Genomic DNA, 57,671 nt, shown 5'->3' with positions numbered 1-57,671 from the left:
CAGACGTTTACATCGCAGCCTATGGCAAAACCTTGGAAGAAGCCTTTGAAAACGCAGCACTTGCAACCTTCGAAACAATGACTGAAACAGAGGAAGTAAAGCCAAAGCTTGAAGAAACGGTAGAAGTTGAAGGGTTCGACGAAAAAGCACTGCTCTACAATTGGCTGGAAACACTTCTAGTCAAATTCGACACGACAGAAATGTTATACTCCAAATTTAAAATCGAACCTATAAAAAGAACAGAGAAAGGCTTCAGGCTAGAGGCCAAGATTCAAGGTGAAACATTTAATCCCAAGAAACACCCACAAAAAGTCGGAGTCAAAGCCGTAACGTATCACAGAATGGAAATTACCAAAAAGCCCAACAAAACCACAGTAAAGCTCATCCTCGACATTTAAAACAAAATCCCCTGCCAAAATCACCGTATCAAAAAAGCTATCTCTTCAACCAAAGTTTCGGGCACAACATTACGTTTTCCCATTCGTCTTAACTTGAGACGCCCCAACTCCTTCAAAGCAAGCAAGTCCTCATAAACATTCTTAATGTCACGTTTGATTTTATGTGCCAGCTCATTTATAGATTCTACACGTGTATTGGCAAGATGATTCAGCAGCTCTACGCGTTTCGAAGTTAGTGAAGCTAACCGCTTAGAATCAAAATCTCGCACCTCTTCTACGATGTAGCCAAGTTCACCCTCCTCCTCATAGCCTCTGTAAGCATCAACCAAACCTGCCCACTCAAGATAAACACTCAACAGATGCCTTGGTCTCTTCTTTTTGATAAATCGGTCTTCGAATTCTTCAAAAGATAAGCCATGTTGTTCCTCGAATATGCGAATTCCATTATGAACTTCTTCAGGCGTTAGACTGCGCACGATTCTTACAAGCAACGTAACTCAAGAAACAGAACTAGACGTTTAACGAATAAAGCTTCTTTGGTTTAGACACCATAATAAGGTTTTGACCTCTATATGTCTAGATTAAACTTAGCCTAATGGATGGAGATAGCAGGCAGACATGTTGTTTATGTATAGGAAGGAAGGGTTGATGCGTTTTGATGCATTTTCTATTTCTGGCTGGCATTTGCTGGCGAGTAAATTTCCGGAGAAATCTCGTACATCTAGTCTTTCAAACAGAAAAAGCTAAGACTCTTATTTTCTAACAACACATGTGTTTAGAAAGGAGGAAGTTTGATATGGAGTTGAAAGTCTTTACTTTGCCAACCTGCAAAAATTGTCCTGCTGCTAAAAAGATTTCTCAGGAAATTGCGCAAAAACATGGATTGAAATATGAAACAGTGGACATAAGTACCCCAGATGGTCAACTAGACGGACTTATGTATCAGATTATGAGCACGCCAAGCATAGCCATAGATGACGAAGTCATAACTCGCGGAAAATTGCTTTCTAGAGAAGAGTTGGAAACCGAAGTGAAGAAACGGTTAGCCAAATGAAGCTGCCAGAAATTAAAGGGTTCATCGACCTCAGCCTTGTAGATTGGGATGGAAAAGTCTCAGCAGTCATATTCTTGCCTCACTGCAACTTTCGCTGCCCCTTCTGCTACAACCTCAGTCTTGTTCTTAACCCAGAAGGAATGCAAACAATTCCCTACGAAGAAATCGAGCAATACCTGACGAAAAACAAGGGTTGGCTGGACGGAGTGGCCATAACTGGAGGCGAACCAACGATCCACAATGAACTTCCAACTCTATGTAGACGTATCAAAGAATTGGGCTTAGGGGTCAAGCTGGACACTAATGGTACAAACTCTGCGATGGTGCAAGAGTTGATTGAACACAAACTTGTGGATTACATTGCTATGGATGTTAAGGCACCTCTGAGTGTAGAGAGTTACTCGAATGCAGCCGGCGTCAACGCGGAAAAGCTGCTAACTGAAGTAGAAAGAACAGTTGAAATTTTGTTAAAAAATATTATAGATTACGAGTTTCGTACAACATTGGTTCCTACAATTCACAGCAAGAACGACATTAAACAAATTTGTAGCAGAATTAAGGGCAGTAAAAGATACGTCCTTCAAAGCTTCAAAGAAGATGTTAAAACGTTGGACCCGAAATTCAAAAATGTCAAGTCTTTTTCTCCGAAAGATACGGATGATTTTCTGAAGCTGGCCAGGAAGATTGTGCCAAAAACTATTTTGAGACAGCCCCTATCCTAAAGCAAGTTTCCCCAAAACAGATTCAGGTACAAACTCTTCCTGCGACCTTACTGAGGCTTCTTCTACATAAAGCTGAATAGCGTACTTCAAAGCGTCTTCACTAACAGGAATGAAGTCGAGATCTGACTGAAAATAGCTGAGAAGCGAAGCGGCACAGGCAAAACGGATAGCACGGTCTTCCAATCTAGCAGAAAAACGAACAACCTTTCGCGGAATTTCCGCTAAGATGGCTTTTCTAGCTCTCATCAACATCTCTTGAGCTTTTGGAGTAAGCATAACAGGTTTTGGCGAAAATTTACCCTGTGCCAAAGGATGTTTGGTTTCAGCCGCATAAACCAGCGACAAATGGTCCCGTATCTGTTGTGCTCCTTCTTCAATGTCGATTTCTCCAAAGACCAACCGCATTTGACTTTCTGCAATTTCTACAAAACGCTGCTTAGTAAGTCTATGTAGGCGACAAAGCATGCGGTCTTCGATTGCGTTGAAGTTTGGGTCTTGAATAGTCAGCTCATAACCTCTGCCAAACGCTGCTACATTATAGTTTACGCTGAAGAAACTGTGGAAACGATAAGGACCAATGACTTCGCGATGCGTCTCGTATTTAATTTCACCTCGTTCCATGGCAAGTTTCAATAGCTCTACCATGCCTTTGTATTTAAACCAGTCATTAAATTCAGGAATAATAAAATTAAAAACTCTTCCAGAGTAAGCTTGACCTATGCGAATGAACCTGGCGGGTGTCATACCTCCAGCGTAACGGTTGCGTCCTGGAATTCCGTGAGGTGGGATTTTAGCATCAAGCTTCCCAAGAATCATGTCCCTAACTGAAAAGCTCTTACCAGTGCCTGGTTCACCGAAAAGAGAAAGATTCCACCCTGTTCGCATCCCAGTTCGACCCTCACTATGAACAATCTCAACATCAGCCAACCCGTATTGTTGAGTGATGCTAAGTAAACTATCAAAATAGAGAACTGGACCAAAAAGATCCTTCAGATAGCCGGCCAGGCGAGAGATAGAAAAAGATTTGCCAAACCTAACCGCCTCATCAACTCGATATTTGAACAAGTCATTTAAGTAATCGTCCAACTCCCTGTCCATCTCCCCGACAATTTGGCGTTCTTCATCTATTATGTCAGCTTTTGCAGGAACATTGACGACGAAAGCTGCTTTTCTAGCCTCCCTAGGAGCTAACCCCAACTCTAACTGGATTATCGGAGAGGTTTCTTCCAACACTGTCCACTCCTGAAAATCTTTGCTCCTATAAGAAGTCACTATAACCTTCAGCTTCTCTAAATCCGATAAAATTGGGGAAGGATCCGCGCTTTCTGGAAGATTCTGTCTAATCTCTTTAAGGCTGCAACCCTTCCCAGAATTCACCAGACACTTCAAAACAGCAATGCAGTTTTTTCCGAATTTTTTCTTGGCCTGAGCAATCGCTGCTTGAATTGTTTTCCAATAGCCCTCAAGTCGAAATTTACCATTCTCAAATGTATAATATTGACCTCTGAAAACTTCCCATCTACGGGGTTCATAATTGCTGAAAACTTTCTCGAGCTGCACATCGCTTATATTGGAAGCAATTTCAAAAGCTGCTCTGTCATAGTCCATGTCCCATTCGCTATGAAAATTGATAAAATAGGGAACGCCTAGCGCTTTTCCTATTTGGAAAAGCTTGCTTCTTGAAAATACACGTTTAAGCAGGAGTTTACGGTCAACAACTTTGTTGTTTCGCATTTTTCTCAACTCGCCGAAAGAAGTTGGTTTTCCCATTTTTAATTATTCGCAAGGGGATTAGTTTGCTGAAAGGGTGTTCATTATGGATGCTTTTTCTTCTGGCTTGATCCAACCTTCAACTTCAAGCTCTTCTATGCCTTTTTTCACTTTTTCTTTAAAGTCTGCAGACGTTAACAGGTTGTGTGACGTGCCAAGTTGGTCTAGTTTTCTTTTAACTCCCTTGTCGCTTTTTAGCTTCTCTTCAAGAGAGTTCAGCATTTTCTCTAGGGCTTTGGAGCGGGGTTTCAGAAGGGTGTTAATATTTGCTTTTTTCACGAACGAGCGAATCTTCATCGCAACTCCCTCGCGCCCTCTTGCAACAACAGGTGGGCGAAGACAGTATCTTTTCTTTTTCTCAGCTGCGTATTGAATTAAGTAGAAGGGTACATGAATCAAAGTGAGGTTTTCAGTTTTCCAAGGAATGGTAGCTTCTTTAAGAATTGAGCAACGCTCTCTTTTCTGTTCGATTAGTCTCTCAATTTTATCTGTGATGGTCAGTGTTTCTCGCTGCAGCGTCTCTATCTCTTTTCCCTTCTTCTCAACCTCTGAGTCACGTAGATTTTCCAAATCTATGATTTTCCAATTTTCTTCGTCTATTAACTTCCGGTAGGTCCCGTGCAGATTCTTTGTTGTTTTTTCTGCTTCTTTGTTGCTTCGATTGATAAACTCTGAGAGAGCCTTAATTTTTCCCTTCACGGTTGAAATTCGATTTTGAACATCTCGAAGTCTGGCATCCCATCGGGCCTCCCCAATTTCGTCGTTTTTCCGCTTCCGCATCTCCTTCCTTTTTTCATATTCGCTTTTGTTTTGTTCAAGTCTTAGTAGTTCTCGCTCCCATTTTTTACGTTCTGTAAGCCTTACATTTGCTTCTTTTTCGTTAGCTACAGTTATTTTTTCTATTTTCTTGTCCCGCTCTTTTTCCAATTCTTCTTTTCTCTTCTCGACCTCTGTCCTAACGGTAGAAATCTTGTCTTCATATTTTTCTCGAATTTGCTCTAATTCTTGCCGAAGCTTGTCAACATGTGTCTTCGTTTCTTCGCTCACGGTGTCAATTGCAAATTGCAAACCTTTTATTTCCGACTGGAGCTTGCTGTAGTGGCCCAGAACTTTTTCGCTAATTTTAGCCGCGTTTTCCTTGTCAATTTTGGGTTGTATTGATGAAGTGGGCTTTAAGTCTGAACTGGTAATCTTTGCTGGGCTGTTTTTTATGAATGCTAGCATGTCGGATAACAGTTCTTTCTCTGTAATGAATCCCTCTATGGGAATTTCTGTTTGGGAGGTGAATCCAGAAAAAGTTTCACGGTGGCTTCTTAAAGTGCTGTGATATAATTCTTGAACTGTAGCACTTCTCCTTAAATGCTCAATAAAAGCTTCCACGTCAGGCGGTTTAAAGTATAGGATATTGTCTGAAACGGTTCCCATTCCATCTATCAGCAAGCAGTTTTTTTCCCAAGGAATTGCCCAAAGAGGATAATAAAGTTTGGAGAGAAAGGTAAGAGTTTCTGCTGCTCCTCCAAGAAGTCCCTGCTTCTTTTTCCGCTCTGCTTCAGTAATGCAAATGAGTGCCGCAACTTCCATAGCCTCAGAAAAACATGTCTTTCTGCCGCTATCTCCTGTAGCATAAGGCAGAACTAAATTAGAGCCAGTCACAGCAACCTCTCCGAAAACTATATTCTCCAAAGTTTCTTTTATAACCTATACTCAAATAACAAAAGAGCTTAAAGCAAAAAAGACATAGCATCTTTTACTTTCTCTCTGTCCAGCTTTTCGTAAGCTTCGATGCTGCCGACATCAAACCAAAAAGCGTCGGACACAAACCCATATACAGGCTTACCCATCTTTATCAAATGAGGAATCACATCTCCCATCAAATCCACTGTTCGTTTCTCTTCAACCAATTTTTGCGCAGCCTTCAAAGACGCGCCTTTAAAGGCCAAGATGCCGATACTTACAGGTTTTTCTAATTTGGGCTTTTCAATGAATCTTTGAATTTTACCGTCTTTTTCAAGGTTGGCTAAGCCAACCCTTACTTCAAACCCAGAGGCAAGTGCCACAGTCGCCATTGCCTGCTTTCTCTTATGGAAACTAATTAAGTCTTTCAAGTTCATGTTTGTGATAATATCTCCATAGTAAACAAGTACTGTGTCCTTTTCATTAAAGGCTTCTTGCTTGTAGGCATTGAGTACTGAACCGCCTGTTCCCTTTAGCAATTGACTGTCATAAACATAACGTATCCTTACTTCAAACCTTGACCCCTCGCTGAAATAGTTCTTAATCTGTTCAGCTTTGTGATTCACCAAGAAGGCAATGTCGGTTATACCGTGAAATTTGAGAAGGCGGACTATATACTCGAGAATGGGTCGTTGTGTATAACCTATCGGGATCATGGTTTTTTGAAGATAATAGGTGATTGGTCTAAGCCTTTTTCCTTCTCCTCCGCACAACACTAAAGCCTTAGTATTACACACAGCACATCACCTATTGACTTTTTTTATGAAATAAGAGAGAAAAAAGCGTTTTGCTAGCGGGCTTACTCTTCTTTTTGTTCTTCTTCTTTCTTTTCTTCAACTTCGAGTTCTTCAATTGGTTTCGGCGGTGGAGTAGTAGCCATTGTCCAACCTATCCAAGCACCTATGCCGAGAATGAGTATGAACGCGAGGTACACGGGCATTGCTATGAGCCAAAAAGACAGCGTCCAAGCGTCTTGTGTGCCGCCAAGTGGCTCTCCTAGCCAAAAGAGTCCTAGGGTATAGCCGATTGCAACGATAGCGCATACAAGGAAAATTAAGCCGCCAATTCCTTGATCTTTACCAACCATGTTATCACCACTTTGTAGCCTTTTTAGGCATGTTGTTGTTATAAGCTTTGTTATTGATTTAGATTGTTCCAGTTTTCCAGCTGGCTAGATACTCTTTCTGTTCTTCTGTCAGCCGGTCCATCTCAACATTCATGGCCCTCAGTTTAAGGTTAGCAACAAGCCTATCTATTCCATTTGGAACACTGTAGACTTTTGACTCTAGTTTAGGTTCTTTGACTAGATGCTCTATACAGAGGGCTTGGTTTGCGAAAGACATGTCCATGACTTCTGAGGGATGACCTTCTGCGGCGGCAAGGTTGATTAACCTTCCTTCGCCAAGCAAATACAGTTTTCTTCCATCCTGCAACTGGTACTCTTTCAGGTTTGGTCGAATTGTCCTCTGTGCAACCGTTATGCCTTCTAGTTCCGGGATGTTTATTTCTACGTTGAAGTGGCCACTATTAGCAAGTATTGCACCGTCTTTCATTTTCTCCATGTGTTCTTTGCGTATTATGCTTACGTTTCCTGTGACTGTGACGAAGATGTCGCCTATTTCTGCAGCCTTTCCCATGGGCATCACCCGAAAGCCATCCATGACAGCCTCTAAGGCTTTTGTCGCATCTGTCTCTGTTACGATTACGTTAGCGCCCATGCCTTTAGCTCTCAATGCTAGCCCGCGTCCACACCATCCATACCCAGCTATGACAAAGTTTTTGCCAGCAAGTAGAATGCTGGTGGCTCTGAGGATGCCATCGAGTGTACTTTGACCTGTACCATAGCGGTTGTCAAAAAGATATTTTGTATAAGCGTCATTCACAGCTATTATCGGATACTCTAGTGCTCCACTCTGTGCCATTGCTCGCAACCGCACAACCCCAGTTGTTGTTTCTTCGGTTCCACCTTTGATATCTGGTATGATTTCAGTTCTTTTAGAGTGAATTGTGCCGACTAAATCGGCGCCGTCATCTACGGTTATGAAGGGGTTGTGATCTATGACTTTTTCAACGCACCGATAGTATTCTTCGGTTGTTTGACCTCTCCAAGCATAGACACTTATGCCTTTTTCAGCCAAAGCTGCTGCAACTTCATCCTGAGTAGACAAGGGGTTCGAGCCGCACAGAGCTATGTCTGCGCCGCCTGCCATGAGAGTGTCTATGAGAACGGCGGTTTCTTTTGTTACGTGGAGAGAGGCTCCTAATCGTATGCCTTCAAGAGGTTTTTCCTTCTCAAATCGTTGTTTAATTTGATTCAGCACAGGCATATGCATTGAAGCCCATTCCGTTAGAGAGGCTCCTTTCGGAGCAAGACTTGGGTCTTTGACTTTGAATTCTGGCATGATTTCCACTGCTCTATCACGTTGTTAACTATCAGTTATTTAAGATGGATACCTTAAAGGCTTTTATTTCAAACGTTCTAAGAGACTACGCTTTGTCTTTTCTGCAAGCTCCATAACCTTATTTACATTCACAGTTTTGATTTTCCTATTTTCCATCACGATTTTACCATTTATGATTACAGTGTCCACATCTGCACTTTTGACTGAGTAAACAAGGTGGCTTGTCTCGTTGTATACTGGCATTAGATGAGGCTTTTTGAAGTCAACTATGGCCAAGTCCGCCTTTTTACCGACCTCTATCGAGCCAACTTCTTTGTCCCAACTTATTGCTTTAGCGCCATTAATGGTTGCCATACGCAAGATTTGTTCAGCAGACAACACCGTTGGGTCTCTGCTTACTCCCTTATGGAGCAAAGCTGCAATCTTCATAACTTCAAACATGTCGGAGCTGTTGTTGGAGCATGAACTGTCTGTACCGAGGCTTACCGTAACGCCTTTCTCCAGGAGCTGTGTTACTGGACTTATGCCTGAGGCGAGCTTTAGGTTCGAAACGGGGTTGTGAGCGACTTTTACCTGTCTTTTATTCAAAATCGCCATATCTCTTCTTGTGAGGTGGACGCAGTGAGCCGCCACTACATCGTGGGAAAGAACGCCTAAAGCATCAAGATATTCTACCACTCCCCCTTTGACAGCTACGTTGAAAGCTTTTCTAATCTTTTCCGGCTCATCGGCTGTTTCAGCCACGTGAATGTGCCAGATTATAGGCGAATTTTGTGAGCATCGTTTTCGGTTCAGCTCTTGCGTAAACGCTCTCAGCTCTTTCATATAGTCTGGACCTACTGTGTAAGGGGAGTGAGGGCCTATGCTGATTCGTATAAGACCATCTTTTTTGTTGTGCCATGTTCTAGTCAAAGAATCCAGAGTCGTTCTATCTTGTTTTTTTCGCCACGAAAAACAGGCATGTCCCACGACGCCACGCAAACCTGTTTCAGCGAAGGCTCGTGCTTCGTTGTATTCGTCAGTATAGTGATACATTGTGTTGATTGTTGTTGTGCCGCCCCTGATGGATTCGATGGCGGTGAGTAAGGCGCCTGCGTAGATGTCCTGGCTTGTCATGTGTTTTTCGATGGGCCATACCCATTTTTCCAGCCATGTTTTGAGGTTCAAATCGTCTGCGTAGCCTCTTAGGATGCTCATAGCAGCGTGATGGTGCGTGTTGATTAGGCCTGGAATGACAACCTTGTTCTTTGCGTTGATTTTTCTGTAGCGTCGATACTTTGGCTTCAGTTTGTCGGTTTTTCCTATTTCGACTATTTTGTCATCTTCGATAATTATTGAGCCGTTTTTTATCGTGCCTTTGTGGCTTATAGTGACTATTGTTCCACATTCTATAATCGAATTCATAGACACTCTCCTGTTTTACAACTTTTCTAGATGAAATGTTATTAAAGTTGGTGAAGCTTTAGAAGAACTTTGAGGTTAATGAAGCTAAGCAGGCTAGATCGTGTGATTCTTATCTTGCCTGTCTTGGACATTCTAGACGTGTTATCCACGTTCTTTGCTGCTTGGCGAGGTTATTCCCTCTATCTGTATGAAGTTGGGCTGTTTGCGTCCTATTTTGCTTAAAAAGGTCTGCTTCACCTTTATGTTTTCATTTATTTAGGCATTTTAGTTGGAGTGGCTGGAGTGCTTCTTTTCATCAAGCGTGAAGTTAGCACAGCTAGGTTTCTTGATGAACTGTTGCTTCTGCTACAAGTAGGCGTGATCTGCCTCATTGAAGCACGTTTAACAAGTGTTATAGTGTCTAATTCCCTGTTGGGATTAGGTAGATTTGCGCCGTTTGGCGGATTACATTGGCTTATTTACTAAAGCGTGTTTATTACTATATTGGCGTATACTTGGGATGAGTTGAAAGAACTATTTGGATTTGGCATGTATGACAACGACTGAAAAAGAAAGAGTTGTGGTTCTACAAGAGAGTTTAGAGGCATATCTTTCGTCACTGTTCGGCGAAGATGTTGATGTGGTTTATGTTGATGAGCTAGGTAAAGAAAAGAAGCGGAATGATCTAGAAAAGGATAAAGAATGCGGCTTGAAAGGCTTCGGCTATGGGATTCCTTACCTCATCGTCCTAAACATTGGTGGCCGCATGAAAAAGATTGTTTTGGAAACGATGCGCCCCGGCAGTGGTTTTAGCCATGACCATTTCAGCGACCGCGCTGGGATTATACTTTGGCAACATTCCGCCTTCAACAAACTGCCTAAGCATGTACACTCGGTGGATGCTGGTGCCTTTACAAAAAGACGAAGCTTGAAGTCCCTTGGCGACTGCGACGAATTCTTTATTGTGACAGAATTTGTGGAAGGCAAGCTCTACCACGAAGACTTGGACAGGCTAAAAATGTTCAAGCAACTCGGTCCGTTAGATTTGGAGCGCTGCAGAGCCCTCTCTGAATATTTAGCTGAGATTCACCAGGTTAAGAGCCGCCGAACAGAGCTTTACATTCGACGAATCCGCGACCTCATAGGCCATGGCGAGTGCATAATGGGGTTAATGGACAGCTACCCAACTGGCTTGGATTACATTAACGAGAAGAACTTGATGGAAATCGAGAAGCGCTGTGTGGAGTGGAGGTGGAAGCTGAAAAGATTTACTCATCGACTGGCGCAGGTGCATGGAGACTACCACCCTTGGAACATACTCTTCCACAAAGACACCGACTTCACCGTTCTCGACCGCAGCCGAGGAGAATGGGGTGAGCCAGCAGACGATGTTAGCGCCATGACAATTAACTACCTGTTTTACAGCTTGCAGGCGCACGGGCGACTAGCGAAATCCTTTGAAACTCTCTTCAACCTATTCTGGAAAAACTACTTGGACAAGACCGGAGACGAAGAGATATTAACTGTCATTCAGCCTTTCTTCGCCTGGCGGAGCTTGGTCGTTGCATCTCCAGTTTGGTATCCAAACCTGCCAGAGCACGTGAGAAGTAAGCTTTTCAACTTTGTACGAAACGTGCTGGAGATTGAAAGATTAGACTTGAAGGATATTAACTCCTATCTCAAACTGTGAAAGCAATGCGCTCTCATTCCAGATGCTTAAGCATATATTCAATATCTTTGAGTGTAGATTGCTTGTACCCTTTATTCCTAAGATTTATCAACAGATTGACAATATTTTCTATGTCATTTCTGAAGGTGGGTAACTCACTTTGAAGAAGGGGTGGTGTGTTTGGGTCACTGGTTTGCCGGGAAGTGGCAAGTCCACCATAGCCAATTTGCTGCTGAAAAAGCTGAAGGCTCTAAACTTTTACGCTCAAATAGTTTCTATAGACATGATACGCAAATACGCCACCCCGCAACCAACCTACTCCGAAAATGAGCGTGAAGTAGTCTATGGCGCTTTAGTTTTCACTGCGAAAATGTTAACCGAAAATGGCGTCAACGTCATCATTGACGCAACAGGTAATCGCCGCCGATTCCGAGAGCAAGCAAGGCAAGCTATACCGCATTTCATGGAAGTCTACCTCGAATGCCCCCTTGAAGTTTGTGTGCAGCGGGAAGCAAAGCGCAAAAACACCTATCTAGCCCCCAGTGACATCTACAAGAAGGCAGAAGAAGGCAAAGCTCAAACAGTACCCGGCGTAGGTGCCCCTTATGAAGAACCTTTCAACCCAGAGGTAAAGGTTGACTCTTCATGGCTTTCAGCGGAGCAATGTGCTGAAAAAATCTTGACTGCAATTCAGGAACACTTCTTGAAATCTAAAAAGCCATAAAAGTCGGGTGGGCTGAAGGCTTTTGTCTCAGAAAAAGCAAACCATGAAGAAACTATTGTCACTGTTTCCCAGAACTTTTTCTGAAGAGTTGGACATAGATTTAGCTTCGTGCCGCGAAAAGGAGATTTTCAAATGGTTTCTAGCATCGCTTCTTTTTGGAGCACGAATATCCTCTAAAACAGCGAGAAAAACCTACAAACAATTTGAGACTCGAGGGCTCGTTACACCTAAGGCTATTCAGAAAGCTGATTGGAACAAGCTTGTTGAAGTTTTAGACGAAGGAGGCTACGCACGATATGACTATAAAACCGCCGACATGCTCCTAGACATAACCAAACAATTACAAGACCAATATGACGGAGAAATTCTTAACCTTATCGAAAAAGCAGCCAACTACAAAGAACTGGAAAAAAGGCTGGAAGAATTCAAAGGCGTAGGCCCAGTAACAGTTAATATTTTTCTCCGTGAACTCAGAGACGTTTGGCTTAAAGCCGATCCACCGCTTCAAAAATCCGTGATTCGAGCAGCACGACATCTGAAACTCATCAAACCAGACGACTCCAGAAAGGCCCTTGAACAACTCAAGGAGGTTTGGAAAGAGAACAAAGTAAAAGGGAAATCTTTTGCTCACCTAGAAAGCGCGCTGCTCAGATTTGGAAAAGATTATTGCACAGAAAGCAAATGTGATCTCAGAGTTTTAGAAAAGTCTGCGTCTAACTCTTGACTAGTCTTAAACCTACATACCTAAAAAGGTGGACCGGGCGGGATTTGAACCCACGGCCTCCTGAGTGCAAGTCAGGCATTCATTCCAGGCTGAACTACCGGCCCACTGACACGCGAATTTCTTGACACATAGTCTACTATTAAAGGTTTATAGTTTCTATTTGCCTTTCCTTCTCTTGTATTTCTTCAAAAACCGCTTATTCGGCAGTTTTGGTTTTTTAGCATGCTCCACATCAGCAACAGCTACAATAATTCCCCAAATAAGACACTTAATGTCTTACAACTGTCTTATACTAATCTAAAATACTTCTAGAAGAAACTTCTATAAAAAAACAGTTATTACGCTTTTATGCTACCACACGAAAGAACATAGCGATGATATAAATTTGCGAAAAATCGTAATCACAAAAAGTTTTGCGATTATTGCACTAGTTATGCTAATCTTGCTATCTGTATCCGTTTCAACGGTGGTTGGATTTGAAACTGAGATCAAATCGACTGTTTCAAGGACATCAATTGCTAAGGCTGGAATGGCAGAAACGAATGAAGAACCGACCTTGCAAGAATGGTTCGACGCAAATGGATATGCTATCAACGTGATTGAGCAAAAATTGGGAAATGAAACATTTGACGCGGGATATTATCAAATCGCGATTTTAGCAGAGATTGCTGGATATGCATCTTCAAACAATTTAAGCTGGTATCCAACTTCATCAGGTGAGCTGCATCAAATTTTTGATGGAGCCAACAGCTCTGGAGACATAGGGATCTTCGAGGCGACAGAAACCTTCGGATTGTGTTTAGGTTCTCCTGACGGCTTATTCTACACTGAAACGCACCGTAACCCAGATGGGTTTAACCATACGCTGATCTTTGCCAACCCTAACCCACTTGGCGGATATATTGTCGTCTGGGAAGATCTGTGGGAAGGCGGTGATGAAGACTTTCAAGATATGATTCTAGCAGTATTGATTCCTGTTACAGAAGCAAAAGTTTGCATTTTCCCACACAAATTGAACATGAAAAGTAGAGGAAAATGGATAACATGCTTCATCAGATTGCCTCAAGATTATGATGTGGAAGATATTGATGTTTCAACGATAATGCTAAATGGTACGATTCCCGCTGAACCAAAACCTGTAGCGATTTTCGACATCGACTGCGTTGGCGTTAAAGTACTTATGGTGAAATTCAGCAGAACCGCCATCATAGAATTCATCAAAAACGCAATCGTAATTAATGAAAACACTTCGAAATGTGTCAAAATCACGTTGGTAGTCTCTGGAAATCTCTTCAGCGGTCAAGCCTTTGAAGGAAGCACTGAAATTCGAATAATCCACTTTTCGAAATGTACTAGAAACAAAGCTAGCGTTCCACTAACCAAAACTCGCCGTGCCAAACATTTCTTTTGTGCAAAACCTTACGTAAGGTAGTCTTTAGCGATTTATGAATTAGAACTTTCCTTTATAGCCCGCAGCTTGTAATTTTATGATGTACGCTTTATGCCACGCTTCTCGTATACAAGTCTTTTCTTAACTAGATCCTCAACTTCCATGAGGAAATCTTTGTCCGTCTCTAAGCTAAGGAATTGGGCGCGCGAATCTTCAAAGCCTTTAGGAATCTCGATTCTTATGTTGATGAATGGTCTTCCTATTGCCATTTCAAATTCTCGTTTAGCTTCTTCGTATTCGGAGTCGGGCTTTTTTGTTCTTGATTCAACCCATTTTTTGACTTTAGCCATTTATTACACTCCTAATCCAAATCTCCAAATGAGATAAAGGCTGGAGAAACCTAATTGAAGTAGCGATGTTATAACACCTATCTTGGTAAATTCGCTGAAGCTCATTGAGATTCCTTCACGTTTTAAAGCGCCTACGGCCATCATGCAGACAGAACCACTTAGCGGCGTGGTGGCGCCTCCAAGATTTGTTCCCAGAACCAGTGCTGATGAAACAGGTGGGCGAAGATTTGGATTCAAAGAAGAAAATTTGGCGACTATTGGTATAAATGTTAAGGCAATAGCGAGATTGCTTACTACGGCGCTTGCAAGTCCGCTGAACCACAAGGTTGTAAGAGTTGTGTTTAATGGGTTGCCGCCAACCAAAACGAAAAGTTGTTCTGATACAACACTGAGAATCTCAGTTCTCTGTATGCCTCCCACTATGAACATGAAGCCAGCGATGAAAAATACAGTTTCCCAGTCGAGTCCTTTGAAGATTTCTGCTGGATCCGAGTTGCTGAGAACTAATGCTATAATAGCGCAGCCCAGAGCAACTGCTTCAGGACCGACCCCTAAGTTTTCCAATGTTAGGAAGAGGAATACCATAAGAACAAGGATGAAGATGGATCGGTAGAAAAGTTTCTTATTTTCTATGCTCTGCCAAGGATTATATTCTGGAAGAGCCTTTTTCTTCCCCAATCTTTTCTTGAAAAAGATGTAGAGAGCAAGAATTGTTAGTGCCCACAGAGCAACTTCGCATAGTAACAGATAGCTGACGAAGTCTGTAAAGGTCAGACCTAAGGCAACGCCGATGATCATGTTGCTCGTTGAGCCTATTAACGTACTTGTGCCACCGAGATTTATCATAATAGTTGCAGAAAGAAAATATGGTATCGGGTCATAATTAAGAAGTTTACTTACTGTCACCGTAGCCGCAGCCATGAGCAACATCGCTGTTGGATCGCTAAGAAACATGGAAGCAACAGCAGACATTATACAGATAGATACGAAGAGTCTGCCAGGGTTTCCTTCCGATAACTTGATAGCGTACAATGCTCCGAAACGGAATAGCCCACTTTTTTTGGCAACTTCCACTACGACCATTGTGCCAATTATTAGGCCAAGAATTTTTACATCTATAAAATCTAGGGCTTCCGAGTATGTGAACACCTCGTATTGCAGCCCAAACCATGCAGTAAGCAATGCTCCACTTAATGCCGCGATAGACATGGGAACGGCTTTAGTAGCTGAAAGAAGAACCGTCAGCAAATAGATGAGTACGAAAATTATGATTATTGTTGGCTCCATGCTATTCATCTGTTTTTTCTTGTTCAGCTATCTTGCAAAGACGATCAGCAAACGATTCGGCTTTTTGCTCAACGATTCTGTAAAGGATTCGTCCAATATCATAAATTAGTATAAGGATTATTCCGAGAGCGCCATATATGATGAACGTGGATAACCAATAACGAATGTCCCCTTCTAATGCACTCATAACAGGTAGAACAGCAGTTGCTATTAGAATGATAACTATGATGTATATGAAATCTCTACCTGCTCTTTTTGGAGACCTTTCCTCCTTTATCCCAATTCGTCTGATAATAATGTCGGTTACAATGTCGCCTAGCACCAAAGCATCGGACAACGCCCGTATTAAAAAAATCGCTGTAATGACAATTGTTATAGTCCGTGCTAGTAAACTAGCGTCCATATCGAGACCTGGAATGAGGATGCCTTTGACCGTCTCCGGAACCACCAAAAAAATTGCCAGGAAGATAATAGCCATAACCAAGCTCATTAAAAGCCGAGGAACTCTGCGACGTATCTCTTCCTTTATCTTACTCATGTTCGCCAGCCTTCTCCATTTAGAGATATCACGTCTATATTCAAATAAACTATTAAGATTATACTTCTGATTGGGCTGGATGAATATCGAGAACTAGTGCGTGCGCGTATTAACACCGATCAGGAATCATATTTTTCGAGTACAGATTTCAAAACCTTAAAGTCCTCTTCCAGCAAACCTTTATACTTTAGATTATAAAGCGCCGCCGCAGGATGAAACATGGGGATAGCGACAACTGGAACGCCAAATGAATCTATTCCATATACTTTACCGTGTATTCTTGTGATACTTTCCGCCTCAATTCCAGCTTTGGAAAGGATATACGCTGCTGAGTGCCTGCCTAACATCACCAAAAGCTTCGGTCGAATAACTTGAACTTGACGATTCAAATACAACCCGCTGCAAGTAGTAATTTCTTCCAATGTGGGGTCACGATTTTCAGGAGGTCTGCATTTAACAAGGTTCGTTATGTAGACTTTTTCTCGAGAAAAACCGACTTTATGCAGCAATTTGTCGAGGAGTTTCCCTGCAGCACCCACAAAAGGCAGTCCTCTCAAGTCTTCTTGTCTCCCAGGCGCTTCCCCGATAAACATTATTTCTGCGTCCAAGGCTCCATCGCCCGGAACTACATGTATACGTTGCTTCCCTAGTCCACATTTAACGCAAGCCGCCACTTCTGCACTAATTTTTTTAATAGTTTCTTCCTTAGACATTTGCTCACTAACGCCCTTTACTCAACAGACTAGCGGATATATTTTTGGCGGGTGGTACAGGGATTCACTAAGCGCGCATTTTCCTTATACATAGTCGGGGAATTTGCTAAACAAAATTAAATTCATCAAGAATGCTAAGGGTTTACATGTACGTCGCGGTTTAGATTCTGGCGTGTTTAGCATTCAGTTCTTCACACGTGCCATTTGTATATTTTCAGAGAGTATTGCTCTTGCTTTCTTGATTGCTGATACAAGAGTTTCCTTAGGAATCCCCGTTTCTTTTCTAAGTCTTTCCGGGTTTTTTGTGGTTAGTTGTTTTAGTAGAATTATCCCGGCAGACACTAATTTCTCTCTTGCCATGGTGTTTAAACCCTTGAGGTATGTAACTGGGTACAATTTCTTTTCTTCAATCAGAATTTGCAAGCTACGATCAGGGGGTGAACTCCAGCCTATGTTGTGGATTCCTCTACATTCTGCGTAACGTTTAGCGTGCTGCGAAAATTTCGTGTTGCAGACGATCACTGCTTTACTTACATTCAATGCGTTCAGTCCAAGTCTAAACCCTTCTGCGACGTCTTCGAAGATTGCCCTTGCGATGCGGCTTACATCTAAGCCCGTTGGAGTGTGATAGTTGTAATGATGCTTCACTTCTACAATGTATGTCTCGCCATTTTTCCTTGCGACAGCATCAACTTCATGCTCTACGCATTTGCCTCGTATAATCTGGTTTGGGACAACTTCGTATCCGTGTTCCTTAAGCAGAATCTGGATGAAACTTTCAAAATCAGGCTTCGGCTTCATCAAACTCAAAGCTTTTCGCAGGTCGATTTGATGCCTAACTGCGGGTTTATGCTTGCTTAACTGTGCAAAAATCATTTGAAGAATTTTCCTTGTTTGTATGCCATTGTATATCTTCATTTCAATTTTATCTGTAACGGCCTTGGCAACTTCTCGGGTAGCCCCCATTCTCAGGCAAGTCCTCACAACTTTTTCTCTGTCAAACAACTGCTTCGTTCCGTCAGCTTTTGCTACAAAGACAGACACAATCATCTACCGAATGTATAGAAGTGCAATAGTTTGCTAAAAGGATAATGTTTTATTCATTTGTAAACCGAAATCTCAGGATTAGCTATGTCAAGCTTTGAGCATGCCTACAGAGGTGTCAGAGTGAGGGTGGTTACCGGCGATATCACAAAATTGAAAGTCGACGCCATCGTAAACCCCGCTAACACCTTAATGTTCATGGACGGTGGTGCAGCTGGAGCAATAAAGCGGGTAGGTGTAGCCAAAATCGAATCCGAGGCGTTGAAGAAAGCTCCTGTGAAAGTTGGGGAAGCTATAGTCACGACACACTGGAAAGCTTCCAGCAAAATTTGTTATCCATACACTACTATGATTGACCTGCAATGCGAATCAACGAGAAAAACGTTCAACTGATAATGCAGGGCGCTCTGGAATACCTTCGAAACCCAAAAATTAGCAGCTTAGCGTTTCCGGGACTGTGTACAGGTGTCGGATGATTGTCGATGAAAACTGCAGCGAACATCATGATACAAGAATTGAAGAACCACTTGACAAACACACCACGCTAAGAGAGGTAATATTTGTTGGCCTTGAAAGCGAAGCATCTAAAGAGTTCGAAAAAGCTTTCTTGAAAGTTTTCAAGAATGTCGGGTAACCAGACAATATCAGGGTATTCTTCCACAGCAAGTGTCGGAACATTATCCCATTTGGATGTTTATCCGACAATTTTAAATACTAGATGTCCTTAGGAATCTCTTGGGAGTGTCGTCGTGTCGGGAGCAAGTAAAAAGCCAGTCAGTAGAGAGGAGTTCATCCGACGACTAAGCGAAGCAATTGTTAGCCAAATTCAAACAAAGAGAGGGAAACCGACAATCGCTGGCACAGCAAGACAGTTGAACATTCATAGAGACACTCTTTACGAATGGATGAAGGAGTTTAACATAGGATTTAATCAAGTTTATGAAGAAACTGTGATGTCTATGAAAAGTGTAAGAGTTGAAAAACCTGTCTACCTTATTGGTGAAGCTTTGGTGGGCGAAGGAGATGAAGTTGCCCACATAGACTTGTTGATCGGCGACAAAGACGGCCCAGTTGGAGAAGCGTTTGCTTCTGGCATGTCGAATTTATCTGCAGGACACACGCCTCTTCTTGCAGTGATACGGCCAAATCTCCCTCCGAAACCTCACACGCTTATCATCCCGAAAGTAACAGTGAAAAATCTTGAACAGGTGGGTAAAATATTCGGCCCAGCTCAGGCTGCCGTAGCAAAGGCGGTGGCGGACTCTGTTGAGGATGGAGTAGTTCCAAAAGACAAAGTAGAAGACTGGGTAATCGTATGTAGTGTTTTCGTTCATCCTAACGCTAAGGATTACAGAAAAATATATCACTATAATTATGGTGCTACCAAACTGGCTCTGAAAAGAGCGTTGACTAAATATCCGTCACTCGACAAAATCATGTATGACAAAGACAGGGCGAAGCATCCTATAATGGGCTTTAAAGTGCCCCGGCTGTGGCGACCACCATACCTGCAAATCGCCTTAGACATTCCAAGCCTTGGACGAGCAAAAAACATAATACAGGAGCTTCCTGAAAGCGACAGATTAATCCTTGAAGTAGGCACGCCTCTTTTGAAAAAGTATGGGGTCAAGGCAATTCGCGACTTAAGAGAGGTTGCCAGAGACGTGTTCATTATTGCAGACTTGAAAACCTTGGATGTTGGCAAAGTGGAAGTCGACTTGGCGTTCGAGGAGACTGCTGACGCCGTTGTGGTAGCAGGAGTAGCGGCAAAGGAAACCTTAGACGGTTTTATTTACGAAGCAAAAAAACTGGGGATATATGCGGTGGCTGACATGATGAACATTGACGACCCTGTTAAGAAACTTAAGACTTTGAAAGACATGCCTGATATAGTAATCTTACACCGCGGCATAGACATGGAAACAGGAAGAACTCTTGGACTAGAACGTATCAAAGAGCTCAAACAAGCTTTTGCGGACAAAAAGTTTCTAGTGGCGGTTGCAGGTGGCATAATCCCAGAAACAGCAAAAGAAGCATTGGCAAAAGGCGCCGACATCTTGATCGTGGGAAGATACATAACTCAGTCTAAAGACGTGAAGCGCGCTGTAAGAGAGTTCTTAGAACTGACAAGAACAATGAGAGAAGACATTGACTTGTACAGAGTTCACGTTGAATAACAAAGCGGGCATTTACGGCTAAATCGTTAAAAGCGATAGTAGCATAGAATTTGCCACGTTGCAGCTTCGAATGTGAACAATTATGGCGGATGCTATAGCGGTTTTTTCAATAGTAGGTGCTATAATTGCCATCGGTTTCTTAGCGAACTTGTTGTTTAAGAAAGTTGGGCTTCCAAGTAGTTTGTTCCTGATTTTGATAGGTATAGTTCTAGGTCCTGTCTTGGGAGTGTTTTCTCTGGCTGATGTTGATCCTATCACTCCTTTTTTGACCACTCTCACATTAATGATGATACTCTTTGAAGGTGGACTTAACATGGATATTTACAAGGTTATTTCGCAAAGCTTTAGAGCCGCCATCCTTGCGGTTTTGTATATTGTATCTGCAGCCACGTTTGTCACGTTGTTCGCTCATTTCTTGTTGGGTTTCCAGTGGCTTGAGGCGTTGATGTTGGGTCCTATGACTGCTGGGACAAGTTCAGTGGTTATTATACCGCTGGTCTCGAAGTTAAACATAAGCAAGGATGTGGAAGTTACTTTGTCATTGGAATCAACCATAACTGACGTTCTGAACATTGTTTTGGTGTTAGCTATTCTGCAGACTTATGTAGGTGGACTCGTTGACATTCAGCAAACTCTGATTACAATCCTGGGAAAATTTGCGATAGGTGCGGTTTTAGGTACTATTGTAGGTATCGTGTGGATTAGGGCACTCTATCTGATAAGGAAAGAGGAGTATACTTACATGCTCACCTTAGGCGTTCTTATTGGTTGCTATGCTGCTTCTGAAACGTTTGGAGGAAGTGGACCTCTGGCTGCTCTTCTTTTCGGTCTCATGCTGGGGAATGACAGGAAAATTTTCAAGACGTTAAGAGTTAGATTAGACTTGGGCTATTTGAGTGAAATCAAAAATTTTGTAAAGCGTACTCAAGGAGAGCTTTCGTTTCTGATACGGGCTTTCTTTTTTGTTTTTCTCGGACTCATCTATGGAGTCGGTAGAGGCGAATTTCCCATTTGGCTTGGTATTCTTATAGCCGTTTTGATTGTTGCAGTGAATTTAGTGTTTCGTCACGTCGCTACTACTGTTGCAACGTGGAGAAGCGATATGTTTCAGTATCGCCGTTTCATGACTTTTATGTGCGGGATAGGATTGGCGAACGCCACCCTAAGTATTCTGCTTTACAAAGAGTTGAGCCCAACTTTGTCTTATGCCTATCTTTACCCTGTCATAGCCACAAACGTCATCATAGTGACAAACATAATTACTTCAATCGCACCATTTTTAATTAAACTCCGCGAATAAGCAAGCTGTGACGATTATGAGTAAGGCAAATGCTTTCGTTAGGTTGATTCGACCTGTCAACTGTGCAATGATGGGGTTTGCAGTGATTGTTGGCGTTGCTCTAGCTGAAAAAGCAATTCTCTTCCAACAGCCTCATAGCTTATTGCTTGGCTTTGTAACTGGTTTTCTATTGACTGGTGCAGCCATGGCGATAAATGATTATTATGACAGGAAAATCGACGCAGTTAATGAACCTGAACGACCGATTCCAAGCGGTGCAGTCAGCCCGAATGGGGCTTTAGTGTTTGCTTCATTTTTAACGTTTATTGGTCTTACAGCAGCTTTATTAACAGGGCTATCTCCGAATTGGCAATGCTTTGCCATAGCCTTTGTTTCTTGGGTTATTGTTATTCTATACGTAACAAAAGGGAAAAGCACTGGTTTCCCGGGAAACTTACTGGTCAGCGCTTGCGTTGCAGTACCCTTTGTATATGGAGGCTTTGTGATTGGAAAGGGCTTCTTGATGACGACTGGTCTTTTTGTTGCTATGGTTTTTCTTTCGAACACGGGGCGTGAGATTACGAAGGGAATAGTAGACGTTCAGGGCGACAAAGAGGCGAGTATAAGGACGATTGCGGTGTTGTATGGAGAGCGAAAGGCGGCAGCTATCGCTGCTATATTCTATCTCTCCGCCGTCTCCATAACTCCTTTGCCATGGATTTTAGGAATTGTTTCTTTCTGGTTTCTCCCGTTTATCTTCTGGACAGACATGGGATTAATTTTAACCTCTATTCTACTTCTCTCAAATCCCTCAAGAGAAAACGCTAGGAGAATTAAAAATCGAAACCTATTTTGGTTCCTAAGCGGATTGCTGGCGTTTATTGCTGGAAGCCCAGGTTGAAGAATGCCAAAACTGTAAATATTTAGGTTAGAACTATGAAAGAAGAGAGGGATAACCATGTCCTTCACACCAATCCAAGACATTCTTGCAGGCAAGCACGAGAGCGAACAGATTAGCATCCGAGGGTGGGTTTACAGAAAACGAGAAAGCAAAAAAACCATCTTTCTACTAATACGCGACGCAACTGGAATAATACAGTCCACAATAAAGGAAGGAACGCAAGCTTGGAAAGAAGCAGAAAAAATAACTATCGAATCCTCCACCACTCTCAGCGGAACGGTAAAAAAAGACAATCGGGCACCCGGCGGATACGAAATCTCTACAGATGAAATAACAATTATTGGTTTGGCTGAAACATTCCCAATTGCTAAGGATCAGAGCGAAGAGTTTCTCCGAGACGTTAGGCATCTGTGGCTGCGCAGCAGAAAAATGAATCTTATCATGAGAGTAAGAAGCGAAGTCTTGTGGCTTATGCACAAGTTCTTCAGAGAGAAAGGCTTCATAGAAATTTCTCCGCCCATGTTCATAACCAGCGCATGCGAAGGCGGTGCCACTCTATTTGAAACAAAATACTTCGACCGAGACCTATTCTTGACACAGAGTGCGCAGCTGTATTCGGAGATTCTTATCCACTCTTTAGAGAAGGTTTACACATGTGCACCCTCTTTTAGAGCGGAGAAAAGCAGAACAATTCGTCATCTTTGCGAATACTGGCATTTAGAGCCAGAGTGGGCATTTGCGGACATGGATGATGTCATGCAGATTGAAGAAGAACTCGTAAGCTACGTCTGCCAAAAAGTGGCAAAACATTGCAAGCGAGAGCTGCAAGAGCTGGGGGTTGACCCGAAAAAACTATTGAAAATCAAGCCGCCTTTCCCAAGAATAACCTATAAAGAGGCAATTGAAAAACTGCGAAAAAAAGGTTTAGAAATAAAGTGGGGTGAAGACCTGGGCTATGATGAAGAGAAGGCGTTGGCTGAAGATTTTAAGGGCCCCTTCTTCGTCCATGACTATCCAAAGAAGATAAAGGCGTTTTACTGCAAAACTTACAGAGACAAGCCGGAAATAGCGATGTCTGTGGACATGCTGGTGCCTAGAATAGGTGAGTTGACAACTGGTGGTGCCAGGGAAGATGACAAGGACGAGTTGATTAGAAGAGTTAAGGAGCTAGGCTTGCAAGTGGAAGATTACGACTGGTACATTGATATGCGAAGATATGGCACAGTTCCCCATGCAGGATTTGGATTAGGTGTAGAACGACTGCTTATGTGGATGCTTGACTTGGACAACATAATAGATACCATTCCGTTTCCACGAACCTTGCGGAGAAGCTATCCCTAGCTGGCATGCGCACGCTAGAATTAGCAAATCTGTTTCAACTTTGTTTTTAAGCAGCCTATCTTCACTCTTAGTTTGAGTGCTTGAATGTGAAACGTCGATTCGGCAAGGCAAAGAAGCATGTCGTGGGTAAAGCTAATCCTTGGATATTAGACGTTCTTGATGACCAAAGCCTTAATGAGCTTAATAACAATAGAGATGTGTGGACCACAAGGCAGACCGATGCTAGTTTATGCGTGGCATGCAAGGGCTCACGAATGTTGTGTGGCAAAACTCGTTGCCCAGTCATGGTTCGCGTAAATTCTTTCATTCGAGCGGTGCCGCTTATCAAGAGTTTGAACATCAATGGAGCTTCACCGCCTAGCGTTTTTGTAGGGCGCATTGGATATCCCTACGTTTATGCAGGTCCCATGGTGCCACCAATTCACGAAGACACAAGCCTCTATGATTTGCCAGAGTTATGGTTTGGCAAAACAATTGACGAAATAGTTAGCTTCCGTTCCATGCTCATCCGGGGAAAATACCGAGTCCATGTACGTCGCATTAAAGAAGCAGGCAAAATTATGGACCTGACTCGCGAGTTAGCTTTAGCCTCTGCAGCAACCGATGTAGAACTGGCTTTGAAAAAGCGACCACACGGTTTTCTAGTATTAAACGACGACGTTCAGCCTTTTGGGCCATCCGCGCCAATCAAAGATTTGCGAGTGGATTCAGCACGTTGGGATCACCATGTTGAGAAAGCATACTATGACACGGATTTGAAAGCCAAACCAGCTGTTTTAGAGCTTTACGACAAGAATGTGATGGTGACAAGGATTCAAAGAGCTTTCAGCGTCGGAGCTTTCGGAGTTGAAAAGCACAGACGTTTGGTGCCGACACGTTGGAGCATAACAGCAGTTGACAGCATGATCTCCAAAGAGTTAATGGATAAGGTGAAGACATTTCCATTAATTAACGAGTATCATCTTTTCGAGTCTTCTTACTTGGATAATCAGTTTGAAGTTTTGATGATGCCTGATGTTTGGAGCTACGAAGCCATTGAGGCTTGGTATCCGGGCACCGTTTGGAATCCTAGTGGCAAATATGTTGTGATGTATGGGGATTGGGAGGGCTTTGATGGACGAACCACCTATGCGGACATCGGAGGATGTTACTACGCAGCTAGGTTGGCTGTGTGCGAATATTTAATGAAAGAACGTCGACAGGCAACCGTAATTGTGTTGCGAGAAGCGAGACCTGGCTATATTATGCCTGTAGGCGTATGGCAGGTGAGAGAGAATGTACGCAACGCCATGCGACAGCGACCACTGAAGTTTGACACTTTAGAGCAGGCGCTGCAGAGGATTTCAAGCAGATTCAACATTCCAATACAACGGTGGATCGACAGGAGTAAGCTAATCATGAATGCTAAGATACAGAGGAAGATAACGCAATACGCCTAGACAATTTCATGTTCTACTCGAGCTTTTTGCCGCACTTGTAACAGAACATATCATCAGCACGATTCTCTTCTCCGCAATCGGAGCAGACAACTGGTTCTCTGCTGGTTGCTTCCTTAATTTTTTCTTTTGCTGTTTTGAAGGCTTTCTCCATTTCTTTGCCAGCTATCGAAAATGCTTTCTCTATCTCTTCTCCCATTCTCGAAAAGGCTACTCTCAACTCTTCCCATGGAGTGGAAATGCCTGCTTCTACGCCCTTTCTAGTTCTCACGCCGCATTTGGGGCAGAAATATGCGTTTTCAGGTAGCTCTTTGCTACAATTTGAACAAAACACTTTGAATATCACCTAAGTCAAGAATGGAATAGAAGAATTTAAACGTATATCCTATAAGAGTTGCTTTCTAAGTTTCGTTAGTGCTTTTTGGCTTGTATCTTCTTTCCACATTTCGAACAGTATTTCAAGCTTTTTTCAACTTTTGTGCCGCATCGAGGACATACGTTTATTGGAGGAGGCTTCTCTTTTTTCTTCGTCTCCATTTTTAGAGCCCTTGCATATTGCCACCTCAGAGTAGCGAGGAAAGAGGTTATACCCGTGCAAATTATGAAAATCGTGAACCCTAGTATGAAGAGTGGTTCAAACATTAACAATCCTACAAAAATTAGGACTATGCCTATGATCAAACCTGATAACGCTATCCTCTTGAAGCGATCTGCCTCAGAGATTTTTTCTTGTAGCTCTTTTTTCTTCTTGCTCAACGTTAACCAGTTCCTCTGTTTTGATACAGTGCGAAATTCTCAAATGCGAGTTAGGTTGGAATTGTCAAGGATTCCAAATCTCTTGGGTAATAGGTAATCATTTCTGTGCTGTCTTCAGTGATTAGAACGGTGTCGGAATGCCTAAAGCCGCCAAAACCAGGTTCGTAAATGCCTGGCTCGCAACTTACAATCATCCCTGGCTTTAGTACTACTTCGTTTCCAACATCTAACCATGGCGGTTCATGTCCCTCTAACCCCAAGCCGTGACCAGTATGATGTCTCATTAATTTGCTCAAGCCAGCTTTTTTAAGAACTTTCGATGTCGCTTTGTCTACACTGCTACATTTTACGCCTGGTCTTAAGGCTTTAAAGGCTGCTTCTTGCGCCTTCAACATGATTTCGAAGTATTTTTGTTGTTTTAAGGTTGGTTCGCCCAGTATCATAGTACGCTCAAGTTCACAGCTGTAGCCTCCTATTTCTGCTCCGGCTCCCGTTATAAGTACGTCGCCGTCTTTCATAGGTCGCTTTGTTGCTATAGAGTGGGGAATAGCAGACATTTCGCCAACTTGCCCTCGAAAGCCTGCACCCGCTGGGAACCGCCCCCAACGTTGAGGCACATAGTTTGGTCCGAGAGATTTTTTCATGATCACTGACGCTTCATGGCTGGCAGCTATAGCCACGTCAAAGTCCCATAACCCTGGCATCGTATATTCTTGCAGCAGTGAATGTGCTAGGTTTGCCCATTTTGCGCTTTCTCGGATGAGTTCGATTTCTTCTTTGGATTTTATCAAGCGCATGTTTTCAATAATGTCTTTGGCAAGGATAAACTTGGTTTTTGGCAGTTTCTCAGTAATTGGAGGCCCAGTGTATCCCCAAATTCCTGCGGCGCCTGCCATGTTGTCAGTGCCTATTCGTTTTCTTGCTAAGCCTATGTCTTTCAGGAATTGGGCGAAATGGTCAATGGGATGCTTCTTTCCTGGGTAGTCTGGGTAGGTTTTGATGTTTTTTATGAGACGTGTTTTTAATGGAATGTGGTCAGTTTCCAGTAGCGGTCCCATAAAAGTGATTTCGCCGTTCAGTGGAATGACCAGTGCTGCTGGACGTTCAGTGGCGATATAGGAATAACCAGTTAAGTAGAAAAAGCTGACGCCGCTTGTGAGGTAGAGGGCATCAAGTTTTCTTTTGGAAAGCGTTTCTTTGACGCGTTCTATTCGTCTTTTGTGCTCGTTTTCACTTGCGGTTAACCTTACCATTTGACCCTCCCTAAACACCTTTTGAGTGAGCACATAAAGAGTTTACGACTATTCAGAACCCTCGAAGAAGTCAGCAAGCTTGCGTGTTTGCGATTTATGAAGAATTTCAGCGCATTTTCTTGGGTCTAAGGACTTAAAGGTTAACCCGAGTGTTACCAGCATCGTCTGTGTTCCCTTTGCAATGTTTGGAGCCACAAGTATTCCCCTCACTTCCCGGTTGACTATGCCTTGCACAGCCTTCACGTATCTAGACAGTTGCAGCGCAGCATTCCGTCCAGCAGTTTTCCGTTTAATCTCCACAACAACTAATTTGCCTTCGCCATCTATTCCGTAAACATCCACAAAGCCAGGCTCAACTTTCTTCTCAAAGCTAATTGGCTTAAATCCCTCTTCTATGATTGAAGGCTTCAGTAGAACTGCCTTCTGCATGTCTTCCTCGCTTGCATGAAGCGAAAACTCGCCTGTGTCTTTTAGCTTCAGTGTTGAAAGTAAGTAGATGTGGTCGAAGTATATGCGTAGAGATTCTGCAGGCTTGCGACGTACAGCCGTAATCTGCAAGACACCATCTTTAACATGCGATTGAAAAATGCATCCAGGCGGTTGCCAGTTTACGGGCTCATAGCCGCATGGACGGTGAACTAAAACAGAGCCATCTTCCTTTATTATGACAATACGTTCTCCTGGTTCAAGCTTGCTACTGGCTCGCCCTTTATAGTTAACCCAGCAGTTTCCAACCAAAAGCAAGAGTTTACGTTGAGCAAGTGCTTCCTTTATCGACCTCTGTGTTTCTTCATCAATTCTTGGATTCTCAAGAACGAGAGCGTGCTTTCGACTAACCACTGTATTCGCCAACAAGTTTTAGTAAAACTCTTTTTACATAAGACTTCTGATATTAAATGACTGAGTGGAAGCAAAAACTCCAACACATACACTATTACAATCGCACTGCAAACCTCTATAACCTCCGCTATACCGAGGAGCAGAATCTTAAGATTAAGGCTGCTGTAGAAAACCTGGACCTTGAGAAACAACGTTCGATTCTCGACATGGGCTGCGGAACCGGACTACTTCTTCCGAGAATACGAAAAATGGCGGAAAACGTTGTTGGTTTAGACATATCTAAGGGCATGCTAGGAGAGGTAAAATTCTCCATAAAGCGTTCAGCAAATGTTCATTTCGTTTTGGCCGACGCAGACAACACTCCTTTCCGTAACAACTACTTTGATATGGCTTTTGCCATAACCTTGCTGCAAAACATGCCTAACCCACATCATACCCTTCAAGAAGTAAAACGCATCACAAAGCTCAATGCTACCATAATCGTTACAGCCTTGAAAAAGCGTTTCACTGAACATTCCTTTCTAAAGCTTTTAGAAGAAGCGGATTTAAAGCCTAAATTATTGAAGACGGGTCCCAATCTGAAATGTCACATTGCAACATGCAATAAGCGTAACTAAGATTTGCCCAAGGGCGTAAACCTAGGACCTTAGGTTTTGTCGAATTCTAACAAAGAAATCAGTCAAGTCAATGTTTCCTCCACTGATTATTATCCCCACTCTTTTGGACTCCAACTCTATTTGCCTTGATAACACTCCTGCCAGTGAAACCGCTCCAGAAGGTTCAACCACCAGTTTCATTCTTTCCCAAACGAACTGCATTGCGCCAACAATCTCTTGTTCTGAAACCGTAATTATCTGATCAACCTTTTCTCTTATTATTCTGAAAGTGTTGCTTCCAAGAGAGCTTCTTAAACCATCCGCTATCGTGTCTGGATTCTCAACTGGTATGATTTTCCCAGCTTTGAATGACTGATATGCGTCATCCGCATTTTTGGGTTCAACGCCAATAACTTTAGCTGACGGAAGCAGGCCTTTGGTTGCAACTGCCGTTCCGCTCAGCAATCAACCACCGCCAACAGGACAGAAAACATAATCGAGTCTACCTATTTCCCTGACTAATTCATAAGCAGCGGTCCCAGCGCCAGCAATAATATCAAGATCATCAGATGGATGCATGAGAGTGTAGCCATGTTTTTCGATCAGTGGTTCAACGGCTTTCTCCCTGTCTGTCGGGTGAGGACCACAAGTAATTATTTCCGCCCCATAGCCTTTTGTTGCAGTCACTTTCACTTGAGAAGCATTTCCAGGCATAACAATTACTGCCTTAATCTGCAAAAGTTTAGCAGATAAGGCGAGTGCCTGTGCATGATTCCCAGAAGAGTGCGTTATTACTCCTTTCTTCTTCTGTTCTAGAGATAGTTGTGACAGGGCATTGTAGGCACCTCTGAATTTGAAAGCCCCAGTTTTCTGGAAATTCTCACACTTCAAGAAACAGTAACTACCGGTTATTGTATCAAGAGTCGAGGAAATCATTACTGGAGTGAGATTGACAACTCCTTTTAGTCGCTTGTAGGCTTCCTCTACTTCTTTGAACATTTAGACCGAGGAAGAATCATCACAACAGCTAAAAAAAGTTAATGTGTGTGTCCCATGTGTGTTTTCTCATATTCCCATCTATTAAAAGCCCATTCTAAGCGTTAAGCAGAGAGCCCAATCTGGAAGGGACACATATCATAGGCTTTGTTCTAAAGCAACAAACCCAGTGATTGTTTAAGTACCTTCACGTTGACTTCTCCAACTTGGAAAACATTGCCCGTTGTAACATTGTTTACGATGAACCTTGCAGGGGCGAAAAGGTTTGGATCGATTTGGTAGAAGTCGTAGTTGGCTTCTTTGAAGATTTCTTTAAATGGTTTGCCATATTGTTTGGAGGCTGATGAAGGAGCCTTCTCTAATAGAGCCTTTAGTTTCTCGTCACTTTTGTGTTTTAACGCGTAGTAGCTAACGCCGCCATATAGAATTGCGTCGTTCGTTTTTCCCATGGCTTCTGTAAATTTCGGATCAACTGGAGCGATAGGTGCGTATCCCCATGCATGCTGAATAGATAATGGATTAACTCCCAACTTCAGTAGCTTGTGTACACCTGTCTCTACAATTCTCCCAGAAATTTGTGTTGACCCTGCTGCACTTGTTGTGGGAACTAGGATAATGTATAGCTGGCTGGGTGCAACTTTACATTCAGAAGATAATTCTTTAATGAGTGATTCCGAGGGCTCTTTGCTGGTTTCTAGAACTATCACTGCAACGTCTGCCTTGTCCTCGTATTTTATCTTGTCAAAAATATCGTGAGGCTTCAAGGCCAATGCACGGGCTGGACCAGAACCTATTGCGAAGAAATCGCCAGATTTTATTTGCCATCCTGCGAATTGGGAACCTAAAGTGGCTACTGCGGGGTTGTCGGTTTGGATAAATATTGCGGGAAGTTCAAAGTTGTCGTAGCTTTTTGAAAATATGCGTGCTTCGCCAAGACCGCCCATGCAGATTTCTGTGATCGTTTTGCCTGCGTTGAAGCCGCCTTTCGAACGTATTCCTGCGTCAATTAATGTTGTTCCTGGCTTTGTTTTTTTAACTGATACGCAGTATTCGGCAGATTCCTCGCACAACGTCTGAACTAGTTCATAGGCTTTCTGATTTACGCTCAACATGGGTGACTAGTTCCTTCAGAAGTGAATATAAATCGAACGCATTGATTTGTCAAAGTATTTCTTCGCAGTTTTTTAGATGTTCGTTTTTGTTTTTTGATACATAGAGCTTTCCGTTTCCATGTTCAGTGAGATCGCCGATAAACAGATAAAATGGGCCTTTGATTTTTTCTTCTTCTGCTTTTGCTTTGCTCTTTATGCTGTCGATTGTAAATGTAGGTAGAACAGATGCAACGGAGCTGCACAAGATTATTTTTCCGCCTATCATGAATGCTCCAGCTCTTTCTTTGGCGTTGCCGTGAACAATTATATTTCCCTTTCTCATGCGAATGCCCACAAATTGATCGACATCACCGTAGACTTTGATTAAACCTTTCCTCATGTAGCACCCAACTTCTGTTCCGGCATTTCCGTGTATAATGATTGTTCCACCTTGCATGCCTTTGGTGCTTCCTCGATAGGCTCCGCCGATGTAGTCTCCTGCGTCTTTTTTCACTTCAATTGTTCCACCTTTCATTGCAGAACCAACCCAAGAATCAGCGTTGCCTTCTACTGTGATTTTTCCGCCTTTCATCTCTTCGCCAAGATGCATTCCAACATCTCCTTGAACTTTTACTTCGCCGTCAGTCATACCTACACCTATCCTGTGAACCTTAGACAGATTCCCAATGAGACGGAGGGTTACGTCACTAGGCGTTTTCCCGCAGTTTCCTTCTATCTCAAAAACATCGTTTATTCTTCGTTTGCGGTTTCCTTCCCAAAGCTGAAGGTTCGCTATTTCCTCTAATGACTTTCCAGCAAAGATGTTTGGGGAGAGACATTCTCCGCTAATTGGTGCTTTTAGCTCCTTTTTTAGTCGCAGCGTTATAGCCATTTTTTTACACCTTTGCTTGTATCGGAATTGGGGCTGCAGTTGCTAGGTGATGTTCTGGCACGAGATAGTTTTCATATTTAACCGTATAATATTCTTCGAAGACTTTCTGAAGCTCTGGCTCAAGCTCTAAAAGGCTTGGAGAAGCCTTTACATTAACCCAATACGTTTTTCCGCTGACGGATTTGATGATTTCTCCGTTTTTCACTACAACTTCTCCATTTTTTATGGTGTAAGCAGCGCTTTTGAAGGCACGTCTGATTCGTTTAGGATGCTTTGACAGATTCGTTTTTTCTGGATCCAGATCATAGATAGTTATGTCTGCGTCAGCCCCAACCCCTAGATGTCCCTTGTTCTTCAAGCCCAGAGCTTTAGCCTGACCAGCCCGGGTAGCTACTGCAATTTCGTAGAGCGTGTATTCTCTGTCTATTGCAGGGAGCAGAGCTCGCCGTCTTGCCCTCTTGCTTATTTTTTCCATAATTGCAATTCTTGCTTTTTGGCTCATGAGCCATGATATAACCTTCGGATACGCCGTGAATGGTCCAGCGTTGGGGTGATCTGTCGTTAGGAATACTTTCCATGGGTCTTTTATTTGAAGGGCGAGTTCTAGCCCGATTGTCCATTGAATTGCGTGAACGTAACTTTTTCGTTTGTAATGGAATGGCACTATTCCAGAGGTAGTTTCAGCCTCTACATCGTTGTTTACCCATTTGTTGCCAGTCATCCTATGAAGAGCGAACTGGAATGGGCCATCAGCTGTCATTGTTGTCGTGTTTGTGAAAATGATTTGTCCCATGTCTATAGTGACGTGGCTGTGAGAATTTACGTATTTAGAGATTTCTTCTGAAGCAGATTTGAAAGTGCGCCAATTTTCGCCTGCAAAGGAGCTGAACTGACAATGAGTTAAGTGAATTACAGGTTTTTCGTCGGTTGCCAAGTTCTCAACGCATTTCATGGTTTCTAAGGTTGTGAGGTAGTTGCCTGGTTTTCCGAGGTTGTTTGTGTGTACATGTATGGTGTGTGGCATGTTGAGAAGTTTATTCACTTTGCATAAGCCTTGGATGATTTCGCGTGGAGTTATGTCAAAGTTCGGCACAGGATCATCAATATCGCGGACATTCCTGCCAAAGCCCCACGCTTCGACTCCTCCAGGGTTAACGATTTTGATGGCGTATCCTTTGGTGGCGTTCATCATCCAAGCTACGTAGGCAGCGCATTCCTCATACTCCTTTGCTCTCAGATGTTCTAACACGAACCAGTTGCTGCCTAAAAGAGGATACGAGCCCTTGTCTATCATGGGGGTGTCATTCAATTCTTCATGTGTGTGTTTAGCTTTTAGTGGAGGCATTGCTGGGTCCATTACAGTAGTCCACCCCATTCTTGCGTAACGATAGCCCGTTGTAAAAGTTGAAGGAATTGAATAGCCAACTCCTGACCGCGTTTGAGTTGTTTTAGGCTCCACATCTTTGTAGTGGTCTTCTGGCCGTAGTAATCTACCTACGTTTACTTTAGCGCCTGCAATGTGAGAGTGCATATCTACACCGCCAGGCATCACAACCATTCCAGAAGCATCAATCACCTTGGCGTTTTCCGATTTCTCCACAATCTTGCCATTATAGACAGCAATATCCATTTTTTCTCCGTCGATATTGTTCAACGGGTCATAGACAAAGCCGTTCTTGATTAAGAGTCCTTCCACTCTACATTTTTCTCCTCTGCCGCTTTATTTATCATAACTTGCCGCAAAATTCTCTGTGAAGCTGGAGGGACATTGTCTATGCATATATGAAAAATGGGCCGGTTCATTTCTTCCATCCTTCAAGCTAGTTTCTCTGCGAATATTCTCGGCACACTAATTTCTGTTCAGCTTTAAGACAGTCTCAGTTCATCTATTGGCGTCGCACGCCAGACAGTTTATACTTTGCAAGGCCTATTTATCTGTTCTCTAATTATGTTTAACAAAGTACACGAAGATTTTTTTCCTTTATTATTTTTTCAGGAGAAAAGAGGTGATCCTGTGGTTTCTAAATTAGAAAAAATTCGAAAACAGGTTTGACGGAAACCTTATTTCAATTCTACATTAGTCCTATTGAAACCTGTGGAATAAGCATGCCTTCCAAACGAGTAGAAACTCATTATATCAATGGCTACAATAAAAGGAAAATTAAGGTTTCAGGACCTTTCTAGGCTCTTTTTAGAGTCTGTTTTACCGTTCTCCGACATCAATTCCGCTATCTCTGAAAAAGACGTATATAACCAAGGGATTTAAATGTGCTTCGCAACGATGAATCTATTTGAAGTAAGCGCGTGGGGGGTGTAACAACTTGAGAAGGAGAGCAAAGAGAGACACCTATATCTACGAACTCAAAGATGGGAATAGTATCGTCCAATATGGAATAACCAACAATCCAGATGTGAGAGTAATTCAACATGATAATGCAGGCAAGGAATTCACCCATCTACGAGTAATTCGAGGTCCTATGTCTAGAGAGAGGGCAATGGAACTGGAAGCGTTCTATATTCAGCGTTATCAGCGTCAACATGGTGGAGATCCTCCAGAATATAATACCTATAAGACCTATTAATGGAGTGAATAGCTTCATGCCAAAAAGAAAAGATAAATCTGTAAATGATGGTGAGAATAAGGAGAAAATCGCTTTTGTGATCTCCCTATCGGAAAACCAGGGTCGAACATTAGAAAGTGTTCAGACCAAATTCTCAGGCATGTAATTTCAAAAATAGTTGAAGAATTCGGTTATAAGGCAATTCGATGCATGCATGCATAACGCTCACATAGCTACATATAATAAAGATATTCAGGACGTGGAATTACTTCTTCAGGCACGTATGCAAGAATCAGACCAACTTCCCGAGCGTAGGCTAAGGTTATTGGTTCACGAATGCAGAAATCTGCGCTATTCCAATTCATCTTTGTCAATGCCAAAATTTCTTCGCAGAGCTTTTTTCGAGGGCTGTCCCCATAGTGCTCAACGACTTCTAAGGGTGTAGGAACTCTGAGACCAGGGTATGTTCCATAGAATGGTATCCACCCTTTTGTATATAAGAGGTAGTTGGTTTGTCCAAGCTCTATGATTGTTCCTCTTAATGGGGGATAGATTCCTTCACTGCGCAAGAATCTAATATCTCTACTAAGAATTGTGAGAAAATCTTTCAATGGAACATCCTTAGCAGCTTCTTTGAGACCTGAAAGCTCACCAGATCGGTATCTAGAACTCTTATGTACTACTAACCGTCTTGGCAACTGACGCATCTGTCTTTTATATTCTTTCAGCACATCGGTCATTAGTTGATATGCAGATTTTTCTGAGAGGTAAGGGGACTTATTATACGGGTCAATAAGAGCTCGGTCTCCTCTTAGAACAAGTCCTTCACCTGTATGTGTAAAAATCTGAGCGATGCTTGTCCTCATAGTCCTATCACGACTCAGCGGATCTTTGTTAAATGCAATCCCAACGTAACAGGTTCCCTGTTCCATCTCAGCTAATTTCCACGGATACCCTTCTGCCTTATAATAAAGGGCAACACAAAAATTCCAAGCTCGGGTAGCATCATCCTGCACCCCTGGTTCCCCAGGGATCTTCTTAAAAGGTCTGAAGGTTCTAGGCTTTGCCAACTGTGTAGCAACTCCTAGCTCCATTGCTTTAGCTTTTATAATGCGTCTTAGGTCGCTCGCTTCGGGCATAATGTCTAGAACTTCGTCTTCGGGAAATGGAACCAAAGTTGTTTGGCCAGTTCTTCTTTGCTCTTCGAGGATTTCTAAGATTTCTTTCTCTTGCGGGGTGAGTCTGACTCGACCTCTGTAATATCCGTTTTGTATAGTTCCACAACTATCGAGGATTCTTTGAGGAGTGGCACAAATTACAACATGTGGTCTGGGTTCTCGCCCGGGATAGTTCGCAAGTCTCTCTATAAATAACTTTGCAGCACTTCTAACTCTCTTTTTAAAGTCTCTGACCTTAATTACTTGATTAATTTCATCATTCGTTATTTCTTGCACACATTCATCGACCACCTGAAGTTCGCATCCAAAGATTCTAGTGAATCCAGGGTACGATTGAAATAATAACTGGTTTCCTTTTTTTCCTGAAATTTCACCTTGACATCTTAGAATCCAGCGTCTTGCTAAGTCGATCGTCTTCTTCGAACCAATAATGCCTAACCTTATTGAGGAAGAGATAGCTCGGCGATTTTCATATAAGCAGGGACCATATCCTAAGAGACCCATTTTCGGGTCTACATATTGCTTTTTATCTCCAAAGGTCAGAAGAGGTTCTTCAATGAAGAAGCTGTTGAATTCAGCAGATGTCAATTTTGTAATTCACCTTCTCTGGCTATGCCAACATTTACTTTGATTGAGATAGGAGTTGAATCTACCTCGATTGGAGGTCCACCCGTTGGTATCGAGATCTTGGTATCTAATTTTGATAGGAATTTACCCCAGTATCTCACAGAGTCCAGATATGTATTATTATACTGCTTTGATAAATATCGACTCATTAGAGAAGCTAGCTTTTTGGAGCGTATAGGCTTGTAACCGTCTGATGTGAAAGTCATAGTAGGTGCTATTCTTAAGAATATACTTTCATCAAAGATTATAAATCTCAATCTGGCTGCATAATGCTTGCCAAATAGAACATTACCATCCAATCCTTTCATAAGTTTGGCCATAACTCTTGGTATGGATCTTCCACCTCTCTCAGTTCGCCATGTGAAAAGTCGAGGACCACCGTCCTTTAAAGAACATACAAATCTGTGATGTCTCCTATCAAAGTTGAGACCTCTGGTTCTGCAATATTTTCTTAATGCTTGGTTGAAAAGATCAATCAAATCATCTCTTTTTGCACTACTAACAATCCAGTCAGAAGTCTTTTCAACAGAAATTTTGTTCGTGGAAATAGCTGTTCTGAATGGGGAGTCTGGATTCCTCAAATCATCAAATGTATATAAGTTATTGTTCTTCGGTAAAAAAGAATAGGAATCAATTTTGCCTCCAAATTTCGCATAGAATGAGGACCGTCTTTTGATAGATGTTGGGCTCACAAACATTTCCGTTGGATAGTTAATCAAAGGAAATAAATTGGAAAGAAGCATTTCTTGAATTTTGTCAGGATGACGTGGTTGTGGAGGTTCAAATCTAGCTTGAACTCCGACAACTTTACCTCGAATCTTTACTTTTTGAATAAGCTTCATAATGCATTGCTTTAATTCTGTCTCTACATAATCAGAGTCATTGAGTATTCTTTCACCATCAATGAATTCGCCATGCATGGCAACATTATATCTTTGCTGGGAGATAGCTACCTTTTCGAATTCACGTTGGAATTTTTCATTATTTAGGATCTTTGGGCTGACTACTATAAGCTTAACATTGGCATTGGAGCTCTGTATCATACTTAAATCTCTGAAGAAATTTCCCTTCGAACTCGACCAGATAACCTCAACATAGATAGTTACTCCAAGAGGAGTAACCGCAAATACGTCAAGATAGTGTCCAGATGATTGATACTCTTTAATTGCTGCCCCTGCCCACTCTTTTAGCTTATTGCAGATAATCTCTTTTATCCTCTTGTGCTGTACAGACTCCGAAGAACGCAATGGCAAGTATCCCCCTTTTCAAATACAAAGTTGATACTGATATGTGTTGTGCGATGTAGAAAGTATCTTATGACAACCGTCATGTTGCCTCCTCTCTTTGAGAAATTCATGCATGCTGAAGGGTGTGCTTTCCGATATTCGTAAAATAAGAGTTTACGACTATCGTGTGGCTTATAAAATTCATAGTTCAAACAAAACCATAGAAGTATTTTTTGTTGATCATCGAAAACGAGCATACCAGAAACTTAAGCAACTTCGAAGAGAAGAAGTAATTCAAGATTCTCATAATGCCCAAAAGCATATTAATTCTGAATCTGATAGTAGCATTAGATGTGTGTTATGAAAGAAAGATATATTAAAACTGCTATTGAATTGGTTGTCCGTAATTCTCGCTATTCAAGTTGGACTATTGGAATAACTGATAATCCAAATACACGCAAGATTCAACATGGAAATCCAAAGAATTGGCATCATTGGAGAGCTGACACTGAAACTATGGCTCGAAATATCGAAAAATATTTCATAGCTAAAGGTATGAGTGGGGCTCCTGGTGGTGGGGAAACCCCAAATTATGTCTATATCTTCCGTTAAACAACTTGGTCAGCACCTATCACAATAGACTAAAAAACAGCATCCATTTGAGCTATCCCTAACAAGTTAACAGTATCGAATATGAGTAAGGGATTTAAATGTGCTCCGCATCAGCTGAAAATCTAGCTTGCAATGTAAATAGGTCGGGGTCGTCGTCTAACTTGAATTAAGACACTGTTGGAGATATGCGCGCGCGCAACTAGGAGCTATATGTATTCATACTGTCTCAGCATCAAAATACAAAGCAACACCAAAACAGACCACAATTCAGCCCCAAAAAATTGAAATAGCCCCGAATAATTAACCTTTCATGCTGTGCTCCTTTTCAAGTAATCAGTATGTAACTTCAAAATCCATTGAACCTTATAATTTGGCAAAACATCCAAAGCTAAGATTGGGTATCCCAAGAAAGCTTCAGCATCAAGTGCAAGCGACCTAAAAGAACGGGGAACAAGTAATGTGTGATAAGAATAACAAATACCCCCTTTCTTTATGATATCAACATAAATCGTCTCTTTATCTACATAACGAGCTATAATAAAAGGAACTATTCCAAGTTGCATAGCTAAGCTTACTTTAAAGCGAACATTAACCCTTGTGTTATATTCATACCTAATCCAATTCTTGACATCAACACCATAGACAATTTTGTCTTTCTCTATGATAAAATCCAAATCTGGAAGTTGCTTTCCCTTTTTTCCTTTAACAACCTTGCCATTGAATTTTGACCTCTCACGTCCATGAATCTTAAAGCCGAGGGATTTGAATGCCCCTTCGAATAAATCTTCAGCATGATATCCCGCAGGAGAATGAGCGGTAAGAATTGCATTTATATACTTCGTAATCTTCCTTTTCCTTTCGATTATACCAACTACATCTTCATACTCATCACTATAAGACATAAAGAATGATTCTGGAACGCTCTCAGTTCTACTTTTTCGCCCTCTATAACCCACTCTTCTGATAATCCCTTCACGCTCCATAGCATTAAGAGCTCGTCCCGTTATCCACGGAAAAATTTTTTTCTCTAATCTTACCTTCAGCTCTCGCTCAGTTACTACTTTCTGCCGTAAAATTATTTCTTCAATCTCTGGTTTAATGTCTTCAACATCTTCATCTATCTCTTCTTCGTATATGCCAGAGTCGTCATATTCTATTGGAGACATTAGTGCATCCACTGAATTGAACAATATAGGATAATACGAAATTCTCGCCATTACATATAAATCTAATTAAGTATTAATTTGTTCTCGAAGAATCTAAAGACAAGAATAGAAAAAAGATGTTGTTGAAGGCGTTTAGGATTTCTACCTTGTTGACCCGCCGAGACAATAAGCACAATTGTCATATCTTACGCTATGTGTTTGTTCAAGCGTGCCTAGTTCAAATATTCTCGCATGACCAGCCTATGAAGAGTAAGTAAAATATTCTCTGAGCTTCAAATGTGCTTCGCCAATCCAGCAATGTGCTTCGCACCTAAGACCGAAAATCTAGCTTACAATGCGAATAAATTGGAATCATCGTCTAGATTGGATTAAGATGCCACTGGAGAATTCTTCCGAACTCCGACATCACATGGGATATTTCTTTACTCTAAGATTAACTAAAACATGAACGTCGCTTAAAAACATCCATGGAAGAAAGCTTTATCATTCAGACTTCTTAGTGAAGAATAAACTAGGCTGGCTTTTTATCCACTCGTATAGTTCTTGCGGATTAGAAGATTTCGTGGATTCAATGAGAGCTGCTAAATGAAGCCATTGCTCATTTGGAGTCTTAGAGATGTCTAGCGAATTCATGACACCATGACTAAAGCAAGACTGAAAAGTGAAGATTTTCGGTTTTAACTCAAAATGTGTCGAATCACTCCATCTCAAATAGCTAGATGCGAATTCTTCGGGGAATCTTCCTTTTTCAACAAAATCCCAGAAAAGAAACGCGCATCTACTCCCAAACTCGTAAGCTTTATAGACATATTCTTGACTTTTCCCTTCATCCCATAGTCTTTCTTGAAGAACATAGTCTGGAAGTAGTTTTTTAACTTCTTGCTCTAATTCTTTTCTCATGGTTTCTAGCTTGTCTTCTGAAGAGTCAAATCTGATATTGAGCGTTGAAGGATTAGGATAGTAGTGGTTGAAGGCAAACCCTTTGATAATATCCCGGCTTTCAAGGCTTATGATCCACTTTCTGAGTTGTCTAATGATTACTCTTTGTTTCTCAATATCTGCTGGAATCGGATATTCATACCACAAATCCAGTAACATCCATCATTTGTTTTTTCAATTCAGTTATAACTTTTTCCTTAACGTTTAATCCCAAACCCAAGTTGGTTATTTTATTTTTTTCTTTCGCTTAAGAGTGTCTAGCCTAGCAGGTCGAACAAAAACCTCGTCAAGAAATTCAGATGTAAATCTAACGATTTCTTACGCGATATCTGTATGAAAGCATTTAGTGATGTTTGAACCTCTTCACGTCCTTAAGAATCCTTTGTAGAATTTCCTTGTCAGATAGAACTCCTTCCGGTGGTTCAACAACTTTCTTGAGCGGTAGGGGCACCCCGTCCATTCTGTAAGCGGTTGAGTTTCCAACCTCGACCCCTACGAAGGCGGAAGGAAGCACTACGTCGGCCATCATGGTTGTTGGAGAGATCACGGGGTCGATGGCGATTAAAGGGTTTTTCACCAAGTTTTGAACTGCTTCTTTTGGAAAATTGGAAACAGGGTCGGACGCCACAATTAGGCCTGCATCAGCGTCGTCACGACAAAGTATGTCCACTACAGATGTTTCGCCAGGGTTGTAACGTGGATAGCCTTGCGAGAAATCTACGGCGAAGGGATAACCTGTTTGCCAAGTAGACACAATATTTGAACCTGCAACATTGAAGTGGCCTCGCATTGGCATGATAACGAATTTTGTGCGGTAGTTCAGATCTCGCGTCAAAGCAATTGCGGCGTCAATATTTTGTAGTTTCCCGTAGCTCATGGTTAAACCAACTCCGAAGAACACGACGCCGAAGTTGCATTTTATCATCGTATCTGCGAGCTCTTCAAGCAGATCAACAGGCACGCCGGCGACTTTGTCGACTTCGAGTTCCTCATCTCTTACTAATAAACGGAGAGCTTGAAGGAGTTCAAAGTCTTTATTCGGTTCAACTTGAATGAAGAAATCGGCGAATTCTGCGGAACGAGTTTTTCGGACATCTACAACGACTAGTTTTCGCTTTTCCGTTTCAAACTCAGGTGGCAGTTTTTGTCCTGTGACAGCTGGCAATGAAATTTCCTTCGTTGATACCAGTTCTGAAGCTCTGCGTAGTCTTTTCTTGCCCAATATGCCCCGTAGACGCCCGACATAATGTTCCCATTCACTTTCTTGGAAGCGCCCATCTGAAAAAGCTGTGTAACGTTCCATGTGGCGAGGGTGGGCACTGTAAGGATCGCATCCCCAATAAATAATTAGGTCAGCGCGATGGCGAATTTGACCTAGGGTGCAGGTTGATATGCCGATATCTTGGATGCTTAGTATTGAGGGACCGTGGCAGACGGTAGAAGTGTTGTCTATGACTCCTCCAACTTCTTCAGCCAGTTCTACGCCTATCCGAATGGCTTCGCAGCTCGTGCAGCTCCACCCATAGAGTATTGGGTATGATGCGTCGGCGAGGATCTTAGCGCTTTTTTCTACCGCTTCGTCTAAAGAAACCTCTCTCAGTTCTCCTCCTTTTCTTACAAGAGGTTTTAGGTTTCGATGTTCTGGGTTGGAGAAATTCATGAATTTTGCTTCGCCAATTGCACATGCATTTTTAACATCGATTATAACGTTTTTCTCTACTGTAATTTCGAGATCGTCACACAGTGTTCCGCAAACTGGACATGTAACATTTTTGATTACTGACATTGCTATTCTTTCCTGTAAGTTTGCCTTAGAAGTTCTGGAACACTTGGAACGTTTTCTGTTGGGGCAGGTTGTATTTCTGCAGGAATCCCCTTGAAAGAGGGCATACCAGTTCCGTGTGTCCGAGGGTTAACTATGATGTTTGCCCAAATTCCATAAGGCATATAAATAATCTTCAGATGAGGCCCCCTTTTTGACTTTTTGGCTTTCACGACTACCGATCCTTGCTTCGTTGTCACTCTCACGTTGGAGTTTTCCTTCACGCCCAGTTCCTTCAAATCGTCAGGATCTATTTCGCAGATGGCCACGCTTTCACGGTACTCGTTTGAGAGTTTGCTTCGTTCCTTTGCAGTGCCTTGATCTATTGTTCTTCCACTTAGAAGGGTGACTTGGAGCCTTGACATTGCCTCTCTCCTGTTGCTAATATTATTTTGTAGTTAGAATGAAGTCCTTCTTAAGGAGTTTCCCATCTTTCAATGAATAACCTTGTGGACATAATGTTTGTGGCTTTAACTAAACTTTGTAGTGGTCAGTATTATGGAGTTTTTGTTGTAGAACGATGTTTGTAGTTGTTACAGAAGGCAATCGAAAAATTTCGTAAGGAGGGAAAAATGCACGACACGTCCCAAACTGGAATTCCGCTAGGGGAACGCTTTAAAAACGTTACGGAAGCCCTTCAAGCCATAGGCAAAATCAAAAAAGAGAAAGAAGCTAAAGAATACGAGAGGCTCCTCAAAGAAGCTTTATGCCTACTTCGAGTCGAAAGTTGAAATTCCAAGAATTACCGTTGGAAAAAAACAGAAACTAGAAACTCTGATTAACGAAGAAGCTTAGCTCTTAGCTAAATGTCTAAGAGATGAAAAAAAGAGTTGGACTCCTAGAATACCAATTCTTTGAGAGAACAAAAATGAAAATTCGTGTTCCTTCCAAGAAGGTTTGCGAGAGGTTTTATTTAATCTACGAATTGAAGGGAGCACAGAAAGGAGTAGACGTTCTAACTGAATACTACAGGATTCCAAAAATGAAGTTAGTTTTAGATGGAAGAAAAGTGATGAAGGGATATCCGTGTGATTACTTCGAAGACATTGCTTGTTTCACTAAGAAAGGGTTGAATAAGAGAAATGTTCTGCATGAGCTATATCATCACATCATCGAATCTAGGGGATTGGAAATGTCTTTGAGAAAAGAAGAAAAAGAAGCAAATAGATTTGTTATGGAGTTCGAGAAAAAATGATAACAGTCTCTAAAGGATTAATAAACGCATTGAAGTAATAACTTCACCAGTGGGTTGCGTATGCAAACGAATGCGGAAGAATCGAGAAAGAAATTGATTGCCTTTGGCTGGTATGGTGGGAAGTTCAGCCACCTTGATTGGCTTCTCCCACTACTGCCCAAAACAAGGCATTTCTGCGAACCATTTGGAGGTTCAGCAGCTGTTCTTATCAACCGTGAGCCTTCACCACTGGAAACCTACAACGACCTAGATGGTGAAGTTGTTAATTTCTTCAAAGTTTTGCGAGATGAAAAGGATGAACTTATCGAAATGATAGGTTTGACTCCCTTTTCTCGTAAAGAGTATATTAATGCCATCAACATGAAAGGAAACCCAAATCTTTCCAACTTAGAGAGAGCCAGACTGTTTTATATTCGTGCTCGACAAACTAGAACAGGTTTGGCTCAAAGCGCAACTCCAGGTCGATGGGCACATTGTCGTCTCACAAGCCGTGCTGGAATGGCAGGTGCCGTATCAAGATGGCTAGGAGCCGTAGAATCTCTTTCTCAAATAGCTCAAAGACTGCTTAGGGTTCAGTTTGAAAATTCCCCTGCAATCGAAGTGATAGAGAGATATGACAGCCCTGAAACGCTATTTTATTGTGACCCCCCCTATCCCCACGAGAGCCGTGGAGACTCTAACGCTTATGAATTTGAGATGACTGACGAGGAACACACTGAACTGGCCGAGAAACTTCATACAGTTGAAGGGAAGGTGGCGCTATCTTCGTATGGCTGTGCGCTTATGGGAAAGCTTTATGGAGATTGGGAGCGTATAGATGCTCCCGAGAAGCTTTGTCATTCAGTAAAGCGGCTCAGACAAGAATCTATATGGATTAACTATTAGCTTCATATGAATATGCGTGCGTGTGCATAAAACCGCAAAACTAACAAGCTAGTGTGCACCAATGTTTCTGGGTTTCTGAGTGAGTGGAAAGGAATCTGTTGACCTAGAGAAAGCGAAAATTCTCATTAAAAAAGAATGGGCATATGTTGAAAGTCACCCAAGTGGAAACTTCCTTGACCCTAAGAAACACGGTACTGAGATAATGCAGATTGGAAATGTTCTCCAAGGCAACGAATTGACTTATAGATATATCTTGGTTACTTCAGCACTCGCAAAGGCTGTCAATCCGAAAATCCACTTCCGAGCATTGCAGAAAGGTAGCAAGCTACAAGGTGCTTATGACGCTAGAAGTGTGGCGCACAAGGTTCTTGTTCCATTTGAAAAAAGTCACGGTGAGCGATTGGGTGGTTCAAACGAACCATTTCTTAATCGCCCAGCCCGATATCCAGAATTTGCTCTTACCAACAGAGATAGAAATCGAGAAGCGCAGAATCAGCTTTACAGCCTTCTTGAAAACAGTCAAGTTCATTGCCAAACCGATATTTCATATCCTCTTGCCTTCCTGCGACAAGTTCTGCAAGAGATGATTAGACTCAATCCAGCAAAGTTCGACTTTCCAAGTCCACCAGTTAAGGTAAGTCTAGAATTGACAAAAGAAATACTAGATAAGTTTCTCAGTGTCTCGGGCAGCGGAGAAAGATTGGTAGCAGTTTGTGCAGCGACATTTGCGAGTTTAAGTGAAATACTTGATGGTCAGCTAACAATAAAGGTCTATCCAGTCAATTGGCCAGACAGGTTTGCGAAAACTGCTGGAGACATAGAATTTTACTTGAATGGCACGTTGGAAAAAGCCGCAGAAGTAAAAGACAAACCAGTAACTGAGGGCGATACAAGACATTGCGAGGCGAAAGCTAGAAAACACAAATTATCCGACTACATAATCCTTTATGGAGCAGGTATTGTGAAAAGCGACGAAGAGGGCATCAAAAAGTTCATAAGGTCAAGAATTGAGAAAGGAATCAATCTTTATCTATTTGAGGTTCCTCAAGAGCTTACTCCATTTCTGATGGTTATCGGGGAAAAGGGGAGGAGTCTTTTTCTAAAAAAGGTTGGAGAATACCTCAATGAAATTAAGGCAACCCGAGAAAATAAACTTAGATGGAAACGTATTGTAACAATCTAGGATTTATGATGAATTCGGTTAACCATGAGAGATGTCAACATGAACTATATACCTGATTGAGAATTCGGAGAGATTTCGCTTTATTACGTCGAATGCCTCATCCCGTTCGTCTCCCTCCCAACATCCAATAAAGTCGTACAAGAGGAAATCGGGGAACGGCCTTGATATGAGCAAGGTTTGGTTCAAAGGAATTGTTCCTTTCCTTCTCGTCGCTCTCATTAGCCCCATTACGCTTCTCGCTGGTGCAACCCTTGTAAGGACAGAGCTAGTATATGGCCCATAAAGAAAGTGAAAGCCGAAGGGAGTTGTATTGCAAAGGTCTTCCGCCTGCTGGTAGTTGATAGGCCATGAATTGATGAAGGTGAAATTCGGAGAAGGGTAAGACCTTGTATTCATCTTCTTGCACTGCACTAAGATGATTTTCCTGATGTTCATTCTTTCCCTTATGTTGGCGCTCAGTACGAACGCCATATCAGCCCCATAAGTCTTTTCCGTTCTTGTCATATCTTGATATCTAACCGAGAAGTACCATGGCAGTTTAAGTGAAGTGTTTATTTTCGAGATGCTATTCTGGGCCATTCTGCCATGCTGACAGAGCTTCTCTACGAAAAACCCTGTGAGACGCTCTTCTTGACTGTATGCTTGGGTTTCAAGAAGTTTCGAGAACTCCTCGTCGAATTGTCTGAAAGATTCCCACAGAATGCTCTCAATAGCCCTATCTCCAATCCATGTCTGACGCACTGAATCCCCTTTGTCACAATATAACTTATATCTTATAAAATGAGTGCACTTCAGTGCCTTGTTCGACTCGCAGTGCGTTGGTTGGGTTCAAATCCCACCTCCGGTCTGGCTGGTAACTGTTATATGTTGTCATTAATTAACTCGAATGGTTAGGATATGTTTCGCAACATACAACATTTCGGTTCAGTCACTGTGAGTAGAGCTCAGACTTCTGCCGATTTAAGGCGACTTTTCAAGGATCCATGGCTGAAGACGGACGTCTTTATCGTTAAACCAAACTGGTTTAGTCCGCACCCCGCCAACTTCACGGATGTTGAGACCTTACAAGTGCTGCTAGATGCGCTAGATGGTCGAGTTATAGTCACTGAAGCCTACTCGATGGAACGGCAGGATGGTAGTATGAGGTTCACTGTGGACGATGAGGAAGTTGACTGGAGATGGATCATGAAGCACCCAAACTGGGATTGGATCAAGAAGGAAGGCCGATGGGATGAGATAAAAAAGCAAGACAAGTGGTTCCTTGACGAGTTCGGTTTTACCGATCTCTTCAACGAACATGGAGTCGACTACGTTAATGTCACAGAAGAGGTATGGCAAGGGCGGACAGCAGATGTCGGAAAGATTAAGAAGATGGTAGAGACTCGTTTCGCACCAGTTCTTAAGGAGAAGCTATACAAATATGTCCCTCAGCGGTTGTATGACCTGCGAGGCGCCACCCTCATTAGCTTCGGCAAGGTGAAGGGGATTCGGGGAACTTTTCCGAGTCTGACGATGAAGAACCTCTTTGGCCTAATTCCTGACCCGCTCAGATCATGGTGGCATGGTTCCAACGACGAATGGCTTGGAAGGAGCATCGTCGACATCAACAAGATCTATGCAACCCTTTTCAAAGTCTATGGCATCTGCGAGGCACTTCGCCACGCGACAGTTAGCGACCCCCAAGGCGAAGTGAAGGTACCCTGGGGAAGTTACAGCATTGCAAAGAACCTTGGTGTTTTAACCTTTGGTAGACACCTTGTCTCTCTTGATGCTATCCTCTGCGGACTCATAGGTGTCGCTCCTGAGAGAGTTTCGTACATAAAGCTCGGCGAAGAGGCTTTTGGATTCTACAATAGACGACATGTAGAGAAGGCGAAAGCATCGAAAGATTGGTTTCACGTTTGATATGAGCAAAAGAAGCAGGGTTTACGGGTGATGTCTCCAATGGGGTAAGTCCGGACTAGACTGCGTACCTTATGTGCGTACACTTGCATTGTGTTGAAAAATAGGGGTTTTGTGGGAGACATCTCCACTGGAGTCCAAGTCCAAGCTAGATGACTACCCTGCGGAATGCCTAAGAAAAATGGGGACTAGTTTAAACCCTTCCAGAAGGACTCCAAATATGAATGGTTAAGAGAAGCTTAAAAGAGAAAGGGGGGTTGATGTTTATTTCTGTGGCTTGAAGTATTTGATGTCGTTTATGTTTCCGGTTCTTTCAGTTTGCGGCTTAAACGCAGCTTCTACGTGCATGCCTATTTTGACGTCGCAGGGTTCTATTTCGCCGAGTTTATGGACAAGGCCGCCTTCTGCGTTGCCAAATTTTATCAAGGCGTATATTACTGGTTCTTTCAGTTTGGCGCCATTAATGTCAACGTGGGCCACTGTGAACGTGTGCACTGCACCCTTTGTGCCTACATTTATCCACTCTGTGATTTTGTTGAAGCATTTTTCGCAGTAAATCCTTGGAGGCACAAAAATGTTGTCGCAACGTTTGCATTTGGCACCTAGGATTCTTCCGTTTTCTTTGATTTCCATGAAGAATTTTTCGTTAGCTATGCCCAAAGTGTAAATGTGGTCTGTTTCCATGTGTCCGGGCCAATGAGTCATTCGTCTTACGTCAATAATTTTTTCTGTTGCCATGTTTAGCCCTCCCTGAGGGGTCGGAAATACTTGATATCTGTGATTGCGCCAGTTCGTTCTTCTGGAGGCTTCCAGACAGCTTTGACTTTCATGCCGAACTTTATTTGTTTCCAATCGTCGATTTCACCTAGCAGGTGCAGTATTCCCATTCCCTTTGACGCCCCATCTAAATCAATAACCGCGACTAGTATTGGCTCCTTTATTCGGCTAGCGTCTCCTGCAACGTAGGAGGCTGACCAAGTGTTGATTGTGCCTGTATCCTTTACATATGTATATCCGTCGGTTGGCTTGAAGCATTGTTCACAGAAAGCTCTAGGAGGGACCATGATCCGACTGCATTTCTTGCAGGTGGAGCCTACGATTTTGCCTTTTTTCATTCCTTCTAAGAATCGGCTCATTGCAACGCCTGCGCTCCACAAATACTTGATGTTGGGGTGATGCTTTACAGCTGGGATTTTGCCGTCTCTTATGTCGCTGCTTTTCAATGGTTCGCCTGGAAAATGCTTAATCTTTTCACTCATGTTTTCTCAACTCCTCATTATTACGACGGAGCCGTACTGCATTAGGTCACCCCAAGCCTGCGCTAATCCTGTTCTTGGGTCACCTTTCACTTGTCTTTTGCCGGCTTCGCCTCGCAGTTGCCAGAAGATTTCGCAGCATTTCATTGTACCTGCTGCAGCAATGGGATTGCCAACACCTAGTAAGCCGCCTGACGGGTTTATTGGCAAATCTCCGTCTCTTTGAGTCACGCCGTCTGCTGTCAGTTTCGCGGCTTGTCCTTTGCGGCAGAGCATTAGGCCTTCCATGTGATGTAGTTCTTTATAGTCGAATGGGTCGTAGACTTCTGCGACGTCGATTTCTTTCGGTGGGTTTTTGATTCCTGCCATCTTGTAAGCCATCTGAGCCGCACATTGCACGTACTTAGGATAGTAAAGGTCGCGGTTTGTCCAGAAGGTTGAGTCAATGCACCAGCCCGCACCGTCAATCCAAACTGGGTTATCCGTAAGTTTTTTGGCAACATCTTCAGAAGCCAAAACTAACGCAGCTGCACCATCGCTCGTTGGGCTGATGTCAAGTCTCTGAACCGGCCAGCACATAATCTCTGAGTTAAGCACGTCTTCAACCGTGATGTTAGCGCCCAACTGCGCACATGGATGATCTAAAGCGTTACGTTTGTTCTTCACTGAAACTAGCGCAATTTCCTCCTTTGTTATGCCATGAACATGCATGTACCTATGCATTTCAAGAGCAAATATCCAAATCAACGTTACACCTAGCGGTCTGCTGTAGATCGGGTCAAAGATTGTTGTGAAGGCATATGCTGGATGCGGATAACAAGAAGACATTTTCTCCTCTCCCACAACCAAGCAAGTGTCAAACTGACCTGAAGCAACATGCCACCAACCCGCGTTAACCGCAAAGACTCCAGTTCCACCGCCAACAAACACTCTTGAGTAAGGTTTCCGCCACGCCCCTGCACCATCGGCCAAATATTCTCCCTTCATATGGACCCCGTCAAAAGCGTCCGGAGCTGTCCCCATGACGACACTCTGCATGTCCTTCAGCTCAAGCCCAGCTTGGTCCAAAGCCATTTTAGAGGCTTCCCAAGACAGCTCTTTACCTGTTTCTTTCAAGTTTCGCCTAAACAACGTCATGCCTGCGCCTATAACTGCAACTCTTTTCTTTCCAAACATTTTCATTTTTCACCTCTAACAATTACTTAAAACCGCAACGGCACCAGTAGCTGTTGGAACTCCGCGCCACGATTGTGCTACCCCAACTTCCACATCTGCCAATTGCCTACTTCCTGCTTCTCCTCGGAGTTGCAGAACAACCTCCAGCAAACGCTGCAAGCCAGATGCCTCTAATGCCCAACCCATTCCCAGTATTCCCCCTGAAGGGTTTATAGGAAGATAGCCATCAATCTGAGTTATGCCTTCTTCAGTTAGTTTACCTGCTTTACCAGTTCTACAGAGCTTAAGCGCTTCCATGTGCTGAAGTTCCTTGTAAGAAAATAGGTCGTCTACTTCGGCAAAGTCAACCTCTTTGCTCGGAGTATTTATTCCCGCCTTCTTGTACGCCATTTCCGCGGCGATTCGCGCATAAACTGCTTCACTCCAGCATCTGGTTTCTAGCGAAGGCGTCTCACATGCCCAGCCCACACCTCTCACCCAGACCGGGTTGTCGTTGAGTTTCGTGGCGACTTCATCTGACGCCAGCACCATTACGATACCGCCGTCTGCAGGTTGACTAATGTCAAGTCGATTCAAAGGATGAAAGTATGGATCAGAACATAGTGCATCTTCAATATCGACGTCTGCTCCATAAGCGGCCAACGGGTTGCCCAGCGCGTTTCTTTTGTTCTTTGACACGACCATTGCACATTGTTCTTTAGTGGTGCCTGTCGTGCAGAGGAAGCGGTTCATTTCCATGCCTGCAACGTAAAATGGGTGTCCTCCGAGCGGTCTATTAAGTATAGGGTCCATTGCAAATGAAACAATATCATATAGGGTGAGTATGTCTGAAGGCTTGCCATGTGATTCCAGCGCGACTACTTCGAAGTGTCCTGTTTTGATGAGCATGTAGGCCGTTGCTAACCCTATGATACTGTCGCCTGAAACCGTAAACAAATGCCGCAGTACGGCGCCCATTTGGTCTGGAACGAATTCGTCGAATATGCTGAAGCCTTCCCAGTAGTCTTCAGCAACTGAGATAAAGGCGTCGATGTCTTTGCGAGGACTAATGTTTCCAGCATCTTGATAAGCTCTTGTTGCAGCTTCGAACATCATTTCTTTGTAAGATATGTCTGGCATAACCGACTTGAAACCTGTGCATCCGATACCAACAATAGCAACTTCTCCCAAATTTTCACCTCATTTTTAATGAAAGGAATAGTTTAATGGTATGTCAGTAAGTATAAGTTTTTTGTAGACGCGTGTGAAGTAGGAAAGCTAGGAGAAAGATCCATGCACTTAGAAGAAATGAAGAAGAAAATAGAGGAGCTAGTTTTGGAAAAAGGCTTCTACAACAAGCCTGAAGATATTCCAAAGAAGCTGCTTTTTGCTTTCGTAGAATTAGGTGAAGCAAGCGATGCTTGGAAAAAGGGTAAAAGCGAAGAGGAAATAGCTGAAGAACTAGTTGACGTAATATTCTACGTCCTAGACGCGAGTAGACTAGCTTGTCCTAGGATAAATATGGACGAAATGTTCCTCAAAAAGCTAGAGAAAAACAAAAGAAGAACATATCAATACGGCGAAGGACATCGACTGAAATGCAAGTAGCGGATGCAGACAGAACGTTCAACAGTTCCCTAAACTAATTGAAGGTATAGTTCAATCACGAAAAAACGCGCGCAAAGTGATTTTTACAAATCCGCGATTCTTCAGTCATTCAAACTCTCTGAAAAATTGCAGACGCGCACGCAATACGTTCGCAGTCGAAGCGCTAAGACAAACACCAATTCTGCGCAACTTGGAGGTTTAACAGCTCTTTTTCGCACTGCATCTCTTAACCTATGCTTATGGGGTCAACTTGTCTTTCTTTTTTGTGTTCCATGAAGCCTAAGTTCCTTGTAAACATTTTTGGCAAGTGCAATTACCTCTTGCCGTGTTCTCTCTTTCTCGATTGCTTTTTCCCATCCTATTGCCATCACATACCCTACAGGCTTGAAATCCGGATAATACATAATGCATGGTGCTAAGGCACCAAGTACGTTAAGATGCCCGTATGAACCAAGAATTATTATCCCTGTAACTTGAGGATGTTTTGGTGGTTCTTCTGGAACTAGCGCTTGAGACCTTTCGAACAAGATTTTCATCAGTGAAGGAATCGTTCCGCTATAGACAGGGACTCCGAAAATTACTCCGTCAGCCGCTTTTAATCGTTTCCAGATTTCAGGGACATCATCCTTGATTGGACAGTCTCGTTCTTTATGATAGAGACATTGGTAGTCACAGCGTTGGCAAGGAAAAATATTGAAGTTTGCTAGTTGAATGAGTTCGGTTTGGAGATCTTTAGCCCGCAATGTCTCTAAGGCAAGATTTAACAGATCAGCCGTGTTTTTGTTGATTCTAGCACTACATGATATACCCAATACCTTCATTATTTTTCTCCCCATGTAATTTCGGAGTATGTTGCGACTTGGCTATTACCTTTTGCTTTGAAAGGGTGAGGCAAACTTATCGCCCAAAGTACTTACTATTATTAATTATAGGCGCGCCCTGAACTGCACTTCGACTATTCGCACTCGTATAATTGATGCTTGGGAATAGAAGTCTATTCTTTCAGTTTTTTTGTGCCTCTTCAGAGAAGTATTGGAAGAGGAGATGGAAGATTTAGGATGGAAATCTATCAAGAAAAAGGACGGTGTTGGCGAGACTTTACTTGAATTGCTGGGTCATTGGTGGGGGGTGGTGGTAGAGAGTTCTAGAGGAGAGCACCTTACTTGGCCAAATTGGCTTTGTTGGTTCCTGAAGTGTTTGCGGTACATACTTTCTAACGGTTTCTCTAAGCTTGAGTAAGAGGTTAGTGTTTCTAACAGGTTCTTGTGTTCGTGTCTCAGCTTCTATGGACTTAATGAAGCCTTTGGCAAGCTTAACCATGGCTCTAGCTTGTTTTTTCGTTAACTCTTCAGCTTGTCCTTCCTCAAGCTCTTTCACATATTCGTTGAGAACTTGAATTGCGTCTTCTCCTTTCAAAACAAGAATTTCAGGTTTGTAGTAAGGCTGCATTTCCACCACCACAAGAATATAGAACTATTTTCTAGAAATAAAAGTAGACTTCCGAAGCTTGAAGTATATCAGTTTTCGATATGTGTGCACATCAAAACAAAAATGCAAAAAAGGAGGGGGGGGGGTCGGTAGCTTCTAATACTTGCCTTCAGAGAGTTTATCTCCAATGTAGTGAGCAAAACCAATTGCTACTAGAACGATTCCAAAAAATGAATGCTAAAACACCCATTGCGGAGAACGGAAAGATTTCTACCTGCACTCTAACTTCCTCTGGTATGAAAAATGCAAGACAACCTATAACTAAAGGAACAATGCCAGGTATAACTGCCATCCTATTACGTGTTTTCTTCTCTTTCTACCTCAGAATCTGTATCTTAGCGAATATATCTTTTATGAATCTAAAATACATGAGCAACATGCGTGAGCAAATTCGCATAATTGATACTCTGGAAAAGAGAAGTGGTAATTGGCGAAAAGCCTCTAGTTTTTCTTTGATCGTTTAAGTCATCGCCAAGCGATAATTTCTCCCGCATCTCCACCTCTTTTCCAAGAATATGCACACGCACTTTGGGATAGAGGAAAAAGCAAGCCCATGGACTATTCCACTGGTGAGTTCAAGCTTTTCTTTAGAGACTGGGGTTAGGGATAAGTGGCGTTCCACAATGTGTGCCTGTCGCACAATAGAATCTTCTTCCATAAATCTTATCTATTGACGGAGCAATACTAAAAGGTGAGAGGGAGAAAACGAGTCGAAGAGTTATGATTAGCGTCTTATGTGCAAGCAGTCGTACTATTAGTGGAAAAGTTCTCAATCATAGAACAGCTGCATCACTGTTGCTGACAATTCTTTTGGCAGCTTTGCTTGCTACATCATTCAAGATAGTGCCACCGGTAAAAGCAGCCTATCATATAGTTCCTGACGAATTCCCGACTATCCAAGATGCTATTGACAATGCTGACTTCAATGTTTCCGACACGATAGGCGTGACAAGTGGCAATGTCTATATCGAGAATATAAACATCACTAAACCTTGGAAGATTATAGCTTTGGGCGATTCTGATCCCAAAAAGACGACGATCGACGGGTACGGAATATCTAACGTAGTTACTATATCAGCAAATGACATATTAATTACCGGTTTCACAATCAGAAATAGTTCAGACTGGGGTTGCGGGATTTACATAAAGAATGCTTCTTCGGGAAATGTGATATTTAACAACATTATATCCGACAACGATCTTGGAATTGTACTAGTCTCCCCCCCTGGGGAGAATGCAACCCAATACTGTAGTCGTATCGTTCTGCACAACAATACGATAGTGAACAACACTTATACAGGCATTAGTCTATTGGGTGACAATCATAACATCACCGAAAACACGCTAGAAGGCAATGGTGCTGGGATCTTTGGAGGGACGTATAATAGTTGGATATGCAATAACAATATCGTTTCAAATCCTTTGGTATATGGTCCGGCGATCGGGCTCGTCGGTTCCAACAACACGGTAGAGAATAACAGAATACTCAACAACCAAGGCGTGGGAATTCAATTAAGTGGTTCTTTTTGGACCCAGCCTCCCAATGTAGTGAAAGGCAACGTAATATCCAATAACAGCTATGGTGTGAAGCTTTCTGGGACAAACAACAGTATCATCATGAACAACAACATATCTTACAGTAGTGTATGCGAGGTTTTCCTCGTCGACTCACATAATAACATTGTGTTTGACAATACTATCCGTGGAGCTAACCGTCAAGTAGATGGGATCCGTTTGTCCTCATCAGGCAACAACACTATCAAGAAGAACCTTATTGATACCAGTTTCAACTGCGTCTCTCTAAATAATTCAGATGGCAACATAATCATAGAGAATTCTGGCGCCACCGGCAAATATGGTGTAAGTCTATTTTCCTCTGACAGCAATAATATTACAGCGAACACCTTGTATTACAATGAAGACAGTGGTATATACCTACATCTCTCAGATGAGAATCAGATTCACAATAACACCATCTATCGTAACAAAGATGGGCTGCTACTGGACTACTCGAACTGGAACCAAATTCAGAACAACACCATTTCGCGCAACAAAAATGGGCTGTTACTGAACTATTCGAACAGGAATCTGATTTCCGCAAACGATGTCTATAGCAATGTTCGCTTGGGACTAATTCTCCAGTTTTCTGAAAACAATACCTTGATTGACAACAATCTGGCGGACAATAAATACAATTTCGGAGTATGGGGTTCCAGCCTTTCTCACTTCAACCATTCAATAGACATCAGCAATATGGTCGATGGACGCAGTATCTGGTACTTAAGAAACCAGAAAGACCGAGTCATAAACAGCACGAGTGTTGGGTACCTTGCACTCATAAACTGTACGTCAATTACGGCTCAATGTCTGAGCTTGAGTAAAAACTTTCAAGGTGTTTTGCTGGCGTCAACAAGTAACTCAGAACTCGAAATCTTGAATCTTCGCGACAACTACTATGGGGTCTATATGTTGTGGTCCGACAACAATACTCTGACTCGCAGTAGTATTAGCAACAATAAGCAAGAGGGATACGGTGAAGGCTATGGCATATACCTGTATTGGTCTGTCCACAATACACTGGAAGAAAATGGCATAGAGAGCAATGAATGTGCGATTTTCCTAGAATCAGCGGTGAGTAACAACATAACCCGTAACAATATACAATATCACGAAGATACCGTGGCCATGGAACTATGGGTCTCCCGGAACAACACAATTTACCTCAATAACTTCTACACATCAAACATAGAGTTCACTCCGCACTTTGAAAACAATTGGAACTATAGCGACATTGGAAACTATTGGTACGACGATGTAAAAGGTCCGATAAACGAAACCTATAACATAGACTATCATCCACAACAGTTCCCATTCAAGAGTGCATTGGAAGGGGATTTTGACTACGACGGAGACGTGGACATATACGACATTGTAATGATCGCACCGGCCTATGGTTCGCAACCGGGAGATGGTAACTGGGACATATTCGTCGACTTGAACGAGAATTGGGAAATTGACATATACGATGTGGTTGCCGCAGCCAACAACTATGGCACCAAGTGGAGCTGCTGAATTTTCCAGCCGAAGTCACCCTCAGCAAGAATAGAGAACTCTTTCAAAAACGATAATAGCTTCTCTTTCGATTTTATTTAAGGAGAAAGAGTGAAAAAGGCGGTCTCAACGGGGGTGTTCACTTCACTTTTCATTAGTATATTAGTGTGGGCACTTAGCATTCAACCAGTCAACATATTGACAAGAGCATTCGATGTTGGTACAGAGAACCCAAGTACATTTGCCCCTTCTTCTAGGAATGCAGAATAATGTTCCATAATATTTATTAACACACCAGAAGCCCATTGTTATGTTGAGAAAGGAGAAGAAGGAATGAAACTGAAGATAGAGAAAGCTTTTAGCATATTGCTTGCTTCGACGCTTTTACTAAGCTTATTTATGGTAGTGACACCCTCAGTGTTCGCACAAGCGACGGTTGTCAGATTCTATCCTCAACCCTCACCACAAGCCGAAATTACGAGTGACGGTCAAACGTTCACCGTTGCTTGTGTAATCGAGGACGTTTCAGACCTTGCAGGTTTGGACATTCAAATAGCATGGAACACGACTTACCTTCAATACGTAAGTCACACCAAGACCATGACTGTTGAAAGCTATCCAGCTGTTCAACCACCGAGTCCCTATGCAGGAATTATCCACGATCCGCCATTGGAGCTCAAAGACGATGTTGTCGTGGGGACTTATTGGGTTGCCTTAGCCACCCTTGGAGGTCCAAGCTTCGACGGCAGCGGAACAGTCTTCATAATGACTTTCAGGGCAATCAACCTGCCCTTCGGCGATCCCACCGCGTTCTTCTACACGTACCTGAACTTCACGGCAGTCGACCTTGCTGCAGGTGCTGGTGGTTCCATCCCAGCCGTACTTGAAGACGGTGTGATTAAACACTGGTATCGGCAACCATGTTTTCCTACGTGTCCTTTGCTGAAGATAGACCCAACATCCTATGAAGGCACTTCAGTTGGTGAAGTATTCACATATAGTGTATGGCTTCTTGGAGAAGGCGGCACCGACTTGGATCCCTTCTGGGACGTCGGCGGAATCGACGTGTACATGAACTTTGACCCAACATTGATAGAGGCGATAGACGCAAGTGTTGACCCTGACGGAACGTTCGAGGCCTTCTGGTCTAACGGCATCTTTGAAATTGCGAAGGACATTGATAATGGTGTAGGAATAGTACATGTTAGCTTCTTAGGATATGGTGAACCTCACATTGCTCCATATGGGCAGATAAGAATGTTCAGCGTTGACTTCAACGTAACCTATGAGTCAACAGAGTTCCCGCCACCAACTGCACCCGTCACATTGAAGAACCCAACAATGTACACAGGCGCACATACATTCGACTCAATCGGAACAATCGTTATTGCAAACCCAGTGGGCACAACTTATTATGAACTGGCTCCAGACTACTTGGCTGGACCGTTCGAGTTGACCAGCTGGGAGGACAACGGCGACGGCGTGCTTAGCCCAAGCGACCAACTCATACTAAACCACACAGGAACCGGCTTCTACTTTGACTACCACCTAGACGAAATAACTGGTACCCTAAACGTGACACAACAGCCCTACGCAACAGTTGAAGACTACATCTGGGTGGCAAGCTTCGGTCCAGACAACCTGGGTAATAACGGGTTGCCAGGAAGGTACGTTGGAACCGACGACCCGTACAACGGCTTCGGCGTCCCCTACTGGACAGGTAACTTCTCGATGCCAGGGCTTTCTTCTGTAAACAGCGTTACTGTACATGCTCTGCACTTCACGGCTGACGAGTACACTTACACACTCACTGCAGGCGTGGACTACATTGTTTATCCTGATGAAGACCTAATTGAGCTGCTTACACCAGTTGACGTGCCAATAATCAACGAGCATTGGAAGGACGGTGTCAACAACACCCTAGGCGGTTGGCCTTGGATCCTTTACTTAGCCAGCGGCATCGAGAATGTAACAGTCCACTTCCCGAACTGCACCACTAGACCAGCTCGTAACTGTGGCTACGCTCAGCCGCCACCCTGCGAGTGGTGGTATGACCCTGACTGGGCGTGGGAGCTTGAAGGCTGGTGGACTTTTGGATACTACCTAGGTCCCTGGAACTGGCCTCCAGGCTCAGAATGGTGGATCAACTATACTGCTGCATCATATCTCTCGGTGGATTACAACGCTGAACCCGATCCCAACCCGCGATACCTAGCGTTCCGCGGCAGCTACACAGACTTTCTAGTGTGGCTCACAAGTCCCATCGGTGCGGACTTTGACGAAGAGTATCCACGCGCTTGGAGAGACTACACTGTTGTAGGCTGGACAGACAGCGACGGCAACACACTGGTGAACCC

The 57,671-nt window shown here is 42.8% G+C and carries 57 protein-coding genes, 1 tRNA gene and 2 pseudogenes (1 of these 60 running past the window's edge); 26 read left to right on the top strand and 34 right to left on the bottom strand.

The genetic code is table 11. The features are described 5' to 3' along the window. Positions 1–398, top strand: the 3' portion of a protein-coding gene (locus tag KAU88_03810; GenBank protein ID MCK4477638.1) for an archease. Its footprint begins 40 nt before the window's first position; the window shows 398 of its 438 coding nt (coding positions 41–438); the start codon falls outside the window, past its left edge; the stop codon is at positions 396–398. 20 nt (positions 399–418) lie between these two features. Here KAU88_03810 and KAU88_03805 read toward each other — a convergent pair whose 3' ends face one another. Then, complete coding sequence (locus tag KAU88_03805) at positions 419–889, bottom strand: hypothetical protein (GenBank protein MCK4477637.1); 471 nt, start codon at positions 887–889, stop codon at positions 419–421. Between the two features lie 305 nt (positions 890–1,194). Between KAU88_03805 and KAU88_03800 the strand changes: the two genes are divergently transcribed. Together KAU88_03800 and KAU88_03795 are read left to right on the top strand one after the other, a co-directional pair. Then, a complete protein-coding gene (locus KAU88_03800) occupies positions 1,195–1,452 on the top strand; it encodes a thioredoxin family protein (GenBank protein MCK4477636.1) in 258 nt (85 codons plus the stop codon). Next, complete coding sequence (locus tag KAU88_03795) at positions 1,449–2,174, top strand: anaerobic ribonucleoside-triphosphate reductase activating protein (protein MCK4477635.1); 726 nt, start codon at positions 1,449–1,451, stop codon at positions 2,172–2,174. The genes KAU88_03800 and KAU88_03795 overlap by 4 nt, the downstream gene beginning before the upstream one ends. On the opposite strand, the gene KAU88_03790 is transcribed toward KAU88_03795, so the two are convergent. The 6 genes from KAU88_03790 to KAU88_03765 all read right to left on the bottom strand — a co-directional run bounded on the left by KAU88_03790 (position 2,166) and on the right by KAU88_03765 (position 9,484). Next, positions 2,166–3,944 carry a hypothetical protein gene (locus KAU88_03790; GenBank protein MCK4477634.1) on the bottom strand — a complete coding sequence of 593 codons (1,779 nt, stop codon included), beginning with the start codon at positions 3,942–3,944 and terminating at the stop codon, positions 2,166–2,168. The genes KAU88_03795 and KAU88_03790 overlap by 9 nt on opposite strands. Before the next feature lie 21 nt (positions 3,945–3,965). Beyond that, positions 3,966–5,597 (bottom strand): hypothetical protein, encoded by a 1,632-nt coding sequence (locus tag KAU88_03785; protein MCK4477633.1) that lies wholly within the window; start codon positions 5,595–5,597, stop codon positions 3,966–3,968. A gap of 68 nt (positions 5,598–5,665) precedes the next feature. Further along, positions 5,666–6,415: a nucleotidyltransferase family protein gene (locus tag KAU88_03780; GenBank protein ID MCK4477632.1), complete on the bottom strand. Its 750-nt coding sequence runs from the start codon at positions 6,413–6,415 to the stop codon at positions 5,666–5,668. 62 nt (positions 6,416–6,477) lie between these two features. After that, positions 6,478–6,765, bottom strand: coding sequence for a transcriptional regulator (locus tag KAU88_03775; GenBank protein ID MCK4477631.1), 288 nt, complete (start codon positions 6,763–6,765; stop codon positions 6,478–6,480). Between the two features lie 58 nt (positions 6,766–6,823). After that, positions 6,824–8,080: an adenosylhomocysteinase gene (locus KAU88_03770; GenBank protein MCK4477630.1), complete on the bottom strand. Its 1,257-nt coding sequence runs from the start codon at positions 8,078–8,080 to the stop codon at positions 6,824–6,826. A gap of 63 nt (positions 8,081–8,143) precedes the next feature. Further along, positions 8,144–9,484 carry an amidohydrolase gene (locus tag KAU88_03765; protein ID MCK4477629.1) on the bottom strand — a complete coding sequence of 447 codons (1,341 nt, stop codon included), beginning with the start codon at positions 9,482–9,484 and terminating at the stop codon, positions 8,144–8,146. Between the two features lie 532 nt (positions 9,485–10,016). Here KAU88_03765 and KAU88_03760 point away from each other — a divergent pair. From KAU88_03760 to KAU88_03750, 3 genes are all read left to right on the top strand, one after another. Then, positions 10,017–11,153, top strand: a complete 1,137-nt coding sequence (locus tag KAU88_03760) for a phosphotransferase (GenBank protein MCK4477628.1) — start codon at positions 10,017–10,019, stop codon at positions 11,151–11,153. Between the two features lie 139 nt (positions 11,154–11,292). Beyond that, on the top strand, positions 11,293–11,856 hold the full coding sequence (locus KAU88_03755) for an adenylyl-sulfate kinase (GenBank protein ID MCK4477627.1): 564 nt from the start codon (positions 11,293–11,295) through the stop codon (positions 11,854–11,856). A gap of 22 nt (positions 11,857–11,878) precedes the next feature. Beyond that, positions 11,879–12,580: a hypothetical protein gene (locus tag KAU88_03750; GenBank protein ID MCK4477626.1), complete on the top strand. Its 702-nt coding sequence runs from the start codon at positions 11,879–11,881 to the stop codon at positions 12,578–12,580. A 29-nt stretch (positions 12,581–12,609) separates the two neighbouring features. Here KAU88_03750 and KAU88_03745 read toward each other — a convergent pair. Then, positions 12,610–12,684 (bottom strand) — tRNA-Ala (locus KAU88_03745). A gap of 281 nt (positions 12,685–12,965) precedes the next feature. Between KAU88_03745 and KAU88_03740 the strand changes: the two genes are divergently transcribed. Next, complete coding sequence (locus KAU88_03740) at positions 12,966–14,012, top strand: DUF4114 domain-containing protein (GenBank protein ID MCK4477625.1); 1,047 nt, start codon at positions 12,966–12,968, stop codon at positions 14,010–14,012. Positions 14,013–14,065: 53 nt separating this feature from the next. Here KAU88_03740 and KAU88_03735 read toward each other — a convergent pair whose 3' ends face one another. The 5 genes from KAU88_03735 to KAU88_03715 all read right to left on the bottom strand — a co-directional run bounded on the left by KAU88_03735 (position 14,066) and on the right by KAU88_03715 (position 17,902). Continuing rightward, on the bottom strand, positions 14,066–14,320 hold the full coding sequence (locus KAU88_03735) for a hypothetical protein (GenBank protein MCK4477624.1): 255 nt from the start codon (positions 14,318–14,320) through the stop codon (positions 14,066–14,068). A 3-nt stretch (positions 14,321–14,323) separates the two neighbouring features. Beyond that, entirely contained in the window at positions 14,324–15,607 is a 1,284-nt protein-coding gene (locus KAU88_03730) for a hypothetical protein (GenBank protein ID MCK4477623.1), read from the bottom strand. A gap of 1 nt (position 15,608) precedes the next feature. After that, positions 15,609–16,145 (bottom strand): hypothetical protein, encoded by a 537-nt coding sequence (locus tag KAU88_03725; GenBank protein MCK4477622.1) that lies wholly within the window; start codon positions 16,143–16,145, stop codon positions 15,609–15,611. A 119-nt stretch (positions 16,146–16,264) separates the two neighbouring features. Beyond that, the gene (locus tag KAU88_03720) at positions 16,265–16,858 is read right to left on the bottom strand and encodes a uracil-DNA glycosylase (protein ID MCK4477621.1); all 594 of its coding nucleotides are present in this window, start codon (positions 16,856–16,858) and stop codon (positions 16,265–16,267) included. Between the two features lie 183 nt (positions 16,859–17,041). Continuing rightward, entirely contained in the window at positions 17,042–17,902 is an 861-nt protein-coding gene (locus tag KAU88_03715; GenBank protein ID MCK4477620.1) for a restriction endonuclease, read from the bottom strand. An 87-nt stretch (positions 17,903–17,989) separates the two neighbouring features. Between KAU88_03715 and KAU88_03710 the strand changes: the two are divergent. The 7 genes and pseudogenes from KAU88_03710 to KAU88_03680 all read left to right on the top strand — a co-directional run bounded on the left by KAU88_03710 (position 17,990) and on the right by KAU88_03680 (position 25,039). Beyond that, a pseudogene (locus KAU88_03710) lies at positions 17,990–18,254 on the top strand (macro domain-containing protein). Positions 18,255–18,374: 120 nt separating this feature from the next. Beyond that, a complete protein-coding gene (locus tag KAU88_03705; protein ID MCK4477619.1) occupies positions 18,375–18,536 on the top strand; it encodes a hypothetical protein in 162 nt (53 codons plus the stop codon). 325 nt (positions 18,537–18,861) lie between these two features. Continuing rightward, on the top strand, positions 18,862–20,079 hold the full coding sequence (locus KAU88_03700; protein MCK4477618.1) for a bifunctional 5,6,7,8-tetrahydromethanopterin hydro-lyase/3-hexulose-6-phosphate synthase: 1,218 nt from the start codon (positions 18,862–18,864) through the stop codon (positions 20,077–20,079). An 82-nt stretch (positions 20,080–20,161) separates the two neighbouring features. Then, positions 20,162–21,379: a cation:proton antiporter gene (locus KAU88_03695; protein MCK4477617.1), complete on the top strand. Its 1,218-nt coding sequence runs from the start codon at positions 20,162–20,164 to the stop codon at positions 21,377–21,379. A gap of 16 nt (positions 21,380–21,395) precedes the next feature. Then, positions 21,396–22,259 carry a geranylgeranylglycerol-phosphate geranylgeranyltransferase gene (locus KAU88_03690; GenBank protein MCK4477616.1) on the top strand — a complete coding sequence of 288 codons (864 nt, stop codon included), beginning with the start codon at positions 21,396–21,398 and terminating at the stop codon, positions 22,257–22,259. Between the two features lie 57 nt (positions 22,260–22,316). Beyond that, positions 22,317–23,600 (top strand): asparagine--tRNA ligase, encoded by a 1,284-nt coding sequence (asnS, locus tag KAU88_03685; GenBank protein ID MCK4477615.1) that lies wholly within the window; start codon positions 22,317–22,319, stop codon positions 23,598–23,600. A 254-nt stretch (positions 23,601–23,854) separates the two neighbouring features. Further along, positions 23,855–25,039, top strand: coding sequence for a hypothetical protein (locus KAU88_03680; GenBank protein MCK4477614.1), 1,185 nt, complete (start codon positions 23,855–23,857; stop codon positions 25,037–25,039). Between the two features lie 13 nt (positions 25,040–25,052). Here the strand turns inward: KAU88_03680 and KAU88_03675 are convergent, their stop codons facing one another. The 4 genes from KAU88_03675 to nucS all read right to left on the bottom strand — a co-directional run bounded on the left by KAU88_03675 (position 25,053) and on the right by nucS (position 27,885). After that, entirely contained in the window at positions 25,053–25,370 is a 318-nt protein-coding gene (locus tag KAU88_03675) for a zinc-ribbon domain-containing protein (protein MCK4477613.1), read from the bottom strand. 77 nt (positions 25,371–25,447) lie between these two features. Beyond that, complete coding sequence (locus tag KAU88_03670; protein ID MCK4477612.1) at positions 25,448–25,792, bottom strand: hypothetical protein; 345 nt, start codon at positions 25,790–25,792, stop codon at positions 25,448–25,450. A gap of 50 nt (positions 25,793–25,842) precedes the next feature. After that, complete coding sequence (locus tag KAU88_03665) at positions 25,843–27,045, bottom strand: aminopeptidase P family protein (GenBank protein ID MCK4477611.1); 1,203 nt, start codon at positions 27,043–27,045, stop codon at positions 25,843–25,845. A gap of 48 nt (positions 27,046–27,093) precedes the next feature. Then, positions 27,094–27,885: an endonuclease NucS gene (nucS, locus tag KAU88_03660; GenBank protein MCK4477610.1), complete on the bottom strand. Its 792-nt coding sequence runs from the start codon at positions 27,883–27,885 to the stop codon at positions 27,094–27,096. A 56-nt stretch (positions 27,886–27,941) separates the two neighbouring features. Between nucS and KAU88_03655 the strand changes: the two genes are divergently transcribed. Beyond that, on the top strand, positions 27,942–28,502 hold the full coding sequence (locus KAU88_03655; GenBank protein ID MCK4477609.1) for a methyltransferase domain-containing protein: 561 nt from the start codon (positions 27,942–27,944) through the stop codon (positions 28,500–28,502). A 21-nt stretch (positions 28,503–28,523) separates the two neighbouring features. On the opposite strand, the pseudogene KAU88_03650 reads toward KAU88_03655, so the two are convergent. From KAU88_03650 to KAU88_03635, 4 genes and pseudogenes are all read right to left on the bottom strand, one after another. Beyond that, a pseudogene (locus KAU88_03650) lies at positions 28,524–29,480 on the bottom strand (pyridoxal-phosphate dependent enzyme). 149 nt (positions 29,481–29,629) lie between these two features. After that, a complete protein-coding gene (locus tag KAU88_03645; protein MCK4477608.1) occupies positions 29,630–30,586 on the bottom strand; it encodes a methenyltetrahydromethanopterin cyclohydrolase in 957 nt (318 codons plus the stop codon). A gap of 52 nt (positions 30,587–30,638) precedes the next feature. Continuing rightward, positions 30,639–31,460 carry a formylmethanofuran dehydrogenase subunit C gene (locus KAU88_03640; GenBank protein ID MCK4477607.1) on the bottom strand — a complete coding sequence of 274 codons (822 nt, stop codon included), beginning with the start codon at positions 31,458–31,460 and terminating at the stop codon, positions 30,639–30,641. A gap of 4 nt (positions 31,461–31,464) precedes the next feature. Continuing rightward, entirely contained in the window at positions 31,465–33,156 is a 1,692-nt protein-coding gene (locus KAU88_03635; GenBank protein MCK4477606.1) for a formylmethanofuran dehydrogenase subunit A, read from the bottom strand. Between the two features lie 625 nt (positions 33,157–33,781). Here KAU88_03635 and KAU88_03630 point away from each other — a divergent pair. Then, the gene (locus tag KAU88_03630) at positions 33,782–34,042 is read left to right on the top strand and encodes a hypothetical protein (GenBank protein MCK4477605.1); all 261 of its coding nucleotides are present in this window, start codon (positions 33,782–33,784) and stop codon (positions 34,040–34,042) included. 212 nt (positions 34,043–34,254) lie between these two features. Here the strand turns inward: KAU88_03630 and KAU88_03625 are convergent, their stop codons facing one another. Further along, a complete protein-coding gene (locus tag KAU88_03625) occupies positions 34,255–35,787 on the bottom strand; it encodes a hypothetical protein (GenBank protein ID MCK4477604.1) in 1,533 nt (510 codons plus the stop codon). Then, the gene (locus KAU88_03620; GenBank protein ID MCK4477603.1) at positions 35,784–37,079 is read right to left on the bottom strand and encodes a hypothetical protein; all 1,296 of its coding nucleotides are present in this window, start codon (positions 37,077–37,079) and stop codon (positions 35,784–35,786) included. Before KAU88_03620 ends, KAU88_03625 begins: the two co-directional genes overlap by 4 nt. Positions 37,080–37,185: 106 nt before the next feature. Between KAU88_03620 and KAU88_03615 the strand changes: the two genes are divergently transcribed. Continuing rightward, positions 37,186–37,416, top strand: a complete 231-nt coding sequence (locus KAU88_03615; GenBank protein MCK4477602.1) for a type II toxin-antitoxin system RelE/ParE family toxin — start codon at positions 37,186–37,188, stop codon at positions 37,414–37,416. Continuing rightward, a complete protein-coding gene (locus KAU88_03610) occupies positions 37,413–37,664 on the top strand; it encodes a hypothetical protein (GenBank protein ID MCK4477601.1) in 252 nt (83 codons plus the stop codon). The genes KAU88_03615 and KAU88_03610 overlap by 4 nt, the downstream gene beginning before the upstream one ends. 308 nt (positions 37,665–37,972) lie before the next feature. Here KAU88_03610 and KAU88_03605 read toward each other — a convergent pair whose 3' ends face one another. The 4 genes from KAU88_03605 to KAU88_03590 form a co-directional block, all read right to left on the bottom strand. Further along, positions 37,973–38,830: a hypothetical protein gene (locus tag KAU88_03605; protein MCK4477600.1), complete on the bottom strand. Its 858-nt coding sequence runs from the start codon at positions 38,828–38,830 to the stop codon at positions 37,973–37,975. A 483-nt stretch (positions 38,831–39,313) separates the two neighbouring features. After that, on the bottom strand, positions 39,314–39,928 hold the full coding sequence (locus KAU88_03600) for a hypothetical protein (GenBank protein ID MCK4477599.1): 615 nt from the start codon (positions 39,926–39,928) through the stop codon (positions 39,314–39,316). A gap of 184 nt (positions 39,929–40,112) precedes the next feature. Then, positions 40,113–41,555, bottom strand: coding sequence for a formylmethanofuran dehydrogenase subunit B (locus tag KAU88_03595; protein MCK4477598.1), 1,443 nt, complete (start codon positions 41,553–41,555; stop codon positions 40,113–40,115). Between the two features lie 2 nt (positions 41,556–41,557). Then, a complete protein-coding gene (locus KAU88_03590; protein ID MCK4477597.1) occupies positions 41,558–41,956 on the bottom strand; it encodes a molybdopterin dinucleotide-binding protein in 399 nt (132 codons plus the stop codon). A 207-nt stretch (positions 41,957–42,163) separates the two neighbouring features. Between KAU88_03590 and KAU88_03585 the strand changes: the two genes are divergently transcribed. The 4 genes from KAU88_03585 (at position 42,164) to KAU88_03570 (ending at position 44,854) form a co-directional block, all read left to right on the top strand. Beyond that, a complete protein-coding gene (locus KAU88_03585) occupies positions 42,164–42,322 on the top strand; it encodes a hypothetical protein (protein ID MCK4477596.1) in 159 nt (52 codons plus the stop codon). A gap of 137 nt (positions 42,323–42,459) precedes the next feature. Beyond that, positions 42,460–42,786 (top strand): hypothetical protein, encoded by a 327-nt coding sequence (locus KAU88_03580; GenBank protein ID MCK4477595.1) that lies wholly within the window; start codon positions 42,460–42,462, stop codon positions 42,784–42,786. A 60-nt stretch (positions 42,787–42,846) separates the two neighbouring features. Continuing rightward, complete coding sequence (locus KAU88_03575) at positions 42,847–43,671, top strand: DNA adenine methylase (GenBank protein ID MCK4477594.1); 825 nt, start codon at positions 42,847–42,849, stop codon at positions 43,669–43,671. Positions 43,672–43,750: 79 nt separating this feature from the next. Further along, a complete protein-coding gene (locus tag KAU88_03570; protein MCK4477593.1) occupies positions 43,751–44,854 on the top strand; it encodes a restriction endonuclease, SacI family in 1,104 nt (367 codons plus the stop codon). Between the two features lie 18 nt (positions 44,855–44,872). On the opposite strand, the gene KAU88_03565 is transcribed toward KAU88_03570, so the two are convergent. Continuing rightward, complete coding sequence (locus KAU88_03565; protein ID MCK4477592.1) at positions 44,873–45,595, bottom strand: hypothetical protein; 723 nt, start codon at positions 45,593–45,595, stop codon at positions 44,873–44,875. A 192-nt stretch (positions 45,596–45,787) separates the two neighbouring features. Between KAU88_03565 and KAU88_03560 the strand changes: the two genes are divergently transcribed. Then, positions 45,788–46,759: a DUF362 domain-containing protein gene (locus tag KAU88_03560; GenBank protein MCK4477591.1), complete on the top strand. Its 972-nt coding sequence runs from the start codon at positions 45,788–45,790 to the stop codon at positions 46,757–46,759. Positions 46,760–47,020: 261 nt separating this feature from the next. Here the strand turns inward: KAU88_03560 and KAU88_03555 are convergent, their stop codons facing one another. From KAU88_03555 to KAU88_03540, 4 genes are read right to left on the bottom strand one after another with little or no spacing between them, the layout of a single operon-like run. Then, positions 47,021–47,494 carry a Zn-ribbon domain-containing OB-fold protein gene (locus KAU88_03555; GenBank protein ID MCK4477590.1) on the bottom strand — a complete coding sequence of 158 codons (474 nt, stop codon included), beginning with the start codon at positions 47,492–47,494 and terminating at the stop codon, positions 47,021–47,023. Between the two features lie 2 nt (positions 47,495–47,496). Continuing rightward, the gene (locus KAU88_03550) at positions 47,497–48,015 is read right to left on the bottom strand and encodes a Zn-ribbon domain-containing OB-fold protein (protein MCK4477589.1); all 519 of its coding nucleotides are present in this window, start codon (positions 48,013–48,015) and stop codon (positions 47,497–47,499) included. Between the two features lie 6 nt (positions 48,016–48,021). Then, positions 48,022–49,194, bottom strand: coding sequence for a thiolase domain-containing protein (locus tag KAU88_03545; GenBank protein MCK4477588.1), 1,173 nt, complete (start codon positions 49,192–49,194; stop codon positions 48,022–48,024). 9 nt (positions 49,195–49,203) lie between these two features. Beyond that, positions 49,204–50,358, bottom strand: coding sequence for a thiolase domain-containing protein (locus tag KAU88_03540; protein MCK4477587.1), 1,155 nt, complete (start codon positions 50,356–50,358; stop codon positions 49,204–49,206). Between the two features lie 102 nt (positions 50,359–50,460). Between KAU88_03540 and KAU88_03535 the strand changes: the two genes are divergently transcribed. After that, positions 50,461–50,775: a hypothetical protein gene (locus KAU88_03535; GenBank protein ID MCK4477586.1), complete on the top strand. Its 315-nt coding sequence runs from the start codon at positions 50,461–50,463 to the stop codon at positions 50,773–50,775. A gap of 245 nt (positions 50,776–51,020) precedes the next feature. Here KAU88_03535 and KAU88_03530 read toward each other — a convergent pair whose 3' ends face one another. Together KAU88_03530 and KAU88_03525 are read right to left on the bottom strand one after the other, a co-directional pair. Beyond that, positions 51,021–51,596 carry a flavodoxin family protein gene (locus tag KAU88_03530; protein ID MCK4477585.1) on the bottom strand — a complete coding sequence of 192 codons (576 nt, stop codon included), beginning with the start codon at positions 51,594–51,596 and terminating at the stop codon, positions 51,021–51,023. Between the two features lie 277 nt (positions 51,597–51,873). Beyond that, positions 51,874–52,224, bottom strand: a complete 351-nt coding sequence (locus KAU88_03525) for a hypothetical protein (protein ID MCK4477584.1) — start codon at positions 52,222–52,224, stop codon at positions 51,874–51,876. Between the two features lie 759 nt (positions 52,225–52,983). On the opposite strand from KAU88_03525, the gene KAU88_03520 reads away from it, so the two are divergent. Together KAU88_03520 and KAU88_03515 are read left to right on the top strand one after the other, a co-directional pair. Beyond that, a complete protein-coding gene (locus KAU88_03520; GenBank protein MCK4477583.1) occupies positions 52,984–55,335 on the top strand; it encodes a right-handed parallel beta-helix repeat-containing protein in 2,352 nt (783 codons plus the stop codon). Between the two features lie 312 nt (positions 55,336–55,647). After that, on the top strand, positions 55,648–57,671 hold a 2,024-nt coding region (locus KAU88_03515; protein MCK4477582.1), incomplete at its 3' end, for a hypothetical protein.

Source organism: Candidatus Bathyarchaeota archaeon, assembly GCA_023131225.1.
Taxonomy (GTDB): domain Archaea; phylum Thermoproteota; class Bathyarchaeia; order Bathyarchaeales; family SOJC01; genus JAGLZW01.
The sequence above is the reverse complement of the archived record's forward strand: the minus strand, read 5'-3'. Positions and strand labels throughout refer to the sequence as shown.

Bases quoted from the DNA above. Each gene is read 5' to 3' on its own strand.
- KAU88_03800 (MCK4477636.1), top strand. From the start codon at position 1,195: ATGGAGTTGAAAGTCTTTACTTTGCCAACCTGCAAAAATTGTCCTGCT.
- KAU88_03795 (MCK4477635.1), top strand. From the start codon at position 1,449: ATGAAGCTGCCAGAAATTAAAGGGTTCATCGACCTCAGCCTTGTAGAT.
- KAU88_03790 (MCK4477634.1), bottom strand. From the start codon at position 3,944: ATGGGAAAACCAACTTCTTTCGGCGAGTTGAGAAAAATGCGAAACAAC.
- KAU88_03775 (MCK4477631.1), bottom strand. From the start codon at position 6,765: ATGGTTGGTAAAGATCAAGGAATTGGCGGCTTAATTTTCCTTGTATGC.
- KAU88_03770 (MCK4477630.1), bottom strand. From the start codon at position 8,080: ATGCCAGAATTCAAAGTCAAAGACCCAAGTCTTGCTCCGAAAGGAGCC.
- KAU88_03765 (MCK4477629.1), bottom strand. From the start codon at position 9,484: ATGAATTCGATTATAGAATGTGGAACAATAGTCACTATAAGCCACAAA.
- KAU88_03760 (MCK4477628.1), top strand. From the start codon at position 10,017: ATGACAACGACTGAAAAAGAAAGAGTTGTGGTTCTACAAGAGAGTTTA.
- KAU88_03735 (MCK4477624.1), bottom strand. From the start codon at position 14,320: ATGGCTAAAGTCAAAAAATGGGTTGAATCAAGAACAAAAAAGCCCGAC.
- KAU88_03730 (MCK4477623.1), bottom strand. From the start codon at position 15,607: ATGGAGCCAACAATAATCATAATTTTCGTACTCATCTATTTGCTGACG.
- KAU88_03725 (MCK4477622.1), bottom strand. From the start codon at position 16,145: ATGAGTAAGATAAAGGAAGAGATACGTCGCAGAGTTCCTCGGCTTTTA.
- KAU88_03720 (MCK4477621.1), bottom strand. From the start codon at position 16,858: ATGTCTAAGGAAGAAACTATTAAAAAAATTAGTGCAGAAGTGGCGGCT.
- KAU88_03705 (MCK4477619.1), top strand. From the start codon at position 18,375: ATGATTGTCGATGAAAACTGCAGCGAACATCATGATACAAGAATTGAA.
- KAU88_03700 (MCK4477618.1), top strand. From the start codon at position 18,862: ATGAAAAGTGTAAGAGTTGAAAAACCTGTCTACCTTATTGGTGAAGCT.
- KAU88_03695 (MCK4477617.1), top strand. From the start codon at position 20,162: ATGGCGGATGCTATAGCGGTTTTTTCAATAGTAGGTGCTATAATTGCC.
- KAU88_03690 (MCK4477616.1), top strand. From the start codon at position 21,396: ATGAGTAAGGCAAATGCTTTCGTTAGGTTGATTCGACCTGTCAACTGT.
- asnS (MCK4477615.1), top strand. From the start codon at position 22,317: ATGTCCTTCACACCAATCCAAGACATTCTTGCAGGCAAGCACGAGAGC.
- KAU88_03680 (MCK4477614.1), top strand. From the start codon at position 23,855: ATGTTGTGTGGCAAAACTCGTTGCCCAGTCATGGTTCGCGTAAATTCT.
- KAU88_03665 (MCK4477611.1), bottom strand. From the start codon at position 27,045: ATGGTAAGGTTAACCGCAAGTGAAAACGAGCACAAAAGACGAATAGAA.
- KAU88_03655 (MCK4477609.1), top strand. From the start codon at position 27,942: ATGACTGAGTGGAAGCAAAAACTCCAACACATACACTATTACAATCGC.
- KAU88_03640 (MCK4477607.1), bottom strand. From the start codon at position 31,460: ATGGCTATAACGCTGCGACTAAAAAAGGAGCTAAAAGCACCAATTAGC.
- KAU88_03615 (MCK4477602.1), top strand. From the start codon at position 37,186: ATGCTGAAGGGTGTGCTTTCCGATATTCGTAAAATAAGAGTTTACGAC.
- KAU88_03610 (MCK4477601.1), top strand. From the start codon at position 37,413: ATGAAAGAAAGATATATTAAAACTGCTATTGAATTGGTTGTCCGTAAT.
- KAU88_03605 (MCK4477600.1), bottom strand. From the start codon at position 38,830: ATGTCTCCAATAGAATATGACGACTCTGGCATATACGAAGAAGAGATA.
- KAU88_03600 (MCK4477599.1), bottom strand. From the start codon at position 39,928: ATGTTACTGGATTTGTGGTATGAATATCCGATTCCAGCAGATATTGAG.
- KAU88_03595 (MCK4477598.1), bottom strand. From the start codon at position 41,555: ATGTCAGTAATCAAAAATGTTACATGTCCAGTTTGCGGAACACTGTGT.
- KAU88_03590 (MCK4477597.1), bottom strand. From the start codon at position 41,956: ATGTCAAGGCTCCAAGTCACCCTTCTAAGTGGAAGAACAATAGATCAA.
- KAU88_03585 (MCK4477596.1), top strand. From the start codon at position 42,164: ATGCACGACACGTCCCAAACTGGAATTCCGCTAGGGGAACGCTTTAAA.
- KAU88_03580 (MCK4477595.1), top strand. From the start codon at position 42,460: ATGAAAATTCGTGTTCCTTCCAAGAAGGTTTGCGAGAGGTTTTATTTA.
- KAU88_03575 (MCK4477594.1), top strand. From the start codon at position 42,847: ATGCAAACGAATGCGGAAGAATCGAGAAAGAAATTGATTGCCTTTGGC.
- KAU88_03555 (MCK4477590.1), bottom strand. From the start codon at position 47,494: ATGGCAACAGAAAAAATTATTGACGTAAGACGAATGACTCATTGGCCC.
- KAU88_03550 (MCK4477589.1), bottom strand. From the start codon at position 48,015: ATGAGTGAAAAGATTAAGCATTTTCCAGGCGAACCATTGAAAAGCAGC.
- KAU88_03545 (MCK4477588.1), bottom strand. From the start codon at position 49,194: ATGAAAATGTTTGGAAAGAAAAGAGTTGCAGTTATAGGCGCAGGCATG.
- KAU88_03535 (MCK4477586.1), top strand. From the start codon at position 50,461: ATGCACTTAGAAGAAATGAAGAAGAAAATAGAGGAGCTAGTTTTGGAA.
- KAU88_03530 (MCK4477585.1), bottom strand. From the start codon at position 51,596: ATGAAGGTATTGGGTATATCATGTAGTGCTAGAATCAACAAAAACACG.
- KAU88_03525 (MCK4477584.1), bottom strand. From the start codon at position 52,224: ATGCAGCCTTACTACAAACCTGAAATTCTTGTTTTGAAAGGAGAAGAC.
- KAU88_03520 (MCK4477583.1), top strand. From the start codon at position 52,984: ATGATTAGCGTCTTATGTGCAAGCAGTCGTACTATTAGTGGAAAAGTT.